Origin of the sequence: Novosphingobium aquae, assembly GCF_037572715.1 — a bacterium.
In the GTDB taxonomy this organism is placed as follows: Bacteria; Pseudomonadota; Alphaproteobacteria; order Sphingomonadales; family Sphingomonadaceae; genus Novosphingobium; species Novosphingobium aquae.
The window spans coordinates 1-57,671 of the sequence record NZ_JBBHJY010000005.1 but is presented as its reverse complement, the minus strand read 5'-3'; the positions used below and the strand labels follow the sequence as shown (position 1 = coordinate 57,671).

At 61.7% G+C, this 57,671-nt stretch carries 51 protein-coding genes (1 of these 51 running past the window's edge); 33 read left to right on the top strand and 18 right to left on the bottom strand.

The genetic code is table 11. The features are described from left to right. Window positions 1-660, top strand: partial view of an SDR family NAD(P)-dependent oxidoreductase gene (locus tag WG900_RS10925; protein ID WP_339967078.1) — the 3' portion only. It extends 30 nt beyond the left edge of the window; only the last 660 of its 690 coding nucleotides appear in the window; its start codon lies beyond the left edge, outside the window; the stop codon is at window positions 658-660. A gap of 139 nt (window positions 661-799) precedes the next feature. Here the strand turns inward: WG900_RS10925 and WG900_RS10920 are convergent, their stop codons facing one another. From WG900_RS10920 to WG900_RS10890, 7 genes are read right to left on the bottom strand one after another with little or no spacing between them, the layout of a single operon-like run. Continuing rightward, window positions 800-1,822 (bottom strand): phosphotransferase family protein, encoded by a 1,023-nt coding sequence (locus WG900_RS10920; RefSeq protein WP_339967416.1) that lies wholly within the window; start codon window positions 1,820-1,822, stop codon window positions 800-802. 28 nt (window positions 1,823-1,850) lie between these two features. Continuing rightward, window positions 1,851-3,017 (bottom strand): acyl-CoA dehydrogenase family protein, encoded by a 1,167-nt coding sequence (locus WG900_RS10915; RefSeq protein WP_339967076.1) that lies wholly within the window; start codon window positions 3,015-3,017, stop codon window positions 1,851-1,853. After that, a complete protein-coding gene (locus WG900_RS10910) occupies window positions 3,014-3,772 on the bottom strand; it encodes an SDR family NAD(P)-dependent oxidoreductase (RefSeq protein ID WP_339967075.1) in 759 nt (252 codons plus the stop codon). The genes WG900_RS10915 and WG900_RS10910 overlap by 4 nt, the downstream gene beginning before the upstream one ends. Continuing rightward, complete coding sequence (locus tag WG900_RS10905; protein WP_339967073.1) at window positions 3,769-4,569, bottom strand: crotonase/enoyl-CoA hydratase family protein; 801 nt, start codon at window positions 4,567-4,569, stop codon at window positions 3,769-3,771. Before WG900_RS10905 ends, WG900_RS10910 begins: the two co-directional genes overlap by 4 nt. Window position 4,570: 1 nt before the next feature. Continuing rightward, window positions 4,571-5,176, bottom strand: coding sequence for a peroxidase-related enzyme (locus WG900_RS10900; RefSeq protein WP_339967071.1), 606 nt, complete (start codon window positions 5,174-5,176; stop codon window positions 4,571-4,573). A 36-nt stretch (window positions 5,177-5,212) separates the two neighbouring features. Continuing rightward, the gene (locus tag WG900_RS10895; RefSeq protein ID WP_339967069.1) at window positions 5,213-6,229 is read right to left on the bottom strand and encodes a zinc-dependent alcohol dehydrogenase family protein; all 1,017 of its coding nucleotides are present in this window, start codon (window positions 6,227-6,229) and stop codon (window positions 5,213-5,215) included. A 36-nt stretch (window positions 6,230-6,265) separates the two neighbouring features. Continuing rightward, window positions 6,266-8,035 carry an N-acyl-D-amino-acid deacylase family protein gene (locus tag WG900_RS10890; protein WP_339967067.1) on the bottom strand — a complete coding sequence of 590 codons (1,770 nt, stop codon included), beginning with the start codon at window positions 8,033-8,035 and terminating at the stop codon, window positions 6,266-6,268. Window positions 8,036-8,234: 199 nt separating this feature from the next. On the opposite strand from WG900_RS10890, the gene WG900_RS10885 reads away from it, so the two are divergent. After that, window positions 8,235-9,002 carry an enoyl-CoA hydratase/isomerase family protein gene (locus tag WG900_RS10885; protein ID WP_339967065.1) on the top strand — a complete coding sequence of 256 codons (768 nt, stop codon included), beginning with the start codon at window positions 8,235-8,237 and terminating at the stop codon, window positions 9,000-9,002. Here WG900_RS10885 and WG900_RS10880 read toward each other — a convergent pair. Then, entirely contained in the window at window positions 8,999-9,685 is a 687-nt protein-coding gene (locus tag WG900_RS10880) for a TetR/AcrR family transcriptional regulator (protein WP_339967063.1), read from the bottom strand. The genes WG900_RS10885 and WG900_RS10880 overlap by 4 nt on opposite strands. A 344-nt stretch (window positions 9,686-10,029) precedes the next feature. On the opposite strand from WG900_RS10880, the gene WG900_RS10875 reads away from it, so the two are divergent. Together WG900_RS10875 and WG900_RS10870 are read left to right on the top strand one after the other, a co-directional pair. Beyond that, the gene (locus WG900_RS10875; protein ID WP_339967061.1) at window positions 10,030-12,183 is read left to right on the top strand and encodes a molybdopterin-containing oxidoreductase family protein; all 2,154 of its coding nucleotides are present in this window, start codon (window positions 10,030-10,032) and stop codon (window positions 12,181-12,183) included. Window positions 12,184-12,283: 100 nt separating this feature from the next. After that, entirely contained in the window at window positions 12,284-13,000 is a 717-nt protein-coding gene (locus tag WG900_RS10870; RefSeq protein ID WP_339967060.1) for an IS6 family transposase, read from the top strand. On the opposite strand, the gene WG900_RS10865 is transcribed toward WG900_RS10870, so the two are convergent. The 3 genes from WG900_RS10865 to WG900_RS10855 are packed head-to-tail and all read right to left on the bottom strand — an operon-like array spanning window position 12,990 to window position 15,072. After that, a complete protein-coding gene (locus tag WG900_RS10865; RefSeq protein ID WP_339967059.1) occupies window positions 12,990-13,388 on the bottom strand; it encodes a carbonic anhydrase in 399 nt (132 codons plus the stop codon). The two genes, WG900_RS10870 and WG900_RS10865, sit on opposite strands and share 11 nt — an antisense overlap. Window positions 13,389-13,399: 11 nt before the next feature. Continuing rightward, the gene (locus tag WG900_RS10860) at window positions 13,400-14,602 is read right to left on the bottom strand and encodes an NnrS family protein (protein ID WP_339967058.1); all 1,203 of its coding nucleotides are present in this window, start codon (window positions 14,600-14,602) and stop codon (window positions 13,400-13,402) included. Beyond that, on the bottom strand, window positions 14,602-15,072 hold the full coding sequence (locus WG900_RS10855; protein ID WP_339967056.1) for a hypothetical protein: 471 nt from the start codon (window positions 15,070-15,072) through the stop codon (window positions 14,602-14,604). Before WG900_RS10855 ends, WG900_RS10860 begins: the two co-directional genes overlap by 1 nt. 82 nt (window positions 15,073-15,154) lie before the next feature. On the opposite strand from WG900_RS10855, the gene WG900_RS10850 reads away from it, so the two are divergent. Continuing rightward, on the top strand, window positions 15,155-16,360 hold the full coding sequence (locus tag WG900_RS10850; protein ID WP_339967054.1) for a porin: 1,206 nt from the start codon (window positions 15,155-15,157) through the stop codon (window positions 16,358-16,360). Here WG900_RS10850 and WG900_RS10845 read toward each other — a convergent pair whose 3' ends face one another. Next, entirely contained in the window at window positions 16,361-17,056 is a 696-nt protein-coding gene (locus WG900_RS10845) for a cyclic nucleotide-binding domain-containing protein (RefSeq protein WP_339967053.1), read from the bottom strand. A gap of 214 nt (window positions 17,057-17,270) precedes the next feature. Between WG900_RS10845 and WG900_RS10840 the strand changes: the two genes are divergently transcribed. From WG900_RS10840 to WG900_RS10765, 16 genes are all read left to right on the top strand, one after another. Beyond that, on the top strand, window positions 17,271-20,006 hold the full coding sequence (locus WG900_RS10840; RefSeq protein ID WP_339967051.1) for a nitrate/nitrite transporter: 2,736 nt from the start codon (window positions 17,271-17,273) through the stop codon (window positions 20,004-20,006). Continuing rightward, entirely contained in the window at window positions 20,003-23,740 is a 3,738-nt protein-coding gene (locus tag WG900_RS10835) for a nitrate reductase subunit alpha (RefSeq protein ID WP_339967049.1), read from the top strand. Before WG900_RS10840 ends, WG900_RS10835 begins: the two co-directional genes overlap by 4 nt. Beyond that, window positions 23,737-25,263, top strand: a complete 1,527-nt coding sequence (gene narH, locus WG900_RS10830; RefSeq protein WP_339967047.1) for a nitrate reductase subunit beta — start codon at window positions 23,737-23,739, stop codon at window positions 25,261-25,263. The genes WG900_RS10835 and narH overlap by 4 nt, the downstream gene beginning before the upstream one ends. Continuing rightward, a complete protein-coding gene (gene narJ / locus WG900_RS10825; RefSeq protein ID WP_339967045.1) occupies window positions 25,263-25,958 on the top strand; it encodes a nitrate reductase molybdenum cofactor assembly chaperone in 696 nt (231 codons plus the stop codon). Before narH ends, narJ begins: the two co-directional genes overlap by 1 nt. Continuing rightward, window positions 25,951-26,646: a respiratory nitrate reductase subunit gamma gene (gene narI / locus WG900_RS10820; RefSeq protein ID WP_339967043.1), complete on the top strand. Its 696-nt coding sequence runs from the start codon at window positions 25,951-25,953 to the stop codon at window positions 26,644-26,646. The genes narJ and narI overlap by 8 nt, the downstream gene beginning before the upstream one ends. Then, complete coding sequence (locus tag WG900_RS10815; protein ID WP_339967041.1) at window positions 26,643-27,443, top strand: peptidylprolyl isomerase; 801 nt, start codon at window positions 26,643-26,645, stop codon at window positions 27,441-27,443. The genes narI and WG900_RS10815 overlap by 4 nt, the downstream gene beginning before the upstream one ends. 1 nt (window position 27,444) lies before the next feature. Then, window positions 27,445-28,431 carry a GTP 3',8-cyclase MoaA gene (gene moaA, locus WG900_RS10810; RefSeq protein WP_339967038.1) on the top strand — a complete coding sequence of 329 codons (987 nt, stop codon included), beginning with the start codon at window positions 27,445-27,447 and terminating at the stop codon, window positions 28,429-28,431. Between the two features lie 2 nt (window positions 28,432-28,433). Next, a complete protein-coding gene (locus WG900_RS10805) occupies window positions 28,434-28,970 on the top strand; it encodes a molybdenum cofactor synthesis domain-containing protein (RefSeq protein WP_339967036.1) in 537 nt (178 codons plus the stop codon). Continuing rightward, window positions 28,967-30,151 (top strand): molybdopterin molybdotransferase MoeA, encoded by a 1,185-nt coding sequence (locus WG900_RS10800; protein ID WP_339967034.1) that lies wholly within the window; start codon window positions 28,967-28,969, stop codon window positions 30,149-30,151. Before WG900_RS10805 ends, WG900_RS10800 begins: the two co-directional genes overlap by 4 nt. 340 nt (window positions 30,152-30,491) lie before the next feature. Continuing rightward, window positions 30,492-31,109: an IS6 family transposase gene (locus tag WG900_RS10795; RefSeq protein WP_339966996.1), complete on the top strand. Its 618-nt coding sequence runs from the start codon at window positions 30,492-30,494 to the stop codon at window positions 31,107-31,109. Between the two features lie 596 nt (window positions 31,110-31,705). Further along, on the top strand, window positions 31,706-31,840 hold the full coding sequence (locus WG900_RS10790) for a hypothetical protein (protein WP_339967428.1): 135 nt from the start codon (window positions 31,706-31,708) through the stop codon (window positions 31,838-31,840). A 389-nt stretch (window positions 31,841-32,229) separates the two neighbouring features. Continuing rightward, the gene (locus WG900_RS10785) at window positions 32,230-33,789 is read left to right on the top strand and encodes a DUF1592 domain-containing protein (protein WP_339967032.1); all 1,560 of its coding nucleotides are present in this window, start codon (window positions 32,230-32,232) and stop codon (window positions 33,787-33,789) included. Further along, on the top strand, window positions 33,786-35,132 hold the full coding sequence (locus tag WG900_RS10780) for a DUF1552 domain-containing protein (RefSeq protein ID WP_339967030.1): 1,347 nt from the start codon (window positions 33,786-33,788) through the stop codon (window positions 35,130-35,132). Before WG900_RS10785 ends, WG900_RS10780 begins: the two co-directional genes overlap by 4 nt. Continuing rightward, window positions 35,129-35,623, top strand: coding sequence for a VOC family protein (locus tag WG900_RS10775; RefSeq protein WP_339967028.1), 495 nt, complete (start codon window positions 35,129-35,131; stop codon window positions 35,621-35,623). The genes WG900_RS10780 and WG900_RS10775 overlap by 4 nt, the downstream gene beginning before the upstream one ends. After that, the gene (locus WG900_RS10770; RefSeq protein WP_339967026.1) at window positions 35,620-37,266 is read left to right on the top strand and encodes an Hcp family type VI secretion system effector; all 1,647 of its coding nucleotides are present in this window, start codon (window positions 35,620-35,622) and stop codon (window positions 37,264-37,266) included. The genes WG900_RS10775 and WG900_RS10770 overlap by 4 nt, the downstream gene beginning before the upstream one ends. A 37-nt stretch (window positions 37,267-37,303) precedes the next feature. After that, on the top strand, window positions 37,304-37,897 hold the full coding sequence (locus WG900_RS10765) for a TetR/AcrR family transcriptional regulator (protein WP_339967024.1): 594 nt from the start codon (window positions 37,304-37,306) through the stop codon (window positions 37,895-37,897). Window positions 37,898-37,919: 22 nt separating this feature from the next. On the opposite strand, the gene WG900_RS10760 is transcribed toward WG900_RS10765, so the two are convergent. Both WG900_RS10760 and WG900_RS10755 read right to left on the bottom strand, forming a co-directional pair. Beyond that, on the bottom strand, window positions 37,920-39,326 hold the full coding sequence (locus tag WG900_RS10760) for an acyl-CoA reductase (RefSeq protein WP_339967021.1): 1,407 nt from the start codon (window positions 39,324-39,326) through the stop codon (window positions 37,920-37,922). 24 nt (window positions 39,327-39,350) lie between these two features. Next, window positions 39,351-40,700 (bottom strand): phenylacetate--CoA ligase family protein, encoded by a 1,350-nt coding sequence (locus tag WG900_RS10755; RefSeq protein ID WP_339967019.1) that lies wholly within the window; start codon window positions 40,698-40,700, stop codon window positions 39,351-39,353. Between the two features lie 98 nt (window positions 40,701-40,798). On the opposite strand from WG900_RS10755, the gene WG900_RS10750 reads away from it, so the two are divergent. Further along, the gene (locus WG900_RS10750) at window positions 40,799-41,743 is read left to right on the top strand and encodes an SDR family oxidoreductase (protein WP_339967018.1); all 945 of its coding nucleotides are present in this window, start codon (window positions 40,799-40,801) and stop codon (window positions 41,741-41,743) included. Here WG900_RS10750 and WG900_RS10745 read toward each other — a convergent pair whose 3' ends face one another. After that, window positions 41,744-42,733: a YncE family protein gene (locus WG900_RS10745; RefSeq protein ID WP_339967016.1), complete on the bottom strand. Its 990-nt coding sequence runs from the start codon at window positions 42,731-42,733 to the stop codon at window positions 41,744-41,746. It lies immediately after the preceding gene. Window positions 42,734-42,935: 202 nt separating this feature from the next. Between WG900_RS10745 and WG900_RS10740 the strand changes: the two genes are divergently transcribed. From WG900_RS10740 to WG900_RS10705, 8 genes are all read left to right on the top strand, one after another. Then, window positions 42,936-43,463 carry a TetR/AcrR family transcriptional regulator gene (locus tag WG900_RS10740; RefSeq protein ID WP_339967015.1) on the top strand — a complete coding sequence of 176 codons (528 nt, stop codon included), beginning with the start codon at window positions 42,936-42,938 and terminating at the stop codon, window positions 43,461-43,463. Window positions 43,464-43,603: 140 nt separating this feature from the next. Then, window positions 43,604-44,893 carry a cytochrome P450 gene (locus WG900_RS10735; protein ID WP_339967013.1) on the top strand — a complete coding sequence of 430 codons (1,290 nt, stop codon included), beginning with the start codon at window positions 43,604-43,606 and terminating at the stop codon, window positions 44,891-44,893. Continuing rightward, complete coding sequence (locus WG900_RS10730; RefSeq protein WP_339967011.1) at window positions 44,890-45,690, top strand: SDR family NAD(P)-dependent oxidoreductase; 801 nt, start codon at window positions 44,890-44,892, stop codon at window positions 45,688-45,690. Before WG900_RS10735 ends, WG900_RS10730 begins: the two co-directional genes overlap by 4 nt. 136 nt (window positions 45,691-45,826) lie before the next feature. Then, window positions 45,827-48,358 (top strand): TonB-dependent receptor, encoded by a 2,532-nt coding sequence (locus WG900_RS10725; RefSeq protein ID WP_339967010.1) that lies wholly within the window; start codon window positions 45,827-45,829, stop codon window positions 48,356-48,358. 115 nt (window positions 48,359-48,473) lie between these two features. Next, window positions 48,474-49,289, top strand: coding sequence for an SDR family NAD(P)-dependent oxidoreductase (locus tag WG900_RS10720; RefSeq protein ID WP_339967009.1), 816 nt, complete (start codon window positions 48,474-48,476; stop codon window positions 49,287-49,289). A gap of 11 nt (window positions 49,290-49,300) precedes the next feature. After that, window positions 49,301-50,344 (top strand): TolB-like translocation protein, encoded by a 1,044-nt coding sequence (locus WG900_RS10715; RefSeq protein ID WP_339967007.1) that lies wholly within the window; start codon window positions 49,301-49,303, stop codon window positions 50,342-50,344. 34 nt (window positions 50,345-50,378) lie between these two features. Continuing rightward, the gene (locus WG900_RS10710; RefSeq protein WP_339967005.1) at window positions 50,379-51,905 is read left to right on the top strand and encodes a hypothetical protein; all 1,527 of its coding nucleotides are present in this window, start codon (window positions 50,379-50,381) and stop codon (window positions 51,903-51,905) included. A 37-nt stretch (window positions 51,906-51,942) separates the two neighbouring features. Then, a complete protein-coding gene (locus WG900_RS10705; protein ID WP_339967003.1) occupies window positions 51,943-52,407 on the top strand; it encodes a VOC family protein in 465 nt (154 codons plus the stop codon). A 53-nt stretch (window positions 52,408-52,460) separates the two neighbouring features. On the opposite strand, the gene WG900_RS10700 is transcribed toward WG900_RS10705, so the two are convergent. Further along, window positions 52,461-52,784, bottom strand: coding sequence for a 2Fe-2S iron-sulfur cluster-binding protein (locus tag WG900_RS10700; RefSeq protein WP_339967001.1), 324 nt, complete (start codon window positions 52,782-52,784; stop codon window positions 52,461-52,463). A 29-nt stretch (window positions 52,785-52,813) separates the two neighbouring features. Next, a complete protein-coding gene (locus WG900_RS10695; protein ID WP_339966998.1) occupies window positions 52,814-54,082 on the bottom strand; it encodes a cytochrome P450 in 1,269 nt (422 codons plus the stop codon). 428 nt (window positions 54,083-54,510) lie between these two features. Between WG900_RS10695 and WG900_RS10690 the strand changes: the two genes are divergently transcribed. The 3 genes from WG900_RS10690 to WG900_RS10680 all read left to right on the top strand — a co-directional run bounded on the left by WG900_RS10690 (window position 54,511) and on the right by WG900_RS10680 (window position 57,399). Then, window positions 54,511-55,128 carry an IS6 family transposase gene (locus WG900_RS10690; RefSeq protein WP_339966996.1) on the top strand — a complete coding sequence of 206 codons (618 nt, stop codon included), beginning with the start codon at window positions 54,511-54,513 and terminating at the stop codon, window positions 55,126-55,128. A 295-nt stretch (window positions 55,129-55,423) separates the two neighbouring features. Then, on the top strand, window positions 55,424-56,080 hold the full coding sequence (locus WG900_RS10685; protein WP_339966994.1) for a response regulator transcription factor: 657 nt from the start codon (window positions 55,424-55,426) through the stop codon (window positions 56,078-56,080). Continuing rightward, a complete protein-coding gene (locus WG900_RS10680) occupies window positions 56,080-57,399 on the top strand; it encodes a sensor histidine kinase (protein ID WP_339966992.1) in 1,320 nt (439 codons plus the stop codon). Before WG900_RS10685 ends, WG900_RS10680 begins: the two co-directional genes overlap by 1 nt. 70 nt (window positions 57,400-57,469) lie before the next feature. Here the strand turns inward: WG900_RS10680 and WG900_RS10675 are convergent. Continuing rightward, on the bottom strand, window positions 57,470-57,671 hold a 202-nt coding region (locus WG900_RS10675; RefSeq protein WP_339966990.1), incomplete at its 5' end, for an aminotransferase class I/II-fold pyridoxal phosphate-dependent enzyme.

The window sequence follows — 57,671 nt, the reverse complement described above, 5'->3', positions numbered from 1 at the left end:
GGCTTCGGCTGTCTAGGTCGTGTGGTGGCGGCTTCCTTCGCCGCAAGAGGTGACAAGGTGGCGCGGATCGATTTTGCGCCTTCGGCACCGGACGTGATCGAAGGTGCAATTGACCTTGGGGGAATTGACCTTGTTGATGCAGCCGCAGTTGACACAGCCGTTGCGGCTGTGACGGCGGAACTTGGTGGTATCGATGTGCTGGTAAACATTGCTGGCGGGTTTACTTGGGAAACTTTGGCTGAGGGTAGCATCGATAGCTGGGAAAGGATGTTCGCAATGAATGTCCGTTCGGCTGCGACAATCACCAAGGCGTCGCTTCCGGCAATCACGCGGAGCAAGGCGGGCCGGATCATCAACATCGGAGCAGCTTCTGCCGTTCAGGCGGTATCTGGCATGGGTGCCTATGCAGCATCAAAGGCTGGCGTGCACCGATTGACTGAGGCACTAGCGCAAGAACTGGCGGGCAGCTCAGTTACCGTGAATGCGATCTTACCCAGCATCATCGACACGCCTGGCAACCGCGCCGACATGTCCGATGCTGATCGCAGCAATTGGGTTCAACCACAAGCGATTGCCGACGTGATCTTGTTCCTTGCGTCGCCTGCCGCCCGTTCGATCAGCGGGGCCCTGATTCCCGTCACGCGTGGCCAGCCACACTAAATGCCATTGGGCATGTAGTGATTGCACGATTGCCCAGCATTTTGATAGCTCGTGGGCCGTTTGTGCAGGTGAACGTAGTGCAAAACTGTCAGCCAGTGTCTTCTCCATTCTGAGGCGAGAGCACTACATAACACTTGCTTCAGTCGGTGGCGCGACAACGCTCCATCGCTTGTCTGGCTAAAATTGCGAGGCGTGGGAAATTAGCAGCGCGTTCGCTCGCCTCTTCAGAGACTGCGTTGCCACGCAGCACGCGACCCTTGATGCCGTGAAAGATAGCGGCCAAGCGAAACAAGTTGAAAGCGATATAGTACTCCCAATCGGGGATTCCATCTCGCCCGGTGCGTCTGCAATAAGCTGCCACATATTCAGGCTCGGTCGGGAGACCTAATTCATGTGGATCCAGCCCGCCAATCCCAGCTACAATATCGCCCGGCATCCGATACATCATTGCATGATATGCGAAATCGGCAAGGGGGTGGCCTAGGGTCGCCAGTTCCCAGTCAAGGATCGCGATCACCTCGGGCCGAGACGGATGGAAGATCATGTTGTCACAGCGGAAGTCGCCGTGAACAATCCGTGTCTCTTCGCCAGCGGGGATCGCGCTTGGCAGCCATTCAACCAGCTCGTCCATATTCGCATCGCGGCCGGCGAGCGTGTCTTCACGGTACTGCCCGCTCCAGCGGGCGATCTGACGCTCGAAATAGTTGCCGGCGCGACCAAACTCGGCAAGTCCTACGGCGTAGGGATCAACGCTATGTAGCGCCGCCATCGCCGCGTTCATTGCATCAAAATAGGCGGCACGGTCATGCTTCGCGATTTCGCCAAAAGCCGCATCCCAGAAGATTCGGCCTTCGACCATTCCCATGATGAAAAAGGGCGTGCCGATCACGTCTGGATCTTCGCAGACGGCGATGATTGGCGGGACTGGCACCGGCGTGTCGGACAGTCCTGTCATAACACGTGCCTCACGCAAAACGTCATGCGCCCCTTTCAGCAGCGGTCCAGGTGGCTTGCGCCGCAAGACATAGCGACCCTTTTGCGTGGTGAGCCGGTATGTCGGATTGGATTGGCCACCGCTAAACTGATCGACTTGAACGGGGCCGTCGAAGCCATCAACATTTGCCGTGAGCCAAGCGTCGAGAGCAGTTTCGTCTAATCCCATTCCGGCGCGTACCGGCGTTGTCGCCGCATCAGCCACGTGATGATTTCCATTCGCGCTTGATCTTCTTGGCGAGGCTCCACTTATGGACCTCGGTTGGTCCGTCGTAGATGCGGAACGCGCGGACCTCGCGGAAAACCTGTTCCACAATGGTGTCGCCCGAGACCCCGGTTCCGCCCATCACTTGGACGCAGCGATCGGCGATCCGCATTAGCGCTTCTGATACGGCAACTTTTGCCATCGAACTTTCGGATGTTCCAAGATTGCCAGTATCCAATACGCTTGCGCACCAATCGATCATCAATTCGGCTTGGCGCAAATCGATCATATTCTCTGCCAGCATGAAGCCGACGCCTTCGTGATCGATCAGTGACTTGCCAAAAGCTTGGCGACGGCATGCATAATCTGTCGCGATCTCATGCGCGCGAACGCAGCTACCTAGCCAGCGCATGCAATGAGACAAGCGGGCAGGGGAGAGGCGCACTTGGGCATACTTGAACCCTTCTCCGGGCTCTCCCAGCATCTGGGTGGCGGGTACTCGCAAGTTCTCGATTGCGACTACGGCGTGTCCGCCGGGCATCGAACTGTCGATGGTATCCAACACTCTCTCGATCCGGATTGCCGGGTCAGGAAGGTCAACCAGGAACATGCAGGCGCCTTCCGTGGACTTGGCCATGACGATACCGACCTTCGCATCCTGGGCGCCCGTGATGAACGCCTTGCGGCCGTTGATCACCCAATGGTTGCCCTCGGGCTCACAGGCGGTCAGCATCATCGAAGGGTCGGAACCCGCGCCATTGTCTTCTGCCGGCTCGGTCATGAAGAACGCGGAGCGTGCGTTGCCCTCGATCACCGGCCTCAGAAAACGCACTTTCTGTTCGGGTGATGCGACATGCCCGAGCAGGTACATATTGCCCTCGTCGGGCGCCATCGTGTTGCAGGCGACCGGGCCGAGTGGTGACAAGCCAGAGCGGATCAGTACATGCGCCGTCTCGCGCTGGGTCAGGTGCTGACCGTCTCCTAGAATGTGCGGGGTCAGCACACCGGCATCGCGCGCCAATGCTCTGAGCTCGTTCACCAGCTCCTCAGATGGGCCGTGTGCTGCACAACGTGGATCCCTTTCGTAGGGAATTACAATATCCCTTACAAAGCGCTCAACGCGTTCTCCTATGGCTAGTGCGCGATCAGTCGTGGTCATAGTGATTGTCCGTCATCGAGGTCGATCACCGATCCGGTCATACCCGCAGCGGCATTCGAACAAAGGTAGAGCATCATTGCGTCGAGTGTCTCGACAGGCTGAAGTCGGCGGCGCGGGAAGGTTGCGATTTGCGACAGGCCCCGATCGGAGGAAAACCATTCTCGGGAGATTTCGGTGGCGATGTAACCTGGTTGGATCACGTTCACGTTGATCCCCATTCGCACCCACTCCCGGGCGAAATTGCGGCCGAGATGCGCAACTCCAGCCTTCGTTGCTGCATATGCGGACTCGCCTTGGCCCGTGAGCCGAGCGGTGATGGAGCCGATGATCACGATGCGGCCTTCGTTGCTGCTGCCTTCGCGACGATCAATCAAGCGCTTCGCACCTTCCCGAACGGTAAGGTAAACCCCGGTGAGATTGGTGGCGATCAAGCCAGTGAGAGTGGCAGCAGGTAGGGCGGTGGAGTGTCCCGGCGCCGAAACGCCGGCGTTGGCAATTATCGTATCCACGGTGCCGAAGCGGGCTTCGGCGCTGTTATATGCTTCGATCACTGACTGTTCGTCCGTAACATCGAGCCGGACGGCGTGCGCACTCTCACCGATCTCGGCGACAAGTGCCTGCAGTTTGTCGAGACGCCGCGCTCCGAGAACGACGTTTGCCCCCCGGACTGCGCAAAGCCGCGTGAAATGGGTCCCAAGCCCTGATGAGGCGCCTGTGATAAAAACGGTTCGCCCAGCTAGATCCGACATGATCATCGCCCCTGCCAATTGGGCAAGCGCTTCTCCGCGAAAGCGCGAGGGCCTTCGCGAGCATCGGCCGAGGCCATGACTCCGGCGCCTTCACGTTTATTGGCTGCCCAGAAATCGCCCTCCGATGCAATCTTCCCATCGGCGATGCCTTTAGCAATCCGCTTGCTCGCCTGCACCGAAAGTGGTGCGTTGGCAGCGATTTTGTGAGCTATCGCCATCGCCGTCGGCATCAGTTCGGCCAAAGGTACGACACGGTTCGCGAAACCCATCTCGAGTGCTCGCTGGGCGGAGAAGCTGTCCCCGGTCAGGAGAAACTCCATGGCAATTTTTTGTGGCAGTTGTTGCGCTAACCGGAACGCACCGCCGGCAGCAGCGAAGATCCCTCGCTTTACCTCTGGTAGGCCAAATTCGGCGTGATCTGCTGCGATCAAGAGGTCGCAGGCAAGCGCCAACTCGGTGCCTCCACCTAATGCAAAGCCGTTGACCGCGGCGATAATCGGTTTGCTGATCGGATGGCGGACAAAGCCCGCCCAACCCCAGCGCTTCTGTTCGGGATCGTCGGGCCAGTTGCTTTCCCCGCGTGCAGTGGCCTTCAGATCCGTGCCCGCGCAGAACGCCTTTTCACCTGCCCCGGTCAGCACAACCACTCTGATGGCTGGATCACATTCCGCCAGTTCAAGCGCCTTTCCGAGTCCGGTGTGCACCGCGGCGTTGACGGCGTTCCGCGCGTCGGGTCGATTGATCGTTACGATCAAAATGTTAGCCTGCCGCTCGACCAAGACCGCTTGTTGCAGATCTTCCATTCTAATCCTCACTCGGCGTGATTGCGGCCATAAAGTCATCGTCCGGTCGCATGCCGTAAGCCGCGGTCGTCCGGTTCGTCATGTTGAACAGCCCGATGATCTCGATGACATAATAAATTGTCTCATCGTCGATCCCGGCATCGCGGAGGGAATGCATATCAGCCTGTTCGATCTGTCCGGGATGGCTGGTCAGCTTTACGCAGAAGTCTGCTATCGCTCGTTCCCGCGTTGACAACGCTACCTGGCGGTAATTGATGCTGATCCGCCGGGCCCGTCCATGGTCGCCTATATGCTTCCCTAGCAGGTGGGTGTGGACGATCAGACAGGTAATGCAGTGGTTCACGGACGAGACGACAACGCCGATGAATTCCCGCTCGGCCAAAGTCAGGCGGCCATATTCGGGGTCAAAGAATACCGGAAGCGCAAACGCACCAGTCCTCGCCCGTCCTTGCTGCTCGTAGGAGGACAGGATGGCTATAGAATAACGTTCGGGGACGGGCAGTCCTTCGAGGCTTGCGGGATCGACTTCGAACCCCTTTCGCGGGGGCAGCCAACCGTAAGCGTCGGGTGTAACAAAGTCTGGGCACAAAGTCGTCTGTTCTGTCATGATCGGCTCCGAGTCTATGTCTGATGGGAGGGCTGGTCAGTTCGCCAACTCGATAACGATCTTGCCGAAGTGGCTTCCGCTTTCGAGATGGTTCAGAGCTTCCCGGAATTCGGAGAACGGGAAAACGGAATCGATCACCGGAAGCGTTCCTGTGGCGTCCATCGCATCCAGAAGCGCTTGGAAGGAGAGGCGGGGGCCAATCGAGATAGCCTTCAAGTTCACCGACCGCATCTGAATTGAAATAGGCGGAATACCGCCCCCCATCCCGGTCACATAACCGACAAGCCCGATCTCGCCACCAAGTCGGGTGCAGGCGATCGAATGGTTGATTGTGCCTGCTCCGCCGATTTCGATAACCTTGTGGACGCCCTTGCCGTCGGTGAGTTCGAGTATGCTGTGCTCCCAGTCCGGAGTATCGCGGTAGTTGACCACGGCCTCTGCGCCGAGAGCCAAAAGCTTCTCCGCCTTTTCTTCGGTTGACGTCAGCGCGAGGACACGAGCGCCAAACATCCGGGCAATTTGCAGGCCGAACAGCGAAACCCCGCCCGTGCCCTGGATCAGCACCGTTTGGCCAGGCGTCAGAGGTGCCGCGACGTGAAGAGCAGACCAGGCCGAAACAGCCGCGCACGGCAAGGAGGCCGCTTCGATATAGGAAAGGCTTTCTGGCAAGGGGATGACGGCACGCTCTTCAACTCTCACAAATTCCGCAAGCATCCCGTCGATAGTCGTCCCGATGCTGTTTGCGCGGTACTCGGACATCATCGGACCAGCTACCCAGTCGCAGCTACAGTTGGCGGTGACCCGGTCGCCAACCTTTACCCGAGTGACATCCGCACCGACAGCGACAACATCTCCGGCTCCGTCGGAGAGTGGGACGACCCTGTGGGCAAGCGGGCCGGGATAGGTTCCCTTTGCGATGATCGTGTCGCGGAAGTTGAGCGAAGCGGCGCGTACCCTGATCAGTACATCGCGGCGCCCGATCTCGGGCGCCGCTTCCTCGCAAATTTCAAGATCTTCGTACCGTCCCGGATTGGTGACGCGTATCGCTTTCATGGGTTTTCCTATCTGGGACGTGTCGGATGCGGCTGCTCAACCAACGGCTTCCAGGAGAGGTCCTTCGGTGGTCTTGGCACCAAGCTTGATATCGACAGTGTAGCTGTCTTTGCCGGCGCGCAGCACCTGGCCCGGCTTTGCCCATGTGTATTCGCCTTCGGCAATGATCGGTATTCCATTGACGATGACGTAATCAATTCCCTTCGCGCCGGTGTACAGACGCTCGCCGTTGGCAGGAAAATCGGCACGGACTTCGACCGGTGTCACCGCCACGTTTTCCAAATCCATCAAAATCAGATCTGCATGGTTGCCGACGGCGATGGTCCCGCGATTACGGAGGCCGATGAACCGCGCCGGCACCTGAGTGAAATTGTGGATGGCTTCCTCTATCGGCATTAACCCATGGCGATTGACTGCGTTCTCGATAAAGCGCGTGCTGTGGGAATAAGCTTCCAGAACGTCGATGTGGGCACCCCCATCATCGCCGCCCCACAAGGTGCGGCTGTCGCGCATGCAGCGGACAATGTCCTTCCAGATTGCCAGTTCGTCGACGTTTGGATCTCGGGGAACGAACACCGTCTCGAGATTGTCAGCGACGACCATCTCCATGATGATCTGAAATGCGCTGCGGCCTTCTTCCTTGGCGATCTCGCCCATCAAGCGGCCGACATATTTCTCATACTGCGGTGATTTGACGGTCTGAACTTCGTAATTGTTGAATGCTGCGCGATATTGCCCGTTCGCACCAGGTGGAAGCTTGCCAGCATCTTCTTCTAGTTGGGTCCGCAATTCCGGATCGGCAAAGGCTGCAACGCGGCCTGCATGGTCCTTGCGATAGACGTCCTTCCAGACACCTGGGAACATATCAAAGCCAAGGCCGTTCTTGAAGCTGATGTATACGCCGACCGGGCAGGATGGAGCCTGCACTCGAAGCTCCGCACCCATTTCGCGCGCAACATCGGTTGCCGCCATTTTGGCGTCCATCATGTCTTCGCCGTGCAGACCTGGCACCAAAAGTGGCCACGCAAAAGTACGGTTTGCGGCGAGACCGACTTCGGCCATCTTGCGCATCGCCTCAGCGTCAGGTTTGAAGCCGGTGAGGACATAGCCCGCCATTGTGCCTTCGTATCCGTCGATGACGGACATCAGTTCCAGCAGTTCTTCGTGCGACGAATGCAACGACGGCACGTCCTCGCCCTCGTGGTCAACATGAGTCTCGATATGGCTCGACGAGAAACCCATAGCGCCCTCTTCGAGCGACTGACGAAGCTGCGCCTTCATTGAGTCGATATCATCACGCGACGCGTGCGAGTCGTGCGCGCGATCCTTCATGGCATTCACTCGCAAGGTAGAATGACCAACCATAAAGCCGACATTGACGCCAACCTGCCCATCAAAACTTGCAAGCATCTCACCAGTGCTGTTCCAGTTAACCTTTGCACCCTGAACCAGGGTTTCATGCGGAATGCCCTCCACCTTTGCCAGCATCGGCACGAGGTAATCCAGCGATCCCGGCGACAACGGCGAGAGCGCGAAGCCGCAATTTCCACAAATATAGGTTGTCACCCCATGCGCACTGTGAGGCCTCAGCCACGGGTCCCAGGTAATCTGCGCATCGTAATGGGTGTGGGTGTCAATGAAGCCGGGAGCCAGCAGCCGTCCGCTCGCCTCGATTGTGTTGGCCGCCTTTTGCTCGTCTGCGCCAACATACGCGATTCTTCCATCCTTGATCGCGACATTGCCGGATACAGCTGGTGCACCCGTACCATCGACGATTTTCGCACCACGAATTAGCAGGTCAAACATTGCAGGTCCTCCTCTCGTCGCGGCACGGCATCAAAGCCGGCTCCCGACTCAACTAACTTGACATGCTGCAAGTTTTATCACCTTAATGTCAGGGCGGCAATAGGGTAGAGCTCAAGGCTCCGGACACGTGTCGTCGGTCAGCCGCACCTACCAAAGGGCGGAAATTCCGAGCTACGGCAGTTCGGGGATGGAGAGATTGATGTCCAATTTCGAGGGTTTGATTTCCGTTGCTTTTGACAGCCACGTTGCCTTGGTCGAACTGCAGCATCCCCCGCACAATTTTGTGAATGCAACCGTGTTGGGCCACTTGGCTGATTGCTTCGAAGAACTGGACAGCAATCCTGAGGTCCGTTGTCTCGTCCTGGCTGCGCAGGGCAAAGTGTTCTGCGCGGGAGCGGATTTCTCCAATGATGAAGGCAGTGGAAATACGGCGAGGCGCTTTTACGCTTCTGCCGCTCGCATATTTGCGACCCGCAAACCTATCGTGGCGGCGGTCCAGGGCGCGGCGATCGGAGCTGGGTTGGGCCTTGCATTGGTTGCCGACTTTCGTATCGCGGCACCAGAGGCGCGCTTCGCCGCCAATTTTGTTAAACTAGGAATCCATCCTGGATTTGGCCTTACGCACACGCTGCCCCGACTTATCGGGCAGCAATGCGCCTCGCTTCTGCTTTACACCGGACGGCGCATTGGAGGGGCGGAAGCCGTACGTATCGGCTTGGCGGACTCCTTGGCAGAGGGCGGGCAACTCCGCCAAACCGCTATTGCACTAGCACACGAAATAGCAGAAAATGCGCCGCTTGCGGTGATGGCAACAAGATCGACGATCCGGAAAGGGCTTGTCGAGGCAGTAATCGCACAAACCGCTCACGAGGCGAGTGAACAGGAGCGCCTTTTTCTAACAGACGATTACGCTGAAGGATTGCGTGCGGTTTCGGAGAGGCGGCCAGGAAATTTCAACGGTCGCTAGATTTCCTGAGTATCCACCAAGCTCTGTTGTGCTGGCAATAGAGAAGCCTGATCGCCTGCGCGTTTGCGAATTGCTATTTGCCCGCGCAAAAGCTCAATAAACGATGAAATAATCGCGTTGAATTCCCCCGTTGTCTCTGAGTCACGGTCCAGCAGTCTCCTGTCGACATGACCGCGCACGAAGTCGTAGCAGACTTGCGCAATTGCATCGGCATCGACTCCGCGCCGAATATGGCCGCTGACTTTTCCCGCCAGGATCGTTTGCCGAAAGATATTCAACGTTTGATTCCGGCGGGCACGGTACAGATCGCTGAGATGCGTCGAAAATGGCGCTTCACCGGCCATCCGCAAGTAGGCCGTAAACGTCGTCAAGTCGCGGTCCGCGATTGTCGCGATATACATTATCTGTTTTGCCAGTCGATCAAAGGCGTTCGGCGATTCATCAAGCGCTAACAGTTCATCTGAGAGATTGCCGATGATATGCGTGGCCATAGCATCGAGGAGACCATCCTTGTTGCCAAAATAGAAATTCACCAACTCGTGACTGCACTTGGCACGTTTACCAACGTCATGCAGGGAAAAACGATCAAATCCCTTCTCAATCAGTAGATCGATGGTTGCTCCAAGTATCCGAGCCTTAGATTCGTCCCGTCGCTCTGCCTGTGTTCGCCTCGGAGATTTCATCGAAATAATGCCTCTTTTCTCGTCAGTGACTAATCACGAACCCCACATCAGAAAACCTGCCGGGACGCAAACGCTCTGTCCGTCATCAGCGCCTTTGGGCGCTGCACAAGCTATGCGCGAATGCATTCGGTGCACATTGGTCGGTGGTGCGACAACGCAAAGCTACCTACACCTAACCGGCAAATGTTTTCAACCTGCAAGTAAGATACTTGAGGGGTGGCAAGGAACGTGCTCTAAGATTCGCATGGCATGGTCAAAATTCGTGTGGTCGAACCGTGACGGCCTTGTGGAGTTTGCACTTAGTCCGAGCACAGAGGTCCGAAGTCGACTGATTGGAGTTGATCGTGAATGACGGTGATGGAGATCGGATCGTCAACACCTTTTGCCGCGTATGCGAACCAATGTGCGCGCTTGTCGCAACGGTGCGCGATGGCCAGCTGACTTCGCTGATCGGCGATAAGAACAGCCCCTATTCGCATGGCCATTTCTGCAAAAAAGCCACTGGCGCCGTTGAGGTGATGTACGATGCAGATCGCATTACACAACCTCAAAAGCGGGTTGGGAAGCCGGGCGAATTCGCGCCGGTGTCGTGGTCCGAAGCTATGTCAGATATCGCGGCTAAGCTGTCAGACATTAGAAATCGTCATGGCCCGAGTGCTTTTGCAACGTTTCTGGGGCAGCCGCCCACTAACGGCTTTGCTACTGCTGTTTGGTTTTCGGCTTTCAAGCGAGTATTTCACACGAAATGGAATTATAGCGTCAACGCTGAAGACGCTGCCTCTCTGCTTATGGCCAGCGAGTTGCTTTACGGATCTGCATTGCTCTACCCCCGACCCGATCTATGGAGAACCGATTTTGCGATCATAATTGGTGCAAACCCAATGGTATCGCATGGCTCGGTTTGCACGGAGCCACTGATGCGTGATGCTTTGCAGAGCGTGATCAAGCGCGGTGGCCGAGTTGTTGTAATTGATCCGCGTCGCAGCGAAACGGCCCAACTGTTCGAGCATGTTGCGGTCAACGCAGGTACCGACGCCTGGCTAATGATGGCACTTCTCAATGAGATTATCGCAAATGGCTGGATTGATTTCGGATTTGTCAGTGAACACTGCGACGGACTGAATGAGCTTGCCGAGTTGGTCGATCCATTCACGGCTGAGCGGGCGTCAGGGGAATGTGGAGTGTCTGCCGAGGTCATCCGCAATCTGGCCCGCGATTTTGCCCAGGCAGGTTCGGCGACGGTTTATGGCCGGACGGGTACCTGTACGCAGCAGTTTGGCACGTTGAACAACATGCTGCAAAGTCTCCTTTGCATCGTGACGGGCAATCTGGATCGGCCCGGCGGAGCGCTTTTTACGTGGACCAGCCTTGGTTTGAATTCCTTTCCTGCTACTCGAGAGGCGACAGTGCGCAGCCGCGTCGGCGGCCTGCCGGCGCTCGGAGGCATGCTACCTTCGCGCTGCCTCGTCGATGATGTCATGACACCCGGCGAGGACCAAGTACGCGCCCTGCTTATGCTCGGCGGCAATCCGGTTCATTCAAGTGGCGCAGCTGGATTAGGTTTTGCCGATGCACTTGAAGAATTGGAACTCCACTTCTCATTAGACATATACATGAACGAAACGAACCGCCACGCGCACTATATTTTGCCGGTGGCGACAATGTTCGAACGAGCGGATATTCCCTACAAATACTTGGCCAATATGCTCAGGCCAGCCATGTTTGCCACGGAGGCAGTGGTGAAGCCGCGGGGTAACGTGCGCGAAGAATGGGAGATACTGAACGAGCTTTGCCGTAGGGCGGGACTGGGCGGTGCTTACAACAACCGTTGGCTTCGCTGCCTGTCCGCATTTGGTCTGGCCGTTAAGCCGAAGATGATGATGGATTGGTTGGTTCGAACGAGTGTAAGCGGGGACCGATATGGGCTGCGCCGGAATGGATTGTCCTTGCGAAAGCTCCTCCGGAAGTTTCCGAGCGGGAAAAGCCTGAGCGATGAATTGCCAACTGGGATGCTGGCAGATGCCATCTGCACGCCTGATCGAAAAATAAAGTTGGCAGCGGCTGAGTTCAAATCCGAGGTGCAGCGACTACTCGATCAGAAGGCGTCTGCAGGTTTCCCATTCCGCCTTACGGGAATGCGCGAAATGCTGTCGATGAACACGTGGCTTCACAATGTCCCGTCATGCATGACTCCAAAGCGGCGACATCAGCTCCACATCAATCCGCTCGATGCCAGCCGTCTTTCAATCGCCGAAGGCCAAATGGTAACTGTCAGATCCCCTGCAGGAACGGTCCGCGTACCGGCGAAAATTTCGGACAGAATGAAAGAAGGCAATGTCGCCCTGCCGCATGGTTGGGGTCACAGCGGGGGGTGGAAACGAGCAAACGCCGTGCCCGGCGTGAATTCAAATATTCTGGCCGCGAAGAACTCCGGCGAGATCGAGCCGCTGGCTGGCATGTCGATATTAAATGGCATCCCGGTAGCCATCGAACTTTGATTACTATTGAGTTCGGGATGAGGTGGCGTCCGTTAACACGGCACTGTCAGAGCAAACGCACCGACTGGCGAGCACCGAAATAGATCGCTAGCGGCAGGACATGCCCCGCCCTCGCAAACCGGCCAGCCCGTTCCGCTACTTCAACTCATCGCCCGAGGTGATCCGCCTCGTGGTCATGATGTATGTTCGCTTCCCGCTATCGCTGCGCAATGTCGAGGACATGCTGTTCGAGCGCGGGATCGACCTCTGCCACGAGACAGTACGACACTGGTGGAACCGTTTCGGGCCGATGTTCGCCGGCGACATCCGCCGGCAGCGGGTGAGCCGGATGAAGGGCTTTCGCCAGTGGCGCTGGCACCTCGACGAGATGTACGTGAAGCTGAATGGCGAGATGGTCTACCTGTGGCGTGCGGTCGACCAGGAAGGCGAGATCCTCGAGAGCTACATCACCAAAACACGCGACAAGGAAGCCGCTCTGACCTTCATGAAGAAGGCGCTGAAGCGCCACGGATCGCCGGAAAAGATCACCACCGACGGGCTGCGCTCATACCGTGCGGCGATGAATGAGCTCGGCAATACCGACAGGCAGGAGATCGGCCGCTGGGCCAACAATCGCGTCGAGAACAGCCACCTCTCGTTCCGACGACGAGAGCGAGCGATGCTCCGCTTCAGGCGAATGAAGACACTGCAGAAGTTCGCCTCGGTCCACGCCAACGTCCACAACCACTTCAACCAGGAACGCCACCTCGTCGATCGCCAGACCTACAAGGAACGCCGCTCGGCCGCACTGGCCGAGTGGCAGTCCCTCATGAGCTGAGCCCACGTCCCCAAAGCCGAGGCTGCGCGAAACGGAGACGAGTTGCGATTAGACTGACAGCACTTTCGTGGCCCATCACGACGATCAGCGGCACCTGCAACTGGGTGACGGCAAATTCGAGACTCCCGAGCGCCGTGGCGCAAAGCGTGTTGCCGGCGTTGCGGACAATGAACAGTTCGCCCAGCCCGCGTTCGAACAGCAGTTCGGGTGGAACGCGGGAATCCGAGCAGCTGAGATAGGCCGCGAACGGCCTCTGGGCAGCGGCCAGGTGGAGCCGGTGCAGCCGGTCCATCGGTGGATTGTAAGGTGCGTCGGACAGAAACCGGCGGTTGCCTTCCTTGAGCAGTTCGAGCGCTTCGAGCGGGGTAATGTGTGGCTGATCGTCCATGTTCGGCATCCTTAGCCGTCGCGGCCATCAAGGCGCGGGCGCAGGTAGATCAGGGCGTTGCGGATCAACCAGGGCAGCAGGCCGATTGCAAAGATGAGCGCGGCGACCACCAGCAGCCAGCCGGGCTCAGCCTGAATTGCGGACATGATCCGCGCGGCTGCGGCCAGCTGGACTCCGGCAAAAGCCAGCCAGGCCAGTGGGACCATGGCCAGCGGGCGTCCGGAGTGACCGTGCGTGACGCGGGTCACCATGGCCACCAGCAGGCTTGCTGCAAAGCCCAGGGCCAACGCGTGGGTCGGGGCGAGGCCCAGCGGCAGGCCAAAGGAGGCCATTGCGGCGAGCGCAAAGCCAAGCGGGGCCCAGGCAAAGCCCCAGATCAGCACCAGCATAAGCCCAGGCGCCGGGCCGCGCGGCCACCATTTCCATGCCATCAGGCCGGTGCAGGCGGCCAGCCCGGCGCAGGCCAGCGCGGACAGGTCCGGGACCAGCGCAAGTTCCCCCGCGATCCGCGCGGCCAGGAGCGCCCATACTGCCCCCAGCAGCCAGTCAGGCCGCCAGCTCTGATATCCCTTTACAACGTTGCCAGCGAAAAAGGGCACCATGCGATGTGCAACGGTTAGGAAAACTGGCAGGATGAAACCGTTCAGGCCCAGCACATTGCCCCAGCGCAGCAGGCGGGGATCGCCAGCGATTAGGAATGCGCAGACCAGCAACAGGGCGCCAAGGCCGATCGTCAGCGCGGCGAGTGCCGACACGGCGTGCCAGCAGGGCGGCTTGTCCGATCGCCTGTTTGCCCGGACCACTGCGGCCAGCACCACTAAACCGAGCGCCCAGGATGCGGCGCAGATTAGAAAGCCGATCCGGACCGGCGTGTTTGCCCCGGTCCACAGGCCGATGGCACTGGCCGTCATGCCGATCGCGAGTCCGCCAGAAACCGGCCCGAACTGGCGCGCGATCAAGTCAGGCTGGCTCATCCAGCGCGGAAACACAGTCAGCAGAAATCCGAAGATGAAGGCCGGATAGGTCTGCAGCAGCAGCGCAGGGGCGTGCAGCAGGGCGGCGGGCAGGCTTCCGGCTGGCGGCTTCGGCCAGCCAAAGTGGAGCGCGGCCAGCTGCATCGGCCACCACAGCGCCATGGCGGCCAGACCCAGACTGCCGGCAAGGAATGCCAGCCGGTGCGGCGCAGCAAACAGGATCGGGGCGGGGCTGGTCATCAGATCAGCCCATGGGCCCCGCCCATTGCCCCCAGCACAGTGACCAGGGCGAGGGCGGACAGCAGCCGGTGCACTGTCACCATCCGGGCGAAGTCGGCCTCTGGCGTGGCGGATTGGGCCATGCGGCGGTGCAGAAACAGCGGTTCGAGCAAGAACAGCATGACAGCAAAGACGGTCCACAGCGCCAGCATCGCATGCATCCACCAGAAAGCAGGATCGGCAAAGCGGCTCCACAGGTCCGCCTGATAAGTCATCCAGAAGCCGCTCGCCCCCGCCAGCAACACCCAGAACTTTGCCTGCGGGGCAAAGCCCTGTTCGATGCGGTGGAACGCGGCAAGCCGGGCCGCCGGTGCCTCGCTACGGGAAATGGCCGGCATGACGATCAGCGTGACGAACCAGACCCCGCCGATCCAGCCGACAATCGCGGCGACATGGAGGCAGCGGGCCAGAGTGTAGAGAGCAAAGTCCATGGGCCTGCCTTGCGCGGGAACAGCCAATCATTCGTTGATGAAAGTCAATTACAAGTGCCGCTGACAAGCGGAAATGGCCAACATGAATCAAGCAGTTTGCCGCACGGCCCTGACGCTCGCCGCATTGCTGGCCAGCACTGCCGCTCTCGCCGAGACGCAGGCGGTAACGCCCTATGCCGATATTCGCTACCGGCTGGAACTGGTCGATCAGGACGGTCTGGCCGAACAGGCCGCAGCCTCGACGTTGCGGGTCAGGGCCGGGGTCAAGACCGCCGAATGGCATGGTTTGAGTGCCGTGGTCGAAGGCGAGGCGATCGCGGTGCTGGGCGAGACCAGCTATAACGATACGGTCAACGGCAAGACCGCATATCCCGTTGTGGCCGACCCTTCCGACATATCGCTCAACCAGGCCTACCTGCGCTGGCGGCCAAAGGCCGAACTGGAACTGGTCGGCGGGCGACAGGCAGTCAATTTCGACAACCAGCGCTGGATCGGTTCGGTCGGCTGGCGGCAGAACGATCAGACGCTCGATGCCGTCCGGGTCACCGCCAAGCCGGCCAGGGGCGCCAGTCTGGATTACCTGTATGCCTGGCGGGTCAACCGGGTGTTCGGCCCGGATTCGCCGCAGGGCATCTGGCGCGACACGGACATTCACGGGGTCCGTGCGGCCTATGCCATCAAGGACGTCGGCACGCTCTCGGCCTATGGCTACTGGCTGGAGGTACCTTCCCAACCATCCAGCAGCAGCCGCACTGTGGGTGTGCGGATGGCTGGCGAGCTGCCGGTCGGAGGAGAGGGGACGTTCCTCTACGCGGTCGAATATGCTCGCCAGCACGATCACGGGGCCAACCCGCGCCGCTTCGCGCTCGATTACTGGCTGGTTGAGCCGGGGGTGAAAATCGGCCCGGCATCGCTCAAGGCCGGTTACGAGCGGCTGGAGGGCAATGGCACGGTTGGCCTGCAAACCCCGCTGGCGACGCTGCATGCCTTCAACGGCTGGGCTGACAAGTTCTTGTCCACCCCGGCAAGCGGCTTGCGCGATTTCTACCTCGATGCAGCCTACAAGGTGCCGGGGAAAGGGCCATTGGCCGGCCTGACGCTCCGTGCGGTGTGGCACGAGTACGGATCGACCACTGGCGGGATCGCCTATGGCCGGGAATGGAACGCGCTGGCCAGCTATCCACTGGGCAAGCGCTTCACCCTGACCGCGAAGCTGGCCCGTTACGAGGCCGATGGCTTTGCCACCGATACCACCAAGCTGTGGTTCCAGATCGAGACGAAGCTCTGATCAGCACTGGTCGTCGGGCACCGGGTCCGGGCGGGAGAAGGCTTCGAGCGCGGCGCGATCGGTTATCGTGATCTGCGCAGCGCTGACCGTAATGCCGTGCCCGCAGAGCACGCCGAAGGCGCGCGACAGGTTTTCCGGGGTCATCCCCAGCAGCGAGGCGAGCAGACGCTTTTCAGCCTTCAGTTGAAGCTTGCCGGTCCGGCCCTGCCTGCGCTCATGTTGCAGGATCAGGTTGCCCAGCCGCTCGGCAGACTGGCGCAGCTTCATGTCGGTCAGCGCGCGGACCATGTCGCGATAGGCATGGGCCAGTTCGCGCATGGTCGCCTGCATCAGCGCCGGATCGTCCTTCACCAGTTCACGGATCAGCGCCGCCGGGACCAGCAGGATCCGGGACGGCGCCAATGTGCGCGCCGACATGAGATAGGGCTGGTCGGTGACGACCGCAGCGAGGATGAAGCTGGTGACCGGCTCGACGATCCGCATGGTCGTGTCGCGCCCGGCGCTGTGGGCATAGAGTTCGACCAGCCCATCGACCAGAACGTGCAGAAAATCGGGATGCTGGCCCAGTTCGAACAGCGTTAGCTGCGGCGGAAAGACCTGCAGGAACGATCCGGAGAAGATCCGCTCGCGTTGGGCCTCCTGCATTTCCCGGAACAGGGGCAGATTCGCGATTTCGGGTCTTTCGCCGGGGCGCACGCAGCAGGCATCCTTGTTGGGGTGAACGCGTCCTAGCACCCCGCTTGATGTGCATCAATCGCAGGCTTGATCTGGATTGGGCGATCCGGCGCTACAGATCAGGCGGTTTGACGATTGTTCGGCCGCATCGGCCTTTCTTGATCCTGATCAAGCTTTTCCCCGCAGCGTTCGGCAGGTTCGCCGACATTCAACCCACAACAGGGAACACGCCGCCATGCCACTGTCGCAAACAGTCAGCACCGGACAACAGAACAAGGCCCTTGGCCTCAGCACATTTGCCTTCACCGTCTGCTTCGCGGTCTGGACGATCTTTGCGATCATCGGGATCGAGATCAAGGCGGAGCTGGGGTTGAATGACACCCAGTTCGGCCTGCTGGTCGGCACCCCGATCCTCACCGGATCGCTGGTCCGCCTGTTCCTGGGGGTCTGGACCGACCAGTATGGCGGGCGGATCGTCTTTCCGCTGACCATGCTGGCATCGGCGGTATCAACCGTGCTGCTTAGCCAGGCGGACAGCTATATCCTGATGCTGCTGGCGGCGCTGGGGCTGGGTCTGGCCGGCGGCGGGTTCGCGGTTGGTGTGGCCTATGTTTCCAAGTGGTACCCGCAGCAAAAGCAGGGCTCCGCGCTGGGCTTCTTTGGCATGGGCAATGTCGGGGCGGCGGTGACCAAGTTTGCCGCGCCCTTCGTCATGGTGGCGATGGGCTGGCAAGCGGTGGCGCAGATCTGGGCCGTGGCGCTGGCGATCACGGCCGTGCTGTTCTTCCTGTTTGCCAAGGATGATCCCGAACTGGCCGCGCGCAAGATCAGCGGCGAAAAGCCCAAGGGCCTGAAAGAGCAGCTTGAACCGCTCAAGAACGAGCAGGTCTGGCGCTTTTCGCTGTATTATTTCTTCGTCTTCGGGGCTTTCGTTGCGCTGGCGCTGTGGCTGCCCAAGTACCTGATCGGGGTCTACGGCGTGGACATCAAGGTCGCCGGGATGCTGGCTGCGACCTTCAGCCTCTCGGCCTCGGTGTTCCGGGCCTATGGCGGGATCCTGTCGGACCGCTATGGTGCGAGGCGGATCATGTACGCCACCTTCGGCGTGTCGATGCTGTGCCTGTTCATGCTGTCCTATCCGGCGACGGACTATACCATTCACGGGATCAAGGGCGACATCCGGTTCTCCACCTCGATGAGCCTGGTGCCGTTCGTCATCACGATCTTCGTGCTCGGCTTCTTCATGTCGCTGGGCAAGGCGGCGGTCTACAAGCACATCCCGGTCTATTATCCCGATCACGTCGGTTCGGTAGGCGGGCTGGTCGGTCTGGTCGGCGGGCTTGGCGGCTTCGTGCTACCGATCGTGTTCGGCGCGGTGAGCGACCTTACCGGCATCTGGACCAGCTGCTTCATGGTGCTCTTCGCGCTGGTCGCTGTCGCGCTGGGCTGGATGCACATCGCTATTCGGCAGATGGAGCAAAAGGCGAGCGGCATCGACGTGCGCAGCCTGCCGCAGTTCCCGGAAATGGCCTCGATCCACGACGAGAAGAAGCACGGGCGGATCGAGCCATCCAAGATCCTGACCGACTGGAGGCCAGAGGATTCGGCTTTCTGGGAGGAAACCGGCCAGCGCATTGCCAATCGCAACCTGTACATCTCGATCCCGGCGCTGTTGCTGGCCTTCGCGGTGTGGATGGTCTGGTCCGTGGTCGTGGCGAAGCTACCCCTCATCGGCTTCGACTATACCACGGACCAGCTGTTCTGGCTTGCCGCGCTGCCCGGCTTGTCGGGCGCGACGTTCCGGATCTTCTACAGCTTCATGGTGCCGATCTTTGGCGGACGGCTGTGGACCACGCTGTCCACCGCGTCGCTGCTGATCCCGGCCTTCGGGATCGGCTATGCGGTGCAGAACCCGGATACGCCTTATTTCATCTTCCTGGTCCTGGCGCTGCTGTGCGGCTTTGGCGGCGGCAACTTTGCCTCGTCGATGTCGAACATCGGGTTCTTCTTCCCCAAGGCGCAGAAAGGCAACGCGCTGGCGCTCAACGCTGGCCTCGGCAACCTGGGCGTTTCGGTGATGCAGTTCGCGGTGCCGCTGGTCATCACGGCGGGCGTGTTCGGCGCTCTGGGCGGCGAGGCGCGCGCGGCCAGCGACGGCAGCCAGCTGTGGCTGCAGAACGCCGGCTTCATCTGGGTGCCGTTCATCATCGCCAGCACCCTGCTCGCCTGGTTCGGGATGCACGACATCGCCGATGCCAAGGCCAGCTTTGCCGAACAGGCGGTCATTTTCCAGCGTAAGCATAACTGGCTGATGTGCTGGCTCTACACCGGCACGTTCGGCTCGTTCATCGGCTTTTCCGCCGGTCTGCCGCTGCTCGCCAAGAGCCAGTTCCCCGACGTCAACGTGCTGAAGTACGTGTTCCTTGGCCCGCTGGTCGGCGCCATCAGCCGCGCCGCGACCGGCTGGGTGGCCGATCGCTGGGGCGGGGCGCGGGTGACGTTCTGGGTGTTCATCGGCATGATCGTGGGCGCGCTGGGCGTGATCCACTTCCTTGAAGCCAAGGACTTCAACGGCTTCCTTGGCGCCTTCGTCTTCATGTTCTTTGTCACCGGGGTGGGCAATGCCTCCACCTTCCAGATGATCCCCGCGATCATGCGCCAGGAAGTACCGCGGCTGATGCCTGAGCTCGACGCCGCCCAGCGCACCCGCCAGGCGGAGAAGGAATCGGCGGCCATCGTCGGCTTCACTTCGGCGATCGCGGCTTATGGCGCCTTCTTCATCCCGCGCGCCTTCGGGATGTCGATCTCGTCCACCGGATCGCCGATGGCGGCGCTCTATGGCTTCATCCTGTTCTACGCCAGCTGCGCGGCGCTGACATGGTGGGCCTACACCCGCAAGGGCAGCCTGCTCCACGATATCGAGCGCGGCCGCGCCCCCACTGCCCCAATTGCCCAAGGAGCCCCCGCATGAGCCATCTGCTCGACCGCCTGACTTTCTTCCGCCATAAGAAGGAGCAATTCTCCGACGGCCACGGGGTCACCACCGCCGAAGCGCGCGACTGGGAGGATAGCTATCGCAAGCGCTGGCAGCACGACAAGATCGTGCGCAGCACCCACGGGGTGAACTGCACCGGATCGTGCAGCTGGAAGATCTACGTCAAGGGCGGGATCATCACCTGGGAAACCCAGCAGACCGACTACCCCCGCACTCGGCCCGAGCTGCCCAACCATGAACCCCGCGGCTGTCCGCGTGGTGCCAGCTACAGCTGGTACATCTATTCGGCTCAGCGACTGAAGTATCCGCTGATCCGCAAGCGGCTGGTCAAGCTGTGGCGCGCGGCGCGAGCCACCCTGCCGCCAGTTGCCGCCTGGGCCTCGATCCAGAACGATCCGGCGAAGCGCAAGAGCTATACCGCGATCCGCGGTCACGGCGGCTTCGTCCGCTCGACCTGGGACGAAGTGAACGAGATCATCGCGGCGGCCAATGCCTATACCGCCAAGCAATGGGGTCCGGACCGGGTGATCGGGTTCTCCCCGATCCCGGCGATGTCGATGGTCAGCTATGCTGCGGGATCGCGCTATCTGTCGCTGCTCGGCGGCACCTGCATGAGCTTCTATGACTGGTACTGCGATCTGCCGCCGGCCAGCCCGATGACATGGGGCGAGCAGACCGACGTTCCTGAAAGCGCTGACTGGTACAATGCCGGCTTCCTGATGTTGTGGGGATCGAACGTGCCGCAGACGCGCACCCCCGATGCCCACTTCATGACCGAGGCGCGCTATCGCGGGGCCAAGGTCGCCGTGGTCAGCCCCGACTATGCCGAGGCGACCAAGTTCGCCGATCTGTGGCTCAACCCCAAGCAGGGTACCGACGCGGCGCTGGCCATGGCCATGGGCCACGTCATCCTGCGCGAGTTCCACCTTGACCGGCAGGTGCCCTATTTCGAGGACTATTGCCGCCGCTATTCCGACATGCCGATGCTGGTCCGCCTGATCGAACAGGACGGTAGGCTGGTGCCCGAACGCCTGCTGCGCGCCAGCGACTTCGAGGGCGATCTGGGCGAAAAGAACCACCCCGAATGGAAATCCGTCGCCATCGACGAAGCCCGCGACGAAGTGGTCGCGCCGACGGGTTCGGCCGGATTCCGCTGGGGCGACAAGGGCAAGTGGAACCTTGAGGAAAAGGACGGCAAGGGCGCCGAGGTCAAGCTGCGGATGACCGCGATTCTCGACAAGGACCACGACGAGGTGGTCGAGGTGGCCTTCCCCTATTTCGGCAACCGCGAGCATGACCACTTCCAGGGCACCGATCACCCCGACGTGCTGCCGAAGCGCGTGCCGGTGCGGCAGCTGGAACTGAAGGAGGGCCGCACTTTCGTGGCCACCGTGTTCGATCTGCTGTGTGCCAACTACGGCCTCGACCGGGGTCTGGGCGGAGACTTCGTAGCCCGCGAATTCAGCGATTCCGCGCCCTACACCCCGGCCTGGGCAGAAAAGATCACCGGGGTTCCTGCCGACGCGATCATTACCGCCGCGCGCGAATTCGCGGCCAATGCCGAAGCCACCAATGGCAAGTCGATGGTGATCCTGGGGGCCGGTCTGAACCACTGGTACCACATGGACATGAATTACCGCGGGATCATCAACCTGCTGGTGATGTGCGGCTGCGTCGGCCAGTCGGGTGGCGGCTGGTCGCACTATGTGGGCCAAGAAAAGCTTCGCCCGCAGACCGGCTGGCTACCGCTGGCCTTCGGGCTCGACTGGAGCCGCCCGCCGCGGCAGATGAACTCCACCAGCTTCTTTTACGCCCACACCGACCAGTGGCGTTACGAGACGCTGGGCGCGGGCGAAATCCTCTCCCCCACCGCGCCCAAGGGTGACTGGGACGCCAGCCTGATCGATTACAACGTGCGGGCCGAACGAATGGGCTGGCTGCCATCGGCCCCTCAGCTCAAGACCAACCCACTGGACGTGGGCAAGGCGGCCAAGGCCAGCGGCATGGAGCCGAAGGACTACGTCTCGCAGGCGCTCAAGGCCGGGGATCTGGAACTGTCCTGCCTGGACCCGGATGACGAGGCCAACTGGCCGCGCAACATGTTCGTCTGGCGTTCAAACCTGCTGGGTTCCTCCGGCAAGGGGCACGAGTATTTCCTCAAGCACCTGCTGGGCACGGCGCACGGCGTACAGGGCAAGGACCTGGGCGAAATGGGCCATCAAAAGCCCAAGGATGTGAAATGGCACGACGAAGCGCCGAAGGGGAAGCTGGACCTGCTGGTCACGCTCGACTTCCGGATGTCGACCACTTGCGTCTATTCCGACATCGTCCTGCCCACCGCCAGCTGGTACGAAAAGGACGACCTCAACACCTCGGACATGCACCCTTTCATCCACCCGCTTTCGGCTGCGGTGGACCCGGTGTGGGAATCGAAGAGCGACTGGGACATCTACAAGGGGATCGCCAAGACCTTCTCTGAGATCGCGCCCGAAGTGCTGGGGGTGGAACAGGACCTGGTCATGGTCCCGATCCAGCATGACACCCCCGGCGAAATTGCCCAGCCCTTCGATGTGGCTGACTGGGGACAGGGTGAGGTCGAGCCGATTCCCGGCAAAACCATGGCCAATGTCGTGCTGGTGGAGCGGGATTATCCGAACCTCTACAAGCGCTTCACCGCACTTGGTCCGCTGATGGACAAGCTGGGCAACGGCGGCAAAGGCATGTCCTGGGAAACCGGGCATGAGGTCGAGGGGCTGCGCAGGCTCAACGGCACGGTCAGCGAAGACGGGCCGACCAAGGGCATGGCCCGGATCGACACCGCCATCGACGCAGCCGAAGTGCTGCTGATGCTGGCGCCGGAAACCAACGGCGAAGTGGCCGTAAAGGCGTGGGAATCGCTGTCGACCTTTACGGGCCGCGAACACGCCCATCTGGCGCTGCCCAAGCAGGACGAGAAGATCCGCTTCCGAGACATCCAGGCCCAGCCGCGCAAGATCATCTCATCCCCGATCTGGTCGGGCCTCGAAAGCGAGCATGTCTGCTACAACGCTGGCTACACCAACGTCCACGAACTGATCCCCTGGCGCACCCTGACGGGCCGGCAGCAGCTCTATCAGGACCACAAGTGGATGCGGGCATTTGGCGAGGCGCTGTGCGTCTATCGCCCGCCGATCGATACCAAGGCGGTGAAGCCTATGCTCGATCAGGCGGCCGGGCAGAAGCACGTCATCCTGAACTTCATCACCCCGCACCAGAAATGGGGCATCCATTCCACCTATACCGACAACCAGCTGATGCTGACCCTGTCACGCGGTGGACCGATCGTGTGGATGAGCGAGGTGGATGCCGCGAAGGCGGGACTGGTCGACAATGACTGGGTCGAAACCTTCAACGCCAACGGTGCGCTGGTGGCCCGCGTGGTCGTCTCGCAGCGGATGAAGGAAGGCACCCTGTTCATGTACCATGCGCAGGAAAAGATCGTGAACGTGCCGGGATCGCCGCTGACCGGCCAGCGCGGGGGGATTCACAATTCCGTGACCCGTGCGATCCTGAAGCCGACCCACATGATCGGCGGCTACGTCCAGCAGGCCTACGGCTTCAATTATTACGGCACCGTGGGTTCCAACCGCGACGAATACGTCATCGTCCGCAAGCTTGAAAAGGTCGACTGGCTCGAAGGGCCGCTCGGCGCAGAGGAGACCGCAGCATGAAAGTCCGCGCGCAAATCGGCAAGGTTCTGAACCTTGACAAGTGCATCGGCTGCCACACCTGCTCGGTCACCTGCAAAAACGTGTGGACCAGCCGCGAAGGCATGGAATACGCTTGGTTCAACAACGTCGAGACCAAGCCGGGGATCGGCTATCCCAAGGACTGGGAAAATCAGAAGCGCTGGAACGGCGGCTGGGTCCGCACGCCTTCGGGTTCGATCCGCCCGAAGATGGGCGGCAAGTGGCGGCTTCTGGCTAAGATCTTCGCCAACCCCGACCTGCCGGAGATCGACGACTATTACGAACCGTTCACCTTCGATTACGGCCACCTGCAAACCGCCGGGGAAAGCAAGGCCTTCCCCACCGCCCGTCCGCGCAGCCTGATTTCGGGCCAGCGGATGGAGAAGATCGAGGGTGGCCCGAACTGGGAGGAAATCCTTGGCGGAGAATTCTCCAAGCGCTCGGCCGATTACAACTTCGAAGGGGTGCAGAAGGAGATCTACGGCCAGTTCGAAAACACCTTCATGATGTACCTGCCCCGGCTGTGCGAACACTGCCTGAACCCCACTTGCGTCGCGGCCTGCCCCTCCGGTTCGATCTACAAGCGGGAAGAGGACGGGATCGTCCTGATCGATCAGGAAAAGTGCCGGGGCTGGCGCATGTGCGTCTCGGGCTGTCCGTACAAGAAGATCTACTTCAACTGGAAGACCGGCAAGAGCGAGAAGTGCATCTTCTGCTATCCCCGGATCGAGGCGGGTGAGCCGACGGTGTGCAGCGAAACCTGCGTCGGGCGCATCCGCTATCTGGGTGTGATGCTGTATGACGCCGACCGGATCGAGGAAGCAGCCAGCGCCGAACACGTCGAGGACCTCTATCAGGCCCAGCTCGACATCTTCCTGGACCCGAACGATCCGGCGGTGATCGAGCAGGCCCGCAAGGACGGCGTCCCCGAAGCCTGGCTGGAGGCCGCGCGCCACTCGCCCGTGTGGAAGATGGCGATGGAATGGAAGGTCGCTTTCCCGCTCCACCCTGAATACCGCACCCTGCCGATGGTCTGGTACGTGCCGCCGCTTTCGCCAATCAACGCTGCGGCCAGCGCGGGCAAGATTTCCGCGCGCAATGGCATGCCCGATGTCCGCAGCTTGCGGATCCCGGTCAAGTACCTCGCCAACCTGCTGACCGCGGGCAAGGAAGCCCCCGTGGTCGATGCGCTGGAACGGATGCTGGCGATGCGCGGCTACATGCGGGCCAAGACGGTGGACGGCGTGGTTGACGAGGGCATCGCTCGCGAAGTCGGCCTGACCGCTGCCCAGATCGAGGAAATGTACCATGTGATGGCCATCGCCAATTACGAGGACCGCTTCGTCATCCCGACTGGCCACCGCGAGGATGTGGAGGACATGTATGCCGAAAAGAGCAGCTGCGGCTTCTCCTTCGGCAACGGCTGTTCGGGCGGGTCGAGCGAGACCAACCTGTTCGGCGCCCCGGCCCGCAAGAAACTCCAGACTCCGACGGAGGTGTTCTGATGCGCCTGACCCTTCGCATCCTGTCCGCCTTGCTGCGCTACCCCGACGAGGCCGTGCAGCAGGCCGCGCCCGAACTGGCCGGTGTGCTGGCTGAAGACGGCCTGATGTCGCCCGAACAGCGCGCGTCTTTGCAGCCATTGCTGGACGCGCTGGCTAGCACCGACCTGCTCGATGCTCAGGAACGCTATGTCGGCCTGTTCGACCGGGGCAGGGCGGTATCGCTTCACCTGTTCGAGCACGTTCACGGCGAAAGCCGTGACCGGGGGCAGGCAATGGTCGATCTGCGCGACCGGTACGAGGCGCAGGGGCTGGAAATCACGGCCAAGGAACTGCCCGATTACCTGCCGCTGTTCCTTGAATACCTCTCGGTCCTTCCGCCGGGCCAGGCGGCAGAGGAACTGGCCCAGCCGGGGGTGATCCTCTCCGCCCTCGCGCAGCGGCTGGAAGAGCGGGACACCCCCTATGCTGCGCCGATGCGGATTCTGGCCGATCTGGCGGGAGCGGGCGGCGAGGCGTTCGAGATCGCCCCGGCGGATGATCCTGATGACCTCGCCGCGCTCGATGCCGCGTGGGAGGAGGAGCAGATTCGCTTCGACGCCCCCGTGGCACCCAGCACCGCAGACTGTCCGCAGGTCGCCGGAATGGTTGACCGCATGCTTGCCCAGGAACCTGTGAGGAGCCAAGCTCATGGCTGAATTCATCCATCACCTGCTGTTCGGGATCTATCCCTACATCGCGCTGGCCGTCCTCGCGGTGGGGTCGGTGATCCGCTATGATCGCGAACCCTATTCCTGGCGGGCCGGATCGAGCCAGCTCTTGCGCCGCAAGCAGTTGATCGTCGGTTCGGTCTTGTTCCACCTTGGCGTGCTGATGATCTTCGCTGGTCACGTGGTGGGCCTGTTGACCCCGATTGCCGTGTTCGACGCGCTGGGGATCAGCCACGGGGCCAAGCAATTGCTGGCAATTGTCGCGGGCGGTTTTGCCGGGGTGCTGGGGATCGTCGGGGCCACCCTGCTGATCCACCGCCGCTTCTTCGACCCGCGCGTCCGCGCCGCGTCCAGCTTTGCCGACAACATGATCATCGTTCTGCTGTGGGCGCAGCTGGCGCTTGGCCTCGCCACGATCCCGCTGTCGATGCAGCATCTCGACGGGCATGAAATGGTCAAGTTCATGAACTGGGCGCAGGGCATCTTTACCTTCCGCTCCGGCGCGGCGGACCAGATCGCCGACGTGGCGCTGGTGTTCAAGCTGCACCTGTTCATGGGCCTGACGATCCTGCTGCTGTTTCCCTTCACCCGCCTGGTCCACATGCTGAGCGCCCCGGTGCGCTACGTCTGGCGCCCGGGGTACCAGGTGGTTCGCTCGCGGAAGCTGGCCCGATGATCGCCGAACCAGTCATCGTCGGCGGGCGGGAAATCACCGCCGAGGCCATTGCCGCCGAAGCCCAGCATCACCCCGCCCCCGATGCCGCAGCGGCGTGGAATGCAGCGGCGGAAGCTTTGGCCGTTCGCCAGTTGCTGCTGGACGAAGCGGACCGGCTGGGCATCCCGGCTGAGGACCGCTATGACGCGGAGGGCCGTCCGCTGACTGAGGAGGATGGCCGGATCGATGCCCTGCTGGAGCAGGAAGTGCGCGTCCCTCAGGCCGACGAAGCCGCATGCCGCCGCTACTATGACACGCACCGCGCCCGCTTCGCCTCACCCGTGCTGGTCGAAGCGGCGCATATCCTGATCGAGGCCGACCCGGCGGACGCATTCGCCATGGGCCTTGCCACCGGTGATGCCCGCACCCTGATCCGCGAACTGCAGGCCGAGCCGGAACGCTTTGCCGAAATCGCCCGCAAACGCTCTGCCTGCCCCTCGGGCCAGCAGGGCGGCAACCTGGGGCAGGTTGGCCCGGGCCAGATGGTCAAGCCGTTCGAGGAAGCGCTGTTCGCCCTGCCGGAAAACGCGCTCTGTCCGCAGCCGGTAAAGACCCGCTTCGGCGTTCACGTCATCCGTTCGGGGCGCCGGGCCGAGGGGCGGCAACTGCCGTTCGAGGCGGTGCAGGAAGCCATCTCCGGCTATCTTGAAGAGGCCAGCTATCGCCGTGCTGTGGCCCAGTACATTGCGATCCTGGCCGGACAGGCAGGAGTCAGCGGGGTCGCCATAGCCGGGGCAGAAGGGGCCATGGTGCAATAGCATGGCCCAACAGCTCACCGATGGCCACGGCCGCCGCTTTGAATACCTGCGCCTGTCGTTGACCGATGTGTGCAACTTCCGTTGTTCCTATTGCCTGCCCGACGGCTATCGCAAGCAAGCGGGCCTGCCGGCCAGTCTGACGGTCAGGGAAACAGGGCGGCTTATCGCGGCCTTCGCGCGGCTGGGCCTGTGGAAAGTGCGGCTGACCGGGGGTGAGCCCAGCCTGCGTCCGGAACTGCTGGACATTGCCCGCACGGTCGCCGCCACGCCGGGAATTCGCAAGCTGGCGATGACCACCAATGGCTATCGGCTGGCAAGCCGCGCAGCCGACTATGCGGCGGCCGGGATCACGGCGCTGAACGTAAGTGTCGATTCGCTTGATCCGGCCCGCTTCGCCGCGATCACCGGGCATGACCGGCTGGACGAGGTGCTGGACGGGATCGCTGCCGCGCGGCTGGCCGGGATCGCCTCGATCAAGCTCAACAGCGTGCTGATGCGCGGGGTCAACGATGACGAACTGGAAGGCTTCATCGCCTTCGTCCAGCGGCACGATCTCTCGCTGCGCTTCATCGAGGTGATGCGGACCAATGACAACCCGGACTTCTTCGCGCAGCACCATCTGGCCGGGGCAGAGATTGCTGCGCGGCTGGAAAGTCTCGGCTGGCGGCCGCTCCCGCGCGAGGCCGGGGCCGGGCCTGCGGTGGACTATGCCCGGCCGGGTGAGCCAGGCCGGATCGGAATCATCGCGCCCTATTCGAAGGATTTCTGCGCAAGCTGCAACCGCCTGCGGGTTTCGGCGCGCGGCAAGCTGCACCTCTGCCTGTTCGGCGATCACGGGATCGACCTGCGCCCGCTGCTGGCCAGCGATGACCAGATCGAACTGCTGACCGCCCGCATCGCTGCGCTGACCGCCACCAAGGCCCCGGCGCATCGCCTGCACGCTGGCGATAGCGGCGCGACCCCGCACCTGGCCTCGATCGGAGGGTAACCATGCCTGGAATTGATGCTGAGCTGCCGTTCCATCCGCTCGGCATGGCGGTACTGACGATTTCGGACACCCGCAGCCTCGCCACCGACACTTCCGGCGCGCTGCTGGCCGACCGGCTGGTTGCCGCCGGGCACAGCCTGCATGACCGCGCCATCGTGACCGACGATATTGCCGCGATCCGCGGCCAGATCGAAGCCTGGCTGCAGCGTTCCGACATCGAGATCATCCTGACCACCGGCGGGACCGGCTTTTCCCCGCGCGACAACACGCCCGAAGCCGTCAGGCCGCTGCTGCGCCGCGAAATGGACGGCTTCTCGGTCGCCTTCCACCAGAAGAGCCTGCAAACGGTAGGCGTCGCCTCGATGCAGTCGCGCGCCTTTGCCGGGCAGGCCGGGGATGCCTTCATCTTCTGCGTGCCGGGATCGACCGGGGCCTGCCGCGATGCCTGGGACGGGCTGCTGGAGCTGGAATTCGACAGCCGCCACAAGCCCTGTTCGATCGCCGGAGCCCTGCCGCGGCTGCGGGATGTGTGTGCATGATCGATTTCGACGAGGCGCTTGCGCTGCTGGCGGACAATGTCAGGCCGCTCGGCTGCGAGCAGGTTGAACTTGTCGCAGCACACGGCCGGGTCCTTGCCGAAGACGTTCATGCTGCCGTCTCTTCGCCGCGCCGGGCGGTCTCGGCAATGGATGGCTTTGCCCTGCGCGATGCCGATGCCGGAGTCGGAGCCCGCCTGCGGATCAACGGCAAGAGTTTTCCCGGCTCTGTGTTGCCGCCTGCGCTTTCGGCTGGGGAATGCGTGCGGATATTCACCGGCGCCGCGCTGCCCGACGGCGCCGATCGCGTGATCATGCAAGAGAACTGCGCGGCAGACGGTGCCGTGATGACGATCGTGGACGCGTACGGTCCCGGCTGGCACGTGCGCCATGCGGCAAGCGATTTTGCTGAAGGAGACTTGCTCCTTAAGCCCGGCACTTTGCTTGATCCGCGCGCAATCGTGGCCTTGGCGGGAGCGGACCGAGCTGCCGTGCAGGTCGCCAAGCGCCCACGGGTGGCCATCATCGCCACCGGGGATGAGCTGGCACCTCCTGGAAGCGCGCGTGACAATGTCCTGAAGATCCCTGAATCGGTATCCTTTGGAGTGGCTGCGTTGGTCGAAGAATATGGAGGCACTATCGAGGCCAGGCTTGGTGGCTCGGACGATCTTTTGACGCTTCGGCAGTTGGCCGACAAGGCTCTCGCCATTGCCAACGTCGTGGTTGTAACCGGGGGCGCATCAGTTGGCGAGCGCGACTTCGCCAAAGTTATGTTTGCCGAGCAAGAGCTTGAACTGCTGTTTTCGAAGGTTGCGATCAAGCCCGGGAAACCGGTGTGGGTCGGGCGGTCGCAGGGACGGTGGGTGGTTGGCCTCCCTGGCAATCCCGGCTCTGCAATGGTCACCGCGCGCCTGTTCCTTGCTCCGCTGCTGGGAATGCTGCAGGGGCGACCGGTTGAAGATGTGCTGGACTGGGTGCCACTCCCGGCAGCACAGGCATTTCCGATTCCGGAAGGCCGAACCACATTCGTCCGCGCAGCCCTCTCCAAGTCGGGCCTGGTGCCGCTCGCAAATCAGGATTCCTCGGCCCAGGCTCCACTGGGCAAGGCAAGATGGCTGGTGCGGCGCGATCCCGCGGGGAAGGCTTCCCATTGCGACGAACGGATGCTGGCGCTCGCATTCTAGGCGGGGTTCCTGACCTCAGAAATGCGATGTCTGATGAGCCGACGCTGATTTCACTTTTCGCGGTTGCAGCAACCATCTGCGGTCACTTACGCGATTGAGCTCGGAGGGACTTTGGCAACGCGGGGCAATCAAAAGCAACGATTGGAAGAGCGAGGGGGGCAAGTGTGGGGGGAGAGCTCACGCTTTATGAAAATACCTCTCGTGATCAATATTATAAACGAAACCTCTTGCGCCCTCCCGCTCCGCCAGCGACCCCCGCACCAGTCTCTGTGAACAGGGTCTCCGCGGGTTCTGTCAGACGGATTGGTAGGGCGGACGGACGAGTGCTAGCGGGTCTGGAATGAGCCGCAAATCCAAAGCGAAGCCGTATAGTCCCTTCCGGTATTTCCACTCCTCGCCCGAAGTGATCCGCTTGGTGGTCCTGATGTATGTGCGGTTCCCGCTGTCGCTGCGGAACGTGGAGGACTTGCTCTTCGAGCGCGGAATTGACCTTTGCCACGAAACCGTGCGGCACTGGTGGAATCGCTTCGGACCGATGTTCGCCGCGGATATTCGTCGGCAGCGAGTAAGCCGGATGCGCGGCTTCCGCCATTGGAAGTGGCCTCTTGATGAGGTGTACGTGAAGATCAACGGCGAGACGCACTACCTGTGGCGCGCAGTCGATCACGAAGGCGAGGTTCTCGAAAGTTTTGTCACGAAAAAGCGGGACAAATCCGCGGCTTTGCGATTCATGAAGAAAGCGCTGAAGCGCCACGGCCAGCCCGAAGCCATCGTCACAGACGGCCTCCGATCGTACCCTGCGGCGATGCGTGAACTGGGCAATCTGGAGCGGCGCGAGATGGGCCGGCACCTTAACAATCGGGTTGAGAACTCACACCTTCGCCACCTCGTTGATCGACAAACCTACCCCGAACGTCGCTCGGCCGCATTGGCCAAGTGGCAATCACTTGTGGCCTGAAGCTGCGCAACCTGGGGGTCGCTCCGCCTGTCGGAGGCTGGTTGCGGTCCGACTGACAGCACCGCCAGCGACCGTCCGCTTCTGTTCATCCTTGACCGATTTCTGACGGAAAAGCTGGGTCCCTACCCGTTCGATGTTCGTTGTTGTTCGCACTGAATCGCCCTAATCCGCAGCAGCTTTTAGGGTTGATGTTAGGGTTACCGCTGCGCGATTGCGGGTTCAACGAGCCAAGGGCCGCCGGATCAACCCGGGGCCAGTGGAGTTACTGAATTCGGAAATTTCGAAATTTGTGGGATTTAATGATCCCTGTCTGGGCGATCGGTTGAATGGGAAAAGCGCGTGGTACACTTCCGAGTGCAGAAGGTGTGCACCTGATCCTAAACCCACCATCAACGGGCAAAGCCACTCCGTTTATGTAACTGGCTCTACCATGCGCGGGTCTCTTTCCTGACCCGCCAGGTCAGACAAACGCTGGATGTCTGCTCCGGATGAGAGCCGCCGTCAAACACGCCACTTTAGAAGGGCAGGATTGTCCCGAGGCTGTGTAAAAACGCCTGAATATGCTATGGTTCTCTCGCGTTTTGGGAGGCTTTGGAATGGCTCGTTTCGTCCAAGGGGAATACCGTCGGCAGGACTATTTGCTGCCAGCATCGCTCGATGATTACGTGTCGGAAGACAACCCGGTTCGGGGAATGAAGGGCAGCTCACAGGATGCCGTGCTGGAGCATTGAACGTCTGCAAAGTTCGCGAATTTGGTTGCAAATGCGGCCTCCAACTAATCAGCAATGTGCGTCATCTCGAGTTCGAGTTCCAACCGAGGTTGCACCATTCCATTTATGCGCCATCATATCGCATATCTTGACGTCCTCTCTACCTAGCTGTTATGTGCTCGGGTCAAGGTTCCACCAGCGCGCGTAATCATATTCTCGCGCTGGTCTGACGGGGAGAGAACTGGATGCCCGGTACGGGAGTCGATCGCCGCAACAAGTTTGCGTTGCGAAGTTTGGCGCTGGCTGCAGCGACGGGAGTGGCAGCACTTTCCGTCCTGACAATCGGACCCGTTGGACCGCTTTCCGCGCAAACAGCCGTCTCAAGCGAGAACCCTTCAGGGACAATCGGTTTGCGCCGCCTAAACGAGGCGCAATACAGCCGCAGCATTGAGCAGGTCTTTGGTCCCGGCATTACGATTCCGGGGCGCTTCGAACCATCGCTGCGCGAAAAGGGCTTGCTGGCGATCGGTGACGCCCATGTAACGGTGACAGGCTCCGGCTTTGAGCAGAACGAACTGCGTGCACGGCAGATCGCGGCGCAGGCGTTCAAGGAAAAGCGCGTCGCGTTGGCTTGCGACGGCGCGTCGACCGCTTTTGACCTCGCCTGTGCGCAGACTTTCATCCGCGATCTTGGCCGCCACCTTTACCGACGCCCGCTGACCGAAGCCGAAGTGGCCTCCATAACCGGCCTTGCTCGCACAGCAGCGGACAAGAGCGGGTCGATGGCGCGCGGGCTTCAGGCCGCGCTGGAACGCATGCTGGTGTCCCCCAACTTCATCTTCCGCATTGAACGGACGGTGGCGGACCCAGCCGCGCCGGGCGTGCGGCGGCTGGATGATTACTCGCTGGCGACGCGGATCAGCTTCCTGCTGTGGGATGCCCCGCCGGACAAGACGCTGCTCGAAGCCGTGGCACGCGGCGACCTGCGTGATCCAGCGAAGACCAGCCGCCTGATCGATGCGATGCTGGCGTCTCCCCGCTTCGAGCTGGGCACGCGTGCCTTCTTCTCGGACATGTTCGGCTATGATCAGTTCCAGGGCCTCGCCAAGGATCAGGCGATCTATCCAAAGTTCAACTCATCGCTTGCCCGCGACGCGCAGGAGCAGACGCTGCGGACCATCGTTGATCTGTTGCTGACGAACCGGGGCGATTACCGAGACCTGTTCACCACCCGCAAGACTTTCATGACCCGCAGTCTCGGCGCGCTTTATCGGGTGCCAGTGCCGGCGACTGCCTTTGATGGCTGGGCGCCCTATACCTTCCCGGCGAACGAACCACGCAGCGGCATCCTCAGCCTCGCCGGCTTCCTCATGCTGGATCCGACGCATGAGGGGCGTAGCTCGCCGACCATCCGGGGCAAGAGCGTACGCGAGCTGCTGCTGTGCCAGATGGTGCCGCAGCCGCCCGCCAACGTGAACTTCCAGCTGGTTCAGGACGTGTCGAATCCGCTCTACCGCACGGCGCGGCAACGGCTGACCGTGCATCAGGAAAGCCCAGCCTGCGCCGGTTGCCACAAGCTGACGGATCCGATCGGACTTTCGCTCGAGAATTACGATGCGGTCGGCAATTACCGCACGCACGAGAACAGCGCACTGATCGATGCATCGGGCACCTTCGAGGGCAAACCCTACGTCGGCCTGCTCGGCCTAGCGGGGCGGCTGCGCGAGAGCGAGGCGGTACCCAGCTGCTTGGTGCGCCGGGCGTTCGAATATGGGGTGGGGCGTGAGGCGGCGGAGGCGGATACGGCAGTGCTCGAGCAATCGGCGGCGCGCTTCGCGGCAGGTGGTTATCGGTTCCCTGCACTGATGAAGAGCCTCGCGATGAGCGATGCGATCCGCGCGGTCGCGCCGCCATCACCGGGCAGAACGGCAGCCAGAAATGCAGGTCAGGTAGAAGGAAAATCACGATGAGCAGGTGGTCCAGGCGCAGTTTGCTGCAAGGAATGTTGCGCGGGGCGAGCGTGGCCGTGGCGCTGCCGCTGTTCGACATGTTCCTTGACGGCAATGGCGAGGCGCTGGCCAGCGGCGCGCCGATCCCGACCCGGTTCGGCACGTGGTTCTGGGGCTGCGGGGTCAATACGGCGCGCTGGTTCCCTACCAAGCTCGGCATGGATTACGACCTGAAGCCGGAGCTTTCGCCGATTGGTGATCTGCGTAGCAAGGTGTCTGTATTCTCCAATTTCAACTGCGTGCTCGATGGCAAACCGAACCTTGTTCACTGGTCGGGCGTCATGGCCACCATGTCAGGCGCGGCACCGCTGACCGGGGGTGTCACCGGCGGCACAAGCCAGTTGCCAACGCTTGATTGCCTGATCTCCGATCACATCGGCGGCAATACCCGTTTCCGCTCGCTCGAACTGGCCTGCACCGGGCAGTCGAATGTCAGCTACTCGATGCGCGCCGGTTCGACTGTAAACCCCAGCGAGGTCGATCCGGTCCAGCTCTATCGCCGTATGTTCGGCACTGAGTTTCGCGATCCAAACAAGGCGGAATTCACGCCGGATCCCGAAGTCATGCTCCGGCAAAGCGTGCTGAGTTCGGTCAAGGACGAGCGCGAGGACCTGATGCGCTCGCTGGGAGCGGCAGACCGGCAGCGTGCCGACCAGTATTTCACGTCCGTCAGGCAAGTTGAACAGCAGCTCGGCAAGCTGCTCGAAAAGCCGGAACCGGCGCAGGCCTGCGTGCTGCCGACCGAACCCGGCAAGCGCGAGCTGGGGCCGACGTGGGACGTCGCTACGCGCACGCACGACTTGCTGGGGCAGTTGCTGGTGATGGCGCTCGCCTGCAACCAGACGCGAGTGTTCAACATGGCCTTGTCCAACGCGGGATCGAACCTGCGCAAGCCCGGTGATCCGGTCGCTTTCCACGAACTGACGCACGAAGAGCCGGTCGATGAAAAGCTTGGCTACCAGCCCAAGGCGACGTTCTTCATCGAGCGCAGCATGGAAACGCTCGCCTCGATGCTCAAGATGATGGACGGGGTGAAGGAAGGGGCGGGGACCCTGCTCGACAACAGCCTGGTTTTGGCCACGTCCGAAAGCAATTTCGCCAAGATCCACTCGGTCGACAACCTGCCAATTCTCGTTGCCGGGTCGGCTGGCGGGCGTTGGAAGCAGGGGCAGCACATCAGCGGCAATGGCGATCCCAGCTCGCGTGTAGGTCTGACCATCCAGCAGGTCATGGGCATGCCGGTCACCGAATGGGGCGATGGCGCGATGAAGACGAGCAAGCCGATTTCGGAGGTTATGGCATGAAGCGCCTTGGAATGAACCTGTTGGCGGCGGGGCTGCTGGTAGCTGGCTTGCCGGTTGCCGCAAATGCCCAAGCCCCAGCCGCACCGGCCATTTCGCCCGAAGGCATGGTCGGCCCCGCGCTCTACGTTACCGACCCGGCGCGCTCGCTCAAGTTCTACACCGAAGGGCTCGGCATGAAGCTGCGGATGCGCTTCGGCCCGGCGGACCGTCCGGACATAGTGGTGGGTTTCGGCCCCAACCCGGCGGAGGCCGGCATCATGCTGATCACCGACAAGTCGGGTCCGATCCGCTCGATTGCCCATGCCCACGGCTTTGACCGGATCGCGCTGCGCATGCCTGATCTGGCAGGGCTTGCCGTGCGGCTTGAGATGCTGGGATTCAAGGCAGGCGAGATCAAGCTGGTCCACGGTTCGATCCGCATGATGATGGTGACCGATCCGGACGGCTACCGGCTCGAACTCATCGAAACACCCGGGAAGCCCGCGTCGTGATCGGCGCCCGTTCCGCAGCCTCGATTGCGCTGGCGGCAGGCCTTTTCGCCAGCACGCCCGCGTGGGCCGATTACATCGGTCCCAGCTATGTCGAGATTCCCGGAGTCGATGGCGGTGCGCGCCACCCCGTCTTCCGGAACTGGGTGCAGGCCGAGGCGAATTACTGGACAAGCCACCCGGCGCGGCGCGAGATCAGGGGCATTTCCGGCAAGGAGAGCGGGCTCAAGTTTACCGGTCCGACATCACCGGCCAGTGGGCCTTCCATGCTGGCCCTTTCCGTGGCGAAGACCAGCCCGGCACTGGCTCGGCTCATGGAAATCTGCCGCAGCGGCACGGTTCTTCCGCAAGTCAGCTATGCCGAGTCCGCCGACCTCGCCCGACATATTCAGGAGCACGGCCCGCGCCCTGCGGACGTTCCCGAATTCTATCGCTACACGCTCAGCAACGTTCGCCTGTCGTGCCCCGTTGCCGAAGGCGCACCCGAACAGGCATTTGCCCTGAAGTTCGAGGGCATCACCCGGATCAATCATGCGCCGCAGCCAAAGCCCCGGGTCATCACGACGAAGCCGGCCACCTTGCCGCCTGCGCCCAAGGGCGGAGAAAGCCGGACCTTCCTTGTTTCCTGGTTCGCGCCGATCGCCGATGCCAATGATCGGCAGTGCCCGCAGATGAACCGCAAGCCGACTCAGGAAGAATATTACGCACTAATGTCGCCTGGGCGAGCGGCGCAGCAGAAGGCTGCCCTGGCCAGCAAGGGCGGCGCCAACACCGTAGTCCTGCCCTATCGCGGCCCGGACGAGATGAACGTCATCCTGCTCCCCGGTATCGTTGCCGATCCCGGCCATGTCGCCCCGCAGGCAGACATCGTTCGCGGGTTCGATCTGGACGGCAACGACGGCACGGCCCCGTTCCCGGCAAGTACCCGGCCGCACCCGAACTATACCTCTCCCGATGGGCGCAAGGGCATCGATAACCAGCTTTTCACCGTGCAGGGCTGCATCGCCGGCTGGCGCCGCAATGGCTTCCTGCCGATGATCGGCAACGAACTGCGCCGCGCCGGCGGCCTGTCGATGCTGGTCGATGTCAGCGGCGTCGAAGACTGGCGCAATGACGACGATGTCGCGGTGACCTTGCTCTACAGCGCCGATCCGATGAAGCGCGATGGCAGCTCCAAGATCGTCCTGCCGGATTACTCGTTCCGGGTGAATGCCAATCCCGAGTTCTCGCAAAGTTTCGCGCGCTTTCGCGGCAAGATCGTGAATGGCGTGCTGACCACCAGCGCCCATCCGAAAGTCACGATGCACGAAGGGCCGGCCACCACCTGGACTCTGGCCGAAGCGAGGATGCGGATAGAGTTCGGCGAGGACGGCACGATGAAGGCCGTGCTGGGCGGTTACCGCGATTGGCGCAAATATATCTCGTCGGCCTTCTTCCAGGCTTCCGACTACGAGAACACCATCGGCTTCAACAGTCCGGGAATGTACAACGCCGTGCGCCGCGCCGCCGATGGGTTGAAGGATCCCGCTACCGGAGAATACACCGGAATTTCGGCGACCTATGAAATCGAAGGCATCCCGGCGTTCATTCCGCCCGAAGACCGGCAGGCGCTGGGCAAGGGCGGGCAGTTAAAGGCACAGAAGTAGCTTTGCAAAGCCGCGTCAGCTTGGGCATAGGAAACTGATGCATTCAAGCCGCGCGCAAGAGAGGATGTCGAAGCCCGACGATGCCCGCGCGCTGCGGTCACGGCAAGCGTTGCGCAATGGTCTGCTAGAACTGCTGGGCGAGCGCCCGCTGCACGAAATCACCATTCGCGATATTACCGGCCGGGCGGGGGTCAGCTATCCGGTGTTCTTCCGCCGCTATGGCAGCAAGGAAGAACTGCTCGCCGAAGTCGCCGCCGAGGAAGTGCGTAACCTCATGGCGCGCACCTATCCGGTGCTCGAAGCCGAAGGACCGGACGCCAGCCTTGGCGCGATTTGCGCGCATATTCAGGCGAACCGGGCGCTGTGGACTTCGCTGCTCACCACCGGCGCCGCGCCGGCCATGCGCGAAGAATTTGCCCGCCTCTCAGCCGAATACGGGGTCACCGGGCCGCGCGCCAATCCGTGGCTGCCGGTGCCGCTGGCCTCGGCTTTCGTCAGCGCAGGTATTTTCGAGATCCTCGTCTGGTGGCTGGCGCAGCCCGAGGACTATCCCGTGCAGAACGTCATCGCTTTCCTCAATCACCTCGTCGTGCAGCCGACCATCTTTGCCAAAGAGATCACGCTAGTGTGATTGAAGCTGGCGCGCGCGCCCCTCAATCGTCGCCGTCGCAGCCGTCCTCATGCGCCATCCAGTGAACGAAGCGGTGCAGCGGATACATCGCATCGTGCGGGTTACCGATGGTTGAAGGCCCTGCCTCTCCCAGCCTGACCGTCCGCTGCGCGCCGCCACTGGCCAGATGGTCGCGCAGCTGCGGGATGCGGCTGAAGGGCCAGACGCCGACGGTCTGCGTGGCGACATTAACGTATTTCATCGCCTGCATCAGGTCATCGACGCGGACGACATTCGCGGTCTTGCGCAGGGGGTGGAAGTCCACCGGCTCGTCAGAGCGGATGGCAATACCGCGCCCATCTGAGGCACCGAACACGGCATAGTCCTCGTCCATCAGGCGCAGGGTGTCGATTTCTTCCTTGAGCGCCATGTCGAGCGGACGCGGCTCGCCTTCGCCGCTCCGGTCGATCCGCAACCGTTCGGCCAGCGCGCGGGCGTAGCGGTCGGCCTGGTCCTGATCCGCCTCGATGAATGTGAAGCGGCTGCACACGCAGGCTTCCTGATTGAGGATCGAGACGTCCCGGGCATTGAGTTCGGCGGCCTGGGCCAGCGATTCCTCGTCGGCAAACGCCTCGCGCCCGACCATCGAGATCGATGTCTTGGGATCGAACGACACCAGTTGAAAGCCCGGGCCGATGTACTTCATGACATTGCCAATGGCGTCCCCGCCGCCCCAGGCGACCAGCTTGTCGAAATACTGCGGGCGGTAAAGCACGCGCTCGACGGCCTCATCACCGCCACGCCAGTAAACGGCTGACATGGAACGCAGGACCGGATGATCGGGATCAACCTCGGCCATTATCTGCAGGAACATGACAGTGGTGAACGGATCGGCGGACGGCATCTTGAACAGGTTGACCGCCTTGACCAGCGCCCCCTGCGCCAGCGAGCGGATGCCCATGCCGGGCGAATTGCCGGGCAGCACGTGGATCAGCCGCGGGGGATAGGCACGGACAAAGCTGCGGCGCCCGGTGTGGTCGGCCTGCGGCACCCATTCATCGAGCGCCTTGGGGTTGGCGAAATTCTTCTCCACCACTTCCATCATCGATTGGCGGTCGAGATAGGAGGCAGCTTCGCGGATGGCTCCGGCGACCACGGCATGCGGTTGAAGGCTGACCCGCGCCATGCGCTCGATGCATGCCTCGACCGCCGGGTTGCCTTTGGCCAGCAGCTTCTGTCCGGCTTCGGTGAGGAAATCCATGATCTCGGCCAGCGATACATTGAGCAGCGGCGGCAGTTCGGTGCGCGGATGGACCAGCTCGTTCAGGTGCAACTCGGGCGTGGCAATGGCGACGCCAAGGTCGCGCGACCGATGGATCGTGTCCTGCCCTTCAACCAGCTTGCCGCGAACGAAAAACGGAGCCGGCTGCAGCGTGTCTTGGATGTCCATGTCAGGCTTCCTCGCAGGGCGTCTTCAGGTCAGGCCGCGAACGTAGGCATCAACCGTGCCGGCGCAGCCGATCTTGTCGTCGCCTTCGAGATCGGCGTAGCGGACGATTGAATCGCGGATCGACGGCGAGGCGGCTCCGCAGGCGCAGGGGCTGAAATCGACCTCGATCTGATCGCCCGAAATGACCCCGCCCCAGCGTCCGTCCATCGACAGGTCAAAGAACGCCGCGCGGCCTTGAACCTCGCCTTGGTCAACTGGCAGCAACGTACTGCCTTCCTTGTCGAGCGGCAGGCAAACCAGCCATGCCGGCACGTGATAGCGCCCGCCGGCCTGACAGCGCGGCATCGATGTCTGGATCTCCTGCATGCCGTACATCTGGTATGTATAGGTTGGCGAGAGATTGAAGGTTTCGTAGATGAATTCCTTGTAGTCGGCCGGCACCTGCGCGCGCTTCAGCCCGCCGCCAAGGAAAACGCCGTTTTCCGGGTTGAAGTCCTTGCCGGAAAAGCCCCGGCTGCGCACTTCGGCGGCCAGTTGGTACAGCGGCCCCCACATGGCCATGATCATCAGGCGGTCGCCGCGGCGCGCGAGGATGTCGTCGGTCGCCCGCCCCAAGGCGCTGTCCAGCGCGGCCTGGCGCTGGGCGGATTCGCGTTCGTATTCGGCGATCTCTTCGGGCAGCGCAGAACCATCGGCCATGGCCTTGCGCAGCGCAATCATGCGAGAGATTGAACCAACGGTGATCGGCGCAGCGTCCGAGGGCGGGGCCAGCTTGGAAAAATCGGCGAAAGCACCAATCAGCGCCGTGCCCGTGGCCGTATTGCGCGGTGAATGTGCCGTCGCGCCAAAGCTCGCGACGGTACGTTTGTCGCCGGCGCGGATGGCCGAACCCCACTGGACCGCCTCCACGCCTTCACGGGCGGCAAAATCGAGATCGGCGCGACTTGCGTTAAGCACTGCTGGCTTGCCGGTCGTGCCGCTCGAGCAGGACACGAAATGGCCAGCATCACCGCAAGCGTTGACCCAGTCGTCCATGTCGGCAACTTCGCTGAGATCGACGGTGTCGGTCGGATAGGCCGAGACCGTCCCCAGCCAGCGGGTCAGCCGGTCCCAGCGCTTGTCGGCCAGGAAGGACTCGGGATAGCTCTTGTAGGCGGTGTGCGGCAGCAGCAGCGGCACAACGTCTTCAAGACTGCGAATTTCTGTGATGCCAGCTTCATCAGCGCGCAGGCGCAGCAGCTTGATCCGATCAACCGCAGACTGAAACCGCTCGTTCAGTGCGGCGATTTGCGTCTCGCGCAGATCAAGCGCCGAAACATCAAAACCGGTTCGCAACGGCATGTGCGTCAACAGGCGCTCAACGTTCTCTCCCACGGCGTTCTCTCCCTGATTCGTTGGGGACAGCTTAGAGAGGTATTTACGTTATACAATGGAATATATAATGGTGCCGCTAATCAAGCAGGAGAGCAGGAATGGCGAACTACGGAAAGCCCTCGATAACAACGCAATATGTGCGGCAAGACGGGCGCACTGCCGTTGTCACCGGTACAGGCGGACTTGGCTTCGAGGTGGCCGCGAAGCTCGCCGACCTCGGCGCGCGCGTGATAATCGCCGGTCGCAATGTCCAGAAGGGGCATGAGGCCGTGGCCGGGATCGCTGCGGCAGTCCCGGGCGCTGACCTGCGCTTCGAAGTGCTCGACCTTGCCGCGCTGGCTTCTGTCAAAGACTTCACCGGGCGGATGATCGCACAAGGCGGCTCGATCGACCTATTGGTCAATAATGCCGGGATCATGTCGCCGCCCCAGCGTCGGGTTTCGGCCGACGGCTTCGAAGCGCAGTTCGCCACTAACCACCTCGGCCACTTCGCGCTGACAGCGAGATTGTTGCCGCTGTTGCAGAAGTCCGGCTCGGCAAGGGTGGTGAGCGTGACCAGCATTGCCCATCGCTATGGCCGGATGGACTTCGATGATTTGCAGAGTGAGCGCAAATATCAGCCGGGGGTTGTCTATTGTCGCTCTAAACTCGCCGTGGCGCTTTTCGCCCGCACCTTGCACCAGCGCGCCCGGGCACAGGGCTGGGCGCTGGCCAGCATGGCGGCCCATCCCGGGTTCGCCGGAACGAACCTGTTCGCGGCTGAAGGCGGGCCGAAGAGCTTCATGACTCTGCTGTCGACCCGCCTGCTCGTTCCCCTGCTCGGGCACTCAGCTGCGGCCGGGGCTGATCCGATCCTGCACGCCAGCCTGTCGCCGCACGCTGGGAGTGGACGGCTTTATGGACCTACCGGCTTTCTGGAGATGAAAGGCGCGACGGGCGAATGCCCGTTCGGAGCCGGCGCACTCGATGATGAGGCCGGTGAGCGGCTGTGGCAGCTTTCCGAGGAACTGGCGGGGGTATCCTTCGGCGCGTATCTCAGCTGATTATTGCCCGCTATCGGGCACTATGCAGTTGCCCTTAACCACCGCAAGACCATCGCCGCCCTTGCCGGTAGGAATGCGGCGCAGCACTTTGCCGGCGCGCAGGTCTACTTCGGCAATCTGATCGCTGCCGGTTTCCGCGACATAGGCTATGCGCGAATTGTTGCTGATGGCGAGCGTCACCTGCATCGCCTTTACCGATCCGCTCAGCTTGATCGTCCGCAACGGGCGCCGAGTCCGGACATCGAACAGGGTGAGGGTGCCTGACTGGAAGTTCGATGCCACGGCAGTCTTGCCGTCTGGGGTCATGGCGAGGCGAATGGCGAAGGGGTCGGTGGGCAGCGTTGAGGCAACGGTGCCGGTGGCCAGATCGATCACGCGCACACGCGGGCCTGAATGGTCACCAACCCAGAGTTCCTTGCCGTCGCGGGTGATCGCGATGGCCTCGGGATTTCCGCCGGTGGCTATATCGCGCAGTTTAACCATGCGATTCAGTTCGATGACGGTCACCGATCCCGACAGGATATTGGCCACATAGGCGCGCCGTCCATCGGGTGAGACTGCCAGCATGTGCGAGCCGCGCTGACCTGTCGCAACCGAGGCAAAGCTGCCGTCACGAGGATCGACCAGCGCAACCGAATTGCTGCGATCGAAGGTCACTGCAATATTGCCGGCCGAAAGCCAGGTGATGCCGTGCGGCCCGGCATTGGGCGCAAGGTCGATGCGGCGAATCAGTCGCTGCTCGCGGATATTGAACAGGTCGATTGATGTGCCGCCATAAGCGACGACAGCGGCTTGCCTGCCATCCGGGGAAATCGCAATTTCGTGCGGGGCCTTGCCTGTGCTGACCCGGGCGCAGAGCTTGCCCGATTTCAGGGAGATGAAGCTGACGGTATCTTCGCCCTTGTTGCCAACGATCAGCACATCTGCAGATGCGGGGCCGCTCACCAGCGCTGCAAACAGAAGCCCGTAGGCGAGGTTCTTCAGGCGCATGCCGTATCTCCCAAACTCTAAGATGCCGTTCGCATCCTGAAACACTGGTGGGCTGACTGTGAGCGCAGGCTTGCACACATACCTGTTTCTGCGCCAGAGCAGGCCCATGTCCGAAATAGCTCGCCCTCGCCGTGGAATAAGCGATAGTGTGTCGCATAACCGTCCGACGCCGTCATCGTCAAGGTCGAAGGACCTGCGTGCGGTGCGGTCTGGGCAGGCGCTGCGTGAGGCGCTATTGGCACTGTTGCCGAACACGGCATTTGACCAGATTACCGTTCGCGACATCTGCAATCAGGCCGGCATCCACTACGCCACCTTCTTTCGCCACTATGAAACGAAAGAGGCGCTGCTCAACGATATTGCCAAAGAGCAGATCCGCGAGCTCAACAACCTCACGCTCGCCATCCGCGAGGCTGACAGTTACGAGGCCGGGTTCCGGGCGCTGTGCCAATTCGTTGCGGACCACCGGACCCTATGGGCGATCCTGCTAAACGGCGGCGCTGCCTCGGCCATGCGCGAGGAGTGGCTGCACCAGTCGCAACTGGTGGCCGCGCAGGAACCGCAAGTAAACAGCTGGCTACCGAAAGAGCTCGGCACGATCTGCGCCGCCACGCTGATTGCCGAAACTCTGGCTTGGTGGGTCGCCCAGCCCGAAGGCGCCTACAGCGTCGAAGCCGTGGCACAGATCCTTTACCGCCTGCTCGTCACCTCGGTCATCAGCCCCGATTGACCGCGGCGGGTCCTTCTCTCTCCACAACGACATTGCACCCTTCCGACTTATGCGCCATATTGGCGCATAAGTATTGTAGCGGAGCTTACTTGCCCGGATGATTCCGGACACGGCCGGCCCGCGCGCCGGGAGATTGCAGAGTGACCAAGCTTGAAGACCGCGACTATTTCACCGACTCCGAAATTGCCCGTGAACCCTATGCGTTTTTCGATGCCGTTGCCCAGCACGGCCCGGTCTATCAGCCCGACGGCCGCGATTACCTGATCGTCACCGGGTTCGACGAGGCGGTGGAGATATTCAACAACCACCGCGATTTCTCGGCGATCATCGGCCTTGCCGGAGCTGCCGCCCCGCTGCCGTTCGTACCGCAAGGGCCGGACATTACCGATCAGATCGAAGCGCACCGGTCGCAGTTTCTCGGCGGCGATCTCGTCGTGAACCTTGATGACGATGCTCATACCCGGCTGCGGGGATTCATGAACCGGCTGTTCACGCCCTCGCGGCTCAAGGCGAACGAGGAATTCATCGCGGCCTATTCGCAGCAGATGATCCGCCGGGTAGTCAGCCAGGGCCAATGTGACCTGATCAAGGAAATCGCGACACCCTTCGTCACCATCGTCATCGCCGACTTGCTCGGCGTTCCGGAAGAGGATCGCGACACCTTCATGACGATGATCGAGGCTTCGCCCGCCCCCGGCAATCTCGACAGCAGTCTGAACGACCTATCGCGCACCGATCATCCGATGCTGGCTATGGCGGGCTATTTCGCACGCTACATCATGGAGCGTCAGGCCGCCCCGCGTGAGGATATCCTCTCGGAACTCGCCCATGCCGAATATTCCGACGGCACCAAGCCGACCATGGTGGACCTGATCTCGCTCGGCACCTTCATGTTCGGCGCAGGTCAGGATACGAGCGCGAAGCTGCTGGGCAATGCGGTGCGCTATATCGTCGACGTGCCGGGCCTGCAGGACAAGCTGCGCGCCGATCCCTCGCTGATCCCCGCGATGATCGAGGAAGTGCTGCGGCTGGAAGGATCGACCAAGCAGACCGCCCGGCTGGTCCGCCGCGATACCCGCATCGGTGACCGCGATGTGAAAGCGGGCACGCGGATACTGCTCGCCATTTCAGCCGCGAACCGGGATGCTGGTCGTTGGCAGGAGCCTGATGCGTTCAATCTGGACCGGCCCAGGATCAAGGAACACGTCGCCTTTGGCCGCGGCAAGCATACCTGCGCGGGGGCGCCGCTTGCACGCGTGGAAGTGCGCGTCATTCTGGAGCAGTTGCTCAAGCAGACTTCGCTTATCGAGATCGATGAAGGGCATCACGGACGGCCGGGTAAACGCACTTTCGAATTCGAACCCAGCTTCATCATTCGCGGACTTTCCCATCTGCATGTCCGGTTCACACCGACGGAGGCCGCAGGGTGAGCGGCGTGTTTACTGGCCAGTCCGCCCTTGTCTGCGGCGGGGCGGGCGGGCTCGGCGGCGCGACTGCGCGCCGGCTCGTCGAACTGGGCATGGGCGTGGTCATCTTCGAGCCCGATTCCGACCGGGCAAGCGCTTTTGCGACCGACCTTGGCACGCGGGCCGTCGCCGTTGCCGGAAGCCATGGCGATAATGAAGCGATCCACCGCGCGATCGGTGAAGCGCGCCGGATTGGCGACTTTCGCGTTTGCGTGAATGCCGCCGGGGTGGCGATCAACTCACCCGCCATGGCTGATGCCAGCGGTGTGCCGCATGGGATGGATGTGTTCCGCGAGATGATCGACCTGCATCTGGTGGGGCCGTTCAATGTCTCTCGCCTGTGCGCCGCTGCCTTTGCCGCCAATGAACCGGACAGCGATGGCGGGCGCGGCCTGATCGTCAACACGGCCTCGACCGCTGCCTATGATGGGCAAGCGCGGCAGGTTGCCTATGCGGCGGCCAAGGGCGCGATCGTCAGCATGACGACAGCTATGGCACGTGATCTTGCGGAGATCGGCGTGCGGGCAAATGCGATCGCGCCCGGCCCGATCCTCACGCCTCGTCTCGCCGCCGCACCTGATTCCATCAAGGCGGCGCTCACCGCCAATGTCGCCTTTCCCAAGCGGTTCGGCCATGCCGACGAATATGCTAGCCTGGTCGAGGCGATGATCCGCACGCCATTTCTCAACGGACAGACGATCCGGCTGGATGGCGGCCTCTCGACGCCGCTGACAACGTTCGCAGCGTCTCCTCGGGGCTGAGGAATAACCAAACTGCCCGGCCCAGCCACCTATGCAATATTGTGTTGCATAAAACGTCGTGCAGATTTATGCGTCACCACACAGCATAAAAATTCTGTCGAGCAACAACTGCCGGCAATTTCGAGGGAGGGGAAATATGCGAGTTTTGCGTTCCATGGCGCTGGCGGGGATCAGCCTGCTGGCCATTTCAGCTCCGGCATTTGGCCAGACGGCCGATAATTCGGAAGACGAAGGTTTCAACGACGATACCATCATCGTCCAGGCCCGCCGCCGCGATGAAAGCGTGCAGGACGTGCCGCTGGTGGTCAACGCGGTCACCTCGGAGCAGCTCGGCAAGTTGAACATCCGCGACGTACGCGAAATCACGTCGGTTGTTCCGGGTCTGTCGCTGGTGTCGAACTCGAACGGTATCGGCTCGTCCTCGTCGATGCGCGGCGTCAATCATGACGTCAACGTGTCAGGCAACAACGGCACGATCCAGTATTACGTCAACAACTCTCCGGCCAGCTCCAACCTTGCGCTGCAGGCGATCTTCGACATCAGCATGATCTCGGTGGAACGTGGCCCTCAGGGTACGCTGCGCGGCCGTTCGACCCCGTCGGGTGCGATCAATATCGACTGGCGCAAGCCCAACATGAGCGAGCCCGGCGCGTCGATTTCGCTGACCGGTGGCTCGGGCCACACGCGCAACGTCCAGTTCGGCGTCGGCGTGCCGATCATCAAGGACATGCTCGCCATCCGCGTCGCTGGTTTGGTCGACGAAAATCAGGGCAACCGCGTGTTTAGCGTCAACAACACGACTCTACCAAAGGTCAAGACTGAAGCCATCCGCGCCTCGGCGGCCTTTGAGCCTACCGACTGGTTCAAGGCCGGCGTGACCTATCAGGGCATGCGCTTCAAGGCGCTGCAGTACGATCAGGTGGAGTCAATGAGCCAGGTCGTCTCCGGCTTTGCCCTGCCGGCCGCCCAGCAGTCGATCACTGCAAACATCGCGCCCTTCGGCGTGCCTTCACTCGGCACATCGCCTGCAGGTAATTACGGTACGATCACCCTCGCGGACCGCAAGGCCGTGATGTTCACGCCCCGCTATGTCGAGACCAACTTCCAGTTCTGGCAGTGGAATGCGGAAGTCAACTTTGCCGGGCAGCGGCTGATCTATGTCGGATCGGACACCCAGACGCAGTTCCACCCGACAACCAATTCGGACCCGGGTGCGATCTGGCCGACGCTGGTGCTGCAGCAGGATACTAGAACCTCAAGCAGCGACCGCACGCATGAAATCCGCCTGCAGAACGACGAGCGCGTGGCCGGAATCTTCGATTATGTGATCGGCTACTTCAATCAGAAGGGCGGTTCGACGACCGAACTGACGTCGCAGACCGTGCTTGAGGGCTATGCGCCGATCTTCGCGGGTTCGGGCAACCTCCAGTTGTTCAAGGTGGCCAACATCGTCAACGCGACGCCGATCTATCTGGCGCCGGGTACCGGCAAGGAATCGTCGTTCTTCGGCAACATCACCGCGCACATTGGCGAGGCGACCGAAATCTCGGGCGGTCTGCGCCGGATCAATTTCAAGAACAATGCGCTGGGTCTTTACATCAGCTGTACCCCGGCCACATTTGCGGCTGGCTCGTGCACGGTCACGCCGAACACCAACAACAACTACGACATCAACAAGACCGTCTACAGTGCATCGATACGCCACAAGTTTACCGATGACATCATGGTCTATGCCGCCACGGGCAGCTCGGCGCGTCCGCCGGTGCGCGCGATCGGCAACTTCTCGATCGCTTACTCGCCGCTCGAGCTGATCCACACGACCTTTGGTGCGGAAACTTCGAAGTCCTATGAAGTCGGCTTCAAAACGGCCTGGATGGACCGCAAGGTTCGCTTCAACGCGACCTATTATCATCAGGACTTCCAGAACTACCCGTACCGGGCTGCCGGCGCGGGCGTCTATTACGTCAACATCAACAGCAGCAACCAGGCCAACCGTTCGCGCTTCAACTTCATCAGCGCGGTGCCGGTGAAGGTTGACGGTGTGGAAGCCGAACTGGCGCTCAATCCGATGGATGGCCTCAGCATCGGCACCACGCTGAACTGGTCAAAGAGCGTGATCGACAAGTCGGCGAAGATTGCCTGCACCGACGTCAACAAGGACGGCATTCCCGATACCGCCGTGCCGACCCTCGCCCAGATGCAGGCTGCTTATGGCACCGAGCACCTGGCGCAGTGCGGCGCGCAGGGTTCGGCCACCTTCCTGCCTGAATGGAGCGGCACGGTGCAGGCGGAATACAACGCCAAGCTGACCGACGGCCTCGATGGCTATGTCCGCGGGCTGTTCGCCTGGAAGGGTTCCACCCGTGGTGATGAGTTCAACGCCTACGACGACGTTGGCACTTACGGCCTGCTCAACCTCTACGCGGGCCTGCGCGCGCCGGACGGTTCGTGGGAAGTCGGTGGCTACGTCAAGAACGTCGGCAACGTGACGCGGCTGGCATCGGGCGACGGTTCGCCGCTCGACAGCTCGACCACGCTGCTGCGCGTTTCGCCGGGCAACCCGCTGCCGTTCGGTTCGCAGACTTACTCAAGCTACTACCGCGGCGTTTCGGTTACCCCGCCGCGCGAATTTGGCGTCAGCATGCGGTTTGCCCTCGGCGCCCGCTGATGACGTAACGAGGCCTCCCTCCCAAGGGGCCGGGGCGGCGACTTCTCGTAAGTCGCCGCCCTGTTCAATTGAGCCATGCGCCAAGACGGTCGGCGCGAAGTGAAAGTCGATACAGATGCTGGAATTGAAGGACGCGACTGAAACGCCGTTGGCGGATCTGCTATCCCTTGCCGGTCGAACCGCGGTGGTGACGGGCGGCGCTCAAGGGCTCGGTAAAGGCATCGCTCGGCGCTTTGCCGAAGCCGGGGCCAATGTCGTGATCGGGGATCGTAACCTCGGCGCGGCGCAGGCAGCGGCTGCGGACCTGTCGGCCCGTTATGGAGCCAAGGTTATCGCCGCCGTGCTCGACGTGTCGGACGAACAGTCGGTGGCTGATTGCGCTGCAACCTGCCTCGAGCAGTTCGGTACCATCGACATCTGGGTCAACAATGCCGGCGTCTTTCCGGCGCTCCCCATCAGTTACATGACGCTCGCGGACTGGGAACAGGTCTTCGCCGTCAATGCGCGCGGTACCTTCCTCGGTGCTCAGGCCGCGTCACGCGCCATGGCAGAGCGCGGCGGCGTGATCATCAATGTTGCATCGCTTGCCGGGATCAAGGGTATCGCCCCGGCCTTGTCGGCCTATGTCAGTTCCAAGCATGCGGTTGTCGGCCTCACCCGCCAGCTGGCGATAGAGCTCGCACCGCAGCGCATTCGGGTGCTGGCCATCGCGCCCAGCTTCATCGTCACTGAAGGCAACCTCGCCTTGATGCAATCGGCACCGCAGACGGCCCAGATGGCTGCCGAAGACATCCCCTCGATGCTCCAGTCGAAACTCGGCCGGGTCGGCGTGCCTGACGACATCGCCCGCGTCGCGCTGTTCGCTGCGAGCGACATGGCGCTGTTCATGACCGGGACGACGCTGGTCGTCGATGCCGGCGAATCTGCCTGAGGATTATGTCTATGACCCGATTCACCAAAATTTTCCTGGCGAGCTTCGGACTCGCCGCTTCGGCTCTGTCGAGCATCCCAGCGCAGGCCGAGGACAATGTGACGGTTCCGGGAATCGCCTCGGCGGAGATGATTACGCCATTCGGCGGCAGGGCTTCGGTCTCGCCCGACGGGCGCAAGATCGTATTCGTCGGGAAATCCTATGGCGATGCCTTCGAAGTCGATATCGCAACCCGGCGCATGCGCAATCTGACCAGCGGCTTTGCCCATCAGGGCATCATGCGGATCCAGTACCTGCCATCCGGCGATTTCCTTGTGACCGCGCCGCGCATCAACTCTGGCCGCGATACGCGCGCTCACCTTGAGATGTGGCTGCTGCGCAAGGATCTGTCCCGGGGGCTGGAGCCATTGGGCGAGCAGGTATTTGAAGGCGTGGCGGTTTCACGGCGGCAGAACCTGATTGCCTGGACGGTGATCGATCCCGAACTAAAGCCTAAGGAAAACTGGCAGCTCGCCTTCGTTCGCCCGACAAAGCGCTATGTCGCCGAAATCGCCTTCAGCGCCGGCAAACCCGTCATCGTCAATAAGCGCGAGATCATGGCAACACTGCCGAGCGAATGCAGCTTCATCGAGCCGCAGGATTTCCGCGATGGTGACAGCGAACTGGTCTACTCCTGCATGGCGATGAACCCGCCTGGCGGGGTTCATGTGTCCGTGATGGGGCACAGGCTGAACGATGGCAGCAAGGTCATCTACTACAGCAAGCGCGGCGAATACGATGAGGTCGAGGGGGTTTCTCCTGATGGCTCTTGGGCTGCGGTAGAATGCGGTGCGCAGGACAAGCCGGGGTTGCCGGAACTTGATATCTGCAAGCTGGAACTGCGCGAAAATGGCAAGATGTCCTTGCTGTTGGGCGGCCGCACGCCGGGTTCAACCAGCGACATCAGCAATCCGGTAGTAACTCCGGACGGCAAGTGGCTGGTGTTCCAACGATCGGACAGCGCCTCGGGCGAGATCGGCGAGGGCTATGGTATCTACAGGTACAAACTGCGCTGACCAGTTAACCGGGGGCGGCATTTGGAGAGACACCGTGATTGACTATTCCTCGCTTCGCTTGCTGGGCATCTCTGCTTCGGCATTGGCCTTGTGCGCCTTGAACGGCTGCGCGACGACGCCTGCTCGGCAAGCGTCGGTCCTTTCGTCGTTGCCCAAGGTGGCGCAGGTCGATGAACGGTTCCAGTCGTACAACGTCGAAATGGTCGAGATCACCGGCGGGCGCTTCTGGGCGGCCTATGGCGGCGCCAAGGACGAGATGTACCGGATGCGCCCGCCGACTGACCTCAGCGATCCGCGGTTGGTGGCGATGGCTCGGTTGCTCGGTCCCGCCTATATCCGCATCTCCGGCACATGGGCCAACAGCACATACCTGCCGGCTGAGGGCGAGACGGTTTCCGCGCCGCCGCCCGGGTTCAACCAGATCCTCAAGCGCGATCAGTGGACCGGCCTGGTCAAGTTCGCCCGCGCTGTCGATGGGAAGATCGTTACCAGCTTTCCCGCCAGCCCCGGCGCGCGCAATGCCGATGGAAGCTGGAACCCGTCGCAGGCGCAGCGGCTGGTCGACCTGACCCGGCAGGCTGGCGGCGAAATCCACAGCGCCGAGCTGTTCAACGAACCGACGATCCCCCCGCACGGTGCGTTCCCCAAGGGCTACAAGGTCGACGACTTCACGCGCGACTTTCGGATCTTCCGCGAGTGGGCAGGCAAGGCCGCTCCGAAGATGAAACTGGCCGGGGCTGGGGGCACGGCGGAAGGTTCAATGATGAAGCATAGCGCGCAAAGCGATGCGATGGGCTTCCTGCAATCTGAGGATCTGCTGAAGGCAAATCCCGGCAGCCTCGATATCGTCTCCTACCACTTCTACGGCAATGTTTCGCAGCGCTGCGGATCGGCGCCAAGTCTGAAGGATCAGGCGCTGACGGATGACTGGCTTGACCGCACCCTGCTGGACGAGGCGTTCTATGGCGCGCTGCGTGATCGCTATGCGCCGGGCAAGCCCCTGTGGCTGAATGAAACCGCACAGGCGGCATGCGGCGGCAGTCCGTGGGCGTCGACGTTCCTCGATACCTTCCGCTACGTGAACCAGATGGGTGTGCTGGCGCGCAAAAACGTGGCGGTGATCGCGCACAATACGCTGGCGGCATCGGACTATGGGCTGATCGATCAGGATACCCTGACGCCGCGTCCCAATTTCTGGGCGGCCGTGCTGTGGAAGCGGACTATGGGCGCAACCGTTCTGGCGGCGCCTCCCGCAATCGCCGGCAAGGTCCGCCTGTTTGCCCACTGCCTGCCGGCGCGCAAGGGCGGAGTTGGCCTGGTGGCCGTCAACACCGGCGATGCGGCGGAGCTGCCGCTGGACAAGCCGGGACAGGCCTGGGTGATGACGGGTGCGCCGATTGATACGCGCGCGGCTCAGGTCAACGGTGTGGTCCCGTCGATCGCTGCGGACGGCAAGGTCTTGGGCCTTGATGGCGTGAAGGTGGCTGGCCGGATGGCCTTGCCGGCCCAGTCGGTGACTTTCGTTTCGGTGCCGTCGGCCAACAATTCTGCCTGCCGCTAATGCTGTGCGGCACGGTGCAACGGGGAGTACTCACGCAATGAAGTCGTTGATCGCGGCAGCCGCAGGACTTGGCCTGCTGGCCGCAAGTCCCGTCACCGCGCAGCCGGCAACTGCGCCCGCCGCTGCTACACCTCCACGGATCATCATGCTGCGTTTTTTCGTGGCCGACATCGCGCGGGGTGAGGCCTTTTATGCGAAGGTCTTCGGCATGAGAACTGTGCAGAAGCTTGGCGAAGGCGTGCGTATCATGGTCTTCCCGGGCAGCCAGTCACCGGGGATCATTCTGATCCAGAGCCCCGTAGAAAAGACCATGAACGGCAGTTTCATTATCCAGGTCGACGATCTTAACGACACGCTCACCAGGGTTGCCGCCAATGGTGGAAAGCTCAAAAACACGAAGTTCGAGCAGAAGATGGGCTCGGAAATCGGACGTTCCAGCCACTTTTACGATCCCGACGGCAATGAGATCGAAGTTCTACAGATGAGCCCTGCCAAGAAGTGACAGGATTGCGGCACCCGGGTCAGGAGCCCGGGCGCTGCTCTTGTCCCCGGCTGTCAGTAATGCTGGCTGTCGGGCAGGCCGAGCTCCATGCCGTCCATCTCTGGCGTGACGCGGGTCTGGCATGAAAGGCGCACACCGTCGGTCGTGTCCTGGGAGAATTCGATCATCTCCGCCTCGCTATCCTTCGGTTCGCCGAACACGTGCCGCCAGGCCTCGGGAACATAGACCCGGCAGGTGCCGCAAGCGCAGTTGCCGCCGCAGTCTGCAGAGATGCCCGCAACCCCGCCATAGGTTGCGGCTTTCATCAGCGACAGGCCTTCCTCGGCCTCAACCTCGGTGCGTGTGCCATCGTTTTCGACGAAAGTAATCTTCACCATCGCGGTATCCTTTATATCGCTGGAACCGGTCAGGCCGGGTCGAATTCCATCCATTGTTCGGTCACGCCGAACAGCGAATAGTTGGGCAGGTAGGTGAACTGGCGCGCGCCGCGCGGGCCGTGTTTTGCATCGCTGATGCGGATGTTCTTCATCCGGGCGAGCATCCGCTCCACAGCCACCCGGCCTTCGGCGCGGGCCAAAGGTGCGCCGGCGCAAGCATGCAGTCCGCGCCCGAAGGCAACGTGAGTGCGGCCGTTCTTGCGGTCGATATCGAACTTGGCCGGATCGTCGAAGCGGCGCGGGTCGCGGTTCATCGCCAGAGTGTTCAGCATTACGTGCTGGCCGGGCTCAAATGTGAAGTCGCCCACTGTCACCGGACGACGGACATAGCGAAACGTGCTCTTGGAGGTGCCGAACAAACGCAGCGTCTCATCGACGAAATCGGCGATCCTGGCCGGATCCGCCCGCAGCCGGTCGGCAAGGTCGGGATCGTCCGACAGCTGCCGCAGCATAGATGCGAAGAGCTGGACGGTGGTATCCTGACCGGCACCGAACAGGAAGGTGGCAAGGCCGACGACTTCCTCGACCGTGGGCAGGGTGCCGTCGTCATAGCGCTGCTCGGCCATGCGGGTCAGGATGTCGTCACGTGGCGCGGCGCGGCGCTCGGCGATGTACTGGTAAAAAGCCATGCCCATTCGCGCCAGCGGGTTGGTCGTCATGTCGAACGTGCCGCCAAGGCTGCCGGGCAGCTGGCTGGGGTCAGCCGACAGCGAGCGCACCATCTCGTTGTCTTCCTTGGGCACGCCCATCAGGTCGGCAACGGTCAATTGCGCGAAGGGCGCGCCGAAATCGGTGACGACATTGAACGTGCCCTTGTCGATGAATTCATCGATAATCTGGTCGGCAAGGCCGTACATATACTGCTCATTCGCCTTGAGCCGGGCAGGGGTGATGATGCCGTTGAGGATCGTCTTGGCGCGGGCGTGCTCAACCTCATCTTGCGTCATGATCGTGCCAAGATAGGCGTTGGCATTGCGGCAGGCGTCGATCTGATCGTCGATTGGCTTGGAGGGATCGTAGTCCATCGGCAGGTAGGGGCCAGTCACGGTATTGATCGCCGAGAAGTGAACGTCATCCTTGTAGATCGCCACGCCTTCATCATAGCCGGTCACGCCGATGACATTGTGCAGGCCCAGCGGAGTGATCGGCCCGCGCGCGCGCAGGTCCTCGAAATAGTCGAATGGCTTTTGCGCCACGGCATTGTCGGTGAAGACATCGGCAGTCGCTAGGTCGGTCATGCATCCCTCCGGTCTGGTGCGGCGGATGATTCTCCACCTGCAATATATGCGATACAATATCGCATATATCAGCCATTGATGCAGATCAACTGCTCTGAAGGTAAAGTGAGAAATGGCTCGAGTGGTGCTTACTCAGAACTTCGCGAAAGATGGACGATCCGGCTGTGGTCTGCCTCGCTCGTTGCGCAATGGCTGCGCTCGCAACAGCCGGTCGCTCAATAGCTATCATCGCGCGAATGGATTAGGGCTGATATTAGGGTCGGCGCATTGTGCAATTTAATTGTCTAACGATTACAATTGCATTTCTTGTTGGTTCGAATCCCTCCCGCTCCGCCAGCGACCCCCGCACCAGTCTCTGTGAACAGGGTCTCCGCGGGTTCTGTCAGACGGATTGGTAGGGCGGACGGACGAGTGCTAGCGGGTCTGGAATGAGCCGCAAATCCAAAGCGAAGCCGTATAGTCCCTTCCGGTATTTCCACTCCTCGCCCGAAGTGATCCGCTTGGTGGTCCTGATGTATGTGCGGTTCCCGCTGTCGCTGCGGAACGTGGAGGACTTGCTCTTCGAGCGCGGAATTGACCTTTGCCACGAAACCGTGCGGCACTGGTGGAATCGCTTCGGACCGATGTTCGCCGCGGATATTCGTCGGCAGCGAGTAAGCCGGATGCGCGGCTTCCGCCATTGGAAGTGGCCTCTTGATGAGGTGTACGTGAAGATCAACGGCGAGACGCACTACCTGTGGCGCGCAGTCGATCACGAAGGCGAGGTTCTCGAAAGTTTTGTCACGAAAAAGCGGGACAAATCCGCGGCTTTGCGATTCATGAAGAAAGCGCTGAAGCGCCACGGCCAGCCCGAAGCCATCGTCACAGACGGCCTCCGATCGTACCCTGCGGCGATGCGTGAACTGGGCAATCTGGAGCGGCGCGAGATGGGCCGGCACCTTAACAATCGGGTTGAGAACTCACACCTTCGCCACCTCGTTGATCGACAAACCTACCCCGAACGTCGCTCGGCCGCATTGGCCAAGTGGCAATCACTTGTGGCCTGAAGCTGCGCAACCTGGGGGTCGCTCCGCCTGTCGGAGGCTGGTTGCGGTCCGACTGACAGCACCCGAGACGGCGCTAACTCCCGCGAGATTTCCCCGATTGAGGGTCGTCCCGACATTGGCAAAAGGAACCGTATCCTGCGAATTGAGCATCCCGGAACTGGTCAAGCGGCAATCAATTTACGTTCCATTGCACCCATTCCGCTATTCAAGCTGACGGCGGTCTGACAATCTGTCAGGGACCAATTAGTCGGCGATGCGAATGTGGCGTAGCTGACTCGATCGGGAGGCGCGGCCGATGCGCATATTGCTGGTTGAAGACGATCCCGAACTCGGGCCCCGTCTGTCGGAACGGCTCGAAAGGGCGGGTCACGCGGTCGACTGGGTGAAATCCGCCTCCGCTGCGTCCAATTGGCCGGACCTGAAGCTCACTGCGGCGATCATTCTCGATCTCGGACTGCCAGATGGCGATGGCCTGGATCTGCTCCGTCATTGGCGCACCAAGGGCGAAAACGTTCCCATCCTGATACTTACCGCGCGCGGCAACTGGCGCGACAAGGTGGAGGGATTGAACAGCGGCGCGGATGATTTCGTCGTCAAACCCGTCCGCTTCGAGGAGCTGCTCGCGCGGTTGCATGCGCTGACCCGACGGGGCCGGGGCGACGCGGATATGGTGCTGAGATCGGGCGATCTGGCGCTCCATCCAATTGCACGTTCTGTCATGCTGGGCGATGTGGCGCTCGACCTCAGCCGCCTGGAATTCGCGCTGCTCCATCTCTTTCTGCGCCGCCCCGGCCACATCATCGGGCAGAATGAGATCCTCGATCAGCTCTATGCCCTGGAGGCAGAGCGGGATCGCAATGCGGTGGAGGCGCATGTGAGCCGATTGCGGCGCAAGATCGGACGCGACCGCATCCGCACAATTCGCGGATTAGGCTATCGGCTGGTCGTGTGATGACGCTCTTTACATCCATGCGCGGACGCTTCCTCCTTACCACTCTGCTTTGGGTGACATTGGGTATTGGGGCGATCTGGTACAGCTCGGTCCGCGTGTTCACCCAGCACGTGGAATTGCAGTATCACGACGAGCTGGAAGTCCACGTCCTCGAACTGGGCAGGCTCACTGTGCTGGACAGTCAAGGCCGGCCTCAACTCAGCCGCCCACTATCCGATCCTCGCTATGAGGTGCCGCTTTCGGGCTTTTATTGGCAAGTGACGCGCCCCGGTTACGGCACGATCAAGTCTCCCTCAATGACCCGCGGAGAGCTGGATTTCAAAATCGCCCGATCGCCAACGATCGATCACCGATTGGACGGCGGACCGACAGGGCAAACTATTGTCTATGGCTTCGTTCGAGAGGTCGGAAATGGTCCGCCGCTGCATTTCGTCATCGCTACTGACGAACGCCATCTCGAGCGGATCGTCAGCACTTTCACCCGCGAGCTGACGATCTTGCTGACGCTTCTGGCCTTAGCTCTCGTCATTTGCGGGCTCGCAATGGTCACCTTGGGATTTCGGCCTTTCGGTAGGCTTTCCGCAGCGATCGAGCGGCTGCGCGAGGGGTCTTCTTCCGGCATCGAGGGTCAATTTCCCGACGAGCTTCAGCAGCTGGTTGCCGATCTCAACGCCTATGTCACGCGCAATACCGAGATCGTGGCGCGCGGCCGGGTGCAGGCAAGCGCGCTCGCCCATTCGCTGCGCACCCCACTTGCGATCATCACGGACGAGGCAGAGCAGATGCAAGAGGGACCAAGGCCCACGGCCGCAGATACCTTGCTTCAGCAAAGCGAACGGATGCAACGCCAAATCGATTACCATCTGGCCCGCGTGCGATCGGGCGGCACGCGGATGGGGGTTGCGGCGCGGATCAGCCTGCGGGAGATTCTCTTGCCTCTGCTCGAGGCGATGCGCCGCTGCTATCCCGCAAAGCGTTTCACGGTTCAGGTCCCGGATGACTTTGCCGTGGCGATGGATGAGGACGACTTGAGCGAGGTCCTGGAAAACCTGCTCGACAATGCGGGCAAATGGTCAAGGTCAGAGGTCAAGATAGTTGCTAGTGGCAACCGCATCATGGTCTGTGACGACGGGCCGGGTATTGCTCCAGGCCGCGCCGATCTGGTGTTCGAGATTGGTGAGGCGGCACAGGATGCCCGTGGTGGTTCCGGGCTTGGCCTTGCCATCTCCCGATCCATCATGCGAGACTATGGCGGCGACATCGTGTTGGGGTGCGGACCAGAGGGCTACTTCTGCGTTCAGCTGATGCTGGCCCCATAGATCCGACCTCAAAGAAATGGCGAAGGCTGGCCCTAGGTCATCCTCAGACCGAGCGACCCCGCGCCCGTGGTCACGCGGCTTTGCGAAGGTCCAGCCGTTCCCAGATCTCAACCAGTACGCTGGTCAGCTCTTCCATCATCGCGGTTGTGTGCGAAGGCCCGGGCGTGAAGCGCAGGCGCTCTGTTCCGCGCGGCACGGTGGGGAAGTTGATCGGCTGCACATAGACGCCGTATTCGGCGAGCAGGATGTCGCTGATCTGCTTGGCGCGCTGT

Excerpts from the sequence above, each read along its gene's own strand:
- WG900_RS10795 (WP_339966996.1), top strand. The coding sequence starts at position 30,492 with ATGAGCCGCAAATCCAAAGCGAAGCCGTATAGTCCCTTCCGGTATTTC.
- WG900_RS10695 (WP_339966998.1), bottom strand. The coding sequence starts at position 54,082 with ATGACCGACCTAGCGACTGCCGATGTCTTCACCGACAATGCCGTGGCG.
- WG900_RS10910 (WP_339967075.1), bottom strand. The coding sequence starts at position 3,772 with ATGATCATGTCGGATCTAGCTGGGCGAACCGTTTTTATCACAGGCGCC.
- WG900_RS10865 (WP_339967059.1), bottom strand. The coding sequence starts at position 13,388 with ATGGACGATCAGCCACACATTACCCCGCTCGAAGCGCTCGAACTGCTC.
- WG900_RS10915 (WP_339967076.1), bottom strand. The coding sequence starts at position 3,017 with ATGACCACGACTGATCGCGCACTAGCCATAGGAGAACGCGTTGAGCGC.
- WG900_RS10715 (WP_339967007.1), top strand. The coding sequence starts at position 49,301 with ATGACCCGATTCACCAAAATTTTCCTGGCGAGCTTCGGACTCGCCGCT.
- WG900_RS10690 (WP_339966996.1), top strand. The coding sequence starts at position 54,511 with ATGAGCCGCAAATCCAAAGCGAAGCCGTATAGTCCCTTCCGGTATTTC.
- WG900_RS10760 (WP_339967021.1), bottom strand. The coding sequence starts at position 39,326 with ATGGACATCCAAGACACGCTGCAGCCGGCTCCGTTTTTCGTTCGCGGC.
- WG900_RS10805 (WP_339967036.1), top strand. The coding sequence starts at position 28,434 with ATGCCTGGAATTGATGCTGAGCTGCCGTTCCATCCGCTCGGCATGGCG.
- WG900_RS10775 (WP_339967028.1), top strand. The coding sequence starts at position 35,129 with ATGAAGCGCCTTGGAATGAACCTGTTGGCGGCGGGGCTGCTGGTAGCT.
- WG900_RS10885 (WP_339967065.1), top strand. The coding sequence starts at position 8,235 with ATGTCCAATTTCGAGGGTTTGATTTCCGTTGCTTTTGACAGCCACGTT.
- WG900_RS10850 (WP_339967054.1), top strand. The coding sequence starts at position 15,155 with ATGAATCAAGCAGTTTGCCGCACGGCCCTGACGCTCGCCGCATTGCTG.
- WG900_RS10790 (WP_339967428.1), top strand. The coding sequence starts at position 31,706 with ATGGCTCGTTTCGTCCAAGGGGAATACCGTCGGCAGGACTATTTGCTG.
- WG900_RS10720 (WP_339967009.1), top strand. The coding sequence starts at position 48,474 with ATGCTGGAATTGAAGGACGCGACTGAAACGCCGTTGGCGGATCTGCTA.
- WG900_RS10860 (WP_339967058.1), bottom strand. The coding sequence starts at position 14,602 with ATGACCAGCCCCGCCCCGATCCTGTTTGCTGCGCCGCACCGGCTGGCA.
- WG900_RS10680 (WP_339966992.1), top strand. The coding sequence starts at position 56,080 with ATGACGCTCTTTACATCCATGCGCGGACGCTTCCTCCTTACCACTCTG.
- WG900_RS10840 (WP_339967051.1), top strand. The coding sequence starts at position 17,271 with ATGCCACTGTCGCAAACAGTCAGCACCGGACAACAGAACAAGGCCCTT.
- WG900_RS10725 (WP_339967010.1), top strand. The coding sequence starts at position 45,827 with ATGCGAGTTTTGCGTTCCATGGCGCTGGCGGGGATCAGCCTGCTGGCC.
- WG900_RS10880 (WP_339967063.1), bottom strand. The coding sequence starts at position 9,685 with ATGAAATCTCCGAGGCGAACACAGGCAGAGCGACGGGACGAATCTAAG.
- narH (WP_339967047.1), top strand. The coding sequence starts at position 23,737 with ATGAAAGTCCGCGCGCAAATCGGCAAGGTTCTGAACCTTGACAAGTGC.
- WG900_RS10700 (WP_339967001.1), bottom strand. The coding sequence starts at position 52,784 with ATGGTGAAGATTACTTTCGTCGAAAACGATGGCACACGCACCGAGGTT.
- WG900_RS10920 (WP_339967416.1), bottom strand. The coding sequence starts at position 1,822 with ATGGGATTAGACGAAACTGCTCTCGACGCTTGGCTCACGGCAAATGTT.
- WG900_RS10745 (WP_339967016.1), bottom strand. The coding sequence starts at position 42,733 with ATGCGCCTGAAGAACCTCGCCTACGGGCTTCTGTTTGCAGCGCTGGTG.
- WG900_RS10855 (WP_339967056.1), bottom strand. The coding sequence starts at position 15,072 with ATGGACTTTGCTCTCTACACTCTGGCCCGCTGCCTCCATGTCGCCGCG.
- WG900_RS10815 (WP_339967041.1), top strand. The coding sequence starts at position 26,643 with ATGATCGCCGAACCAGTCATCGTCGGCGGGCGGGAAATCACCGCCGAG.
- WG900_RS10705 (WP_339967003.1), top strand. The coding sequence starts at position 51,943 with ATGAAGTCGTTGATCGCGGCAGCCGCAGGACTTGGCCTGCTGGCCGCA.
- WG900_RS10905 (WP_339967073.1), bottom strand. The coding sequence starts at position 4,569 with ATGGAAGATCTGCAACAAGCGGTCTTGGTCGAGCGGCAGGCTAACATT.
- narJ (WP_339967045.1), top strand. The coding sequence starts at position 25,263 with ATGCGCCTGACCCTTCGCATCCTGTCCGCCTTGCTGCGCTACCCCGAC.
- WG900_RS10765 (WP_339967024.1), top strand. The coding sequence starts at position 37,304 with ATGCATTCAAGCCGCGCGCAAGAGAGGATGTCGAAGCCCGACGATGCC.
- narI (WP_339967043.1), top strand. The coding sequence starts at position 25,951 with ATGGCTGAATTCATCCATCACCTGCTGTTCGGGATCTATCCCTACATC.
- WG900_RS10900 (WP_339967071.1), bottom strand. The coding sequence starts at position 5,176 with ATGACAGAACAGACGACTTTGTGCCCAGACTTTGTTACACCCGACGCT.
- WG900_RS10895 (WP_339967069.1), bottom strand. The coding sequence starts at position 6,229 with ATGAAAGCGATACGCGTCACCAATCCGGGACGGTACGAAGATCTTGAA.
- WG900_RS10890 (WP_339967067.1), bottom strand. The coding sequence starts at position 8,035 with ATGTTTGACCTGCTAATTCGTGGTGCGAAAATCGTCGATGGTACGGGT.
- WG900_RS10780 (WP_339967030.1), top strand. The coding sequence starts at position 33,786 with ATGAGCAGGTGGTCCAGGCGCAGTTTGCTGCAAGGAATGTTGCGCGGG.
- WG900_RS10870 (WP_339967060.1), top strand. The coding sequence starts at position 12,284 with ATGCCCCGCCCTCGCAAACCGGCCAGCCCGTTCCGCTACTTCAACTCA.
- WG900_RS10685 (WP_339966994.1), top strand. The coding sequence starts at position 55,424 with ATGCGCATATTGCTGGTTGAAGACGATCCCGAACTCGGGCCCCGTCTG.
- moaA (WP_339967038.1), top strand. The coding sequence starts at position 27,445 with ATGGCCCAACAGCTCACCGATGGCCACGGCCGCCGCTTTGAATACCTG.
- WG900_RS10835 (WP_339967049.1), top strand. The coding sequence starts at position 20,003 with ATGAGCCATCTGCTCGACCGCCTGACTTTCTTCCGCCATAAGAAGGAG.
- WG900_RS10800 (WP_339967034.1), top strand. The coding sequence starts at position 28,967 with ATGATCGATTTCGACGAGGCGCTTGCGCTGCTGGCGGACAATGTCAGG.
- WG900_RS10750 (WP_339967018.1), top strand. The coding sequence starts at position 40,799 with ATGGCGAACTACGGAAAGCCCTCGATAACAACGCAATATGTGCGGCAA.